The following is a 43,669-nucleotide window of genomic DNA, read 5'->3' as shown; positions in this document are numbered from 1 at the left end:
TTTCACACTGGATATCGTCGGCAGCGTCTGATGTGTATAAGAGACTGATTGATGGGGAAACCCGAGTAGAAAATCTTCCAGATCATAATCCTTTAACAGATAACTTATACGTGGTAGCCAATAGTTCAGGAGATTTACACCGAGTTTCGATTTTAGATTTAGCAGCTCAAATAAAGTTAATCAATGAGTATCCAACAGGAACTGTATTTTGTACACCTGTACCCACAGCAATCGTTGATGTCGTAAATCCAACGACAGGAAAAACATGGATGGATAGAAATTTAGGAGCAAGTCAAGTTGCAACAAGTAGTACAGATGCTAATGCTTATGGAGACCTTTACCAATGGGGACGTTTTGCAGATGGCCATCAATGTAGGTCAAGTAATACTACATCAATCAACGCAACTGTAGACAGTCCTAATCATGGAGACTTTATTTTGGAGGGGAATTTCCCTTTCGATTGGCGTGTACCTCAGAATACTAATTTATGGCAAGGAGTCAATGGAGTTAATAATCCCTGCCCAAAAGGGTATCGAATTCCAACTAATGCAGAGTTGGATACTGAACGTGCGAGTTGGGGAGCTGACAATGCTACAAGTGCTTTTAACTCTCCACTTCGTTTTACAGCAGGAGGATATCGACATGGAGGTTTTAATACTATCTATAATCTTGGTTCGCGAGGTTATTATTGGGCTAGTACAGTAGATGGTGTTTATTCTAGGTTATTGAGTATGAGTACTGGTGCAGGGATGGGGACTGTAGACCGTAAGTCAGGACATAGTATTCGTTGTATAAAAGAATAATAAAAGCCTATAGCTAGTGGTTGCGCTCTTATTTTTTATGTTGGTTTAATGTGTCGCTACTAAATTATAGGTTTTGTTTATAAGCTCTAAGTTATTTTTAATTTAGAGCTTATCTATTTTAGGAGGTATAGTACAAAAACATATTGTTTTTATTTGAAACTTATGCTAGTTACCCTATCTTCATAGCTTGAGTATCCCCTAGAGCAATAGTCTCGCTTGTATTTTGGGATGAGGTTAAAAAGATGAAAAAAATTGAATTTATTGTAAGATTAATTAGTATAGTTATAGCAACGTTTACGCTGTTTATAATACCAGCTCAAAATATCGGAATTAATGCGGCAGGTGCGTTACCTGATCCGTCTGCGGCTTTGGATATTAGTGCAAACGATAAAGGGGTGCTATTTCCTCGTATAGCATTAACAGGAACCAATGATTTGGTAACAATAGCTTCTCCTGCTACTAGTTTATTAATTTATAATACGGCTACAGTATCAGACGTCACTCCTGGCTTTTATTATTTTGATGGATCAATATGGGTCCCAATGGGTGGGAGTACCGCAGGAAATGATTGGTATGAAGTAGGAGGAACTACTCCAGCTGATCAAATAACCGATACGATTTATACTAAAGGAATGGTGGGTATAGGAACGGCAAGCCCTACCGAAACATTAGAGGTTAATGGGTATTTAAAAATAATAAATGGAACAGAAGGTGAAAATAAAGTTTTGGTATCTGATGCTTTAGGAAGGTCAACTTGGAAAGCATTGCCTGGTACTTGGATGGCTTATTTATCAGAGGGAGAGAGTTTTCCTGGACTAGGAGGACAAGTGACTATTAATTTTTCAAATGCCTCAGTTGTAGGGCAGGGAGGAGGAGCTAATGTAACAAATGATAACATAACGGTGCCAAATTCAGGAACGTATAAGGTTTCAATTTCAGCCTGGGCCTCAGGATTTACAAGTCCCTATCTCGTACAATGGGAGCTAAAAGTTAATGGAGTTAATACATGGGAACCACATTATTCAGGTGCGTCTTCCTCATGGGGAACTAGCGCGTCTACTTCTACGCTTCTGTTTTTAAACGCTGGGGATATATTATCATTGGATCGTTTATTGTCTACTCCTGGAGGAAGTAATGATGGGGCTACCAATGAAGTGATACTTTCAGTGGAATTTATTGAGTAAAAAAAACGAGCTTTAGATTTTTAATCTAAAAGCTCGTTTATAACACCAATATACAGGTAGAAATCTTTTTAGGGGGTAGCCTATTTTTATTTAACGGGGTAATTTATATAATTTAATATTTAGTGTTTAAGTTAATTTACTAATAAAAAGAAATATAGGTCAATTTAATTGACGAACATTAAATAAAATCGGATAAAATAAATTATGATGTTTGTTTTGATGTAAAACATATTCGTATTGATCTAAATTGAACCTTTCCCTTTTATTAGTCATATTGTCTAAAGTTGTATTCTGTAGTTGAACGAGCTGTTTGTCTTGTTTAACTAAAAACCAATACAACCAAAGCGCTTTCTACTTATGTTTGAACTAAGTAACAAGTTGTTGTACTACGATTTAATTTTGCCAGAATTATAAAACGAAGTAAAACAAAATAGTTTTGAACTTAAAATAGTAAGCGTATGATGAAGTCTGAGATTTAATAGCTCCTAAGGAGCGGTAGAGTTGGTATTTTTTATGACTACCCGTTGAAAAGAAAAGAACCATGTCTAAGTAACTTTTTCTACTATTTATTAGGAGGATGAATGTAAGTTAAGGAGAACTGGTCGTTTGTATAATGGATTAAATAAATTAATATGGGAAGAGTCGTTGTAATAGTATTATTAATTGTGCGTGGGATGGTATCTTATTCACAAACATTAACAGGGGAATTCTTTTTTCATGCCGAGCAGCAAATAGAGCTATACGGTCACACTGGTTTAAAGGCTCGATTATTGGATAGTTGCAAGGCAGATAGTTTGGGTCGGTTTGAGCTCAATTATTCCGTTCTAAATAAAGGGATGGGATATCTTCAAGCTTCCGATTATTCAACTATTCCGATTGTGCTTGATGGAAATAATATTAAGCTTTCGGGAACACATTTGGTAGAATATGAAAGTTTTCGCTTTGTGAATAGTATTGAAAATAAAAGTTACTACGATTATATCAATGCACATCAGCAACATGAAGCTGTTTTATCTGGATGGAAATATACCTTAAAGCAATATCAAGCAAATAAGGTATACCAAGAGCGTCAGCAAATCATCAGTATTATTCAAACTCAAATTAAGGAGGTAGAAGCAGCGGATGTTTTTATGATTAACAGTTTACCCGATAGCAGCTATGTCAAATATTTGTTACCTATTCAAAATCTTGTTGAATCTATAGCTACAGTTGCTAAGTATTACCCCGAAGAAATTCCATCGAAATTAGCCCAATTTCGATCAATAAATTATGCTGATAAAAGACTGTATTACAGTGGGATGCTAAGTAAGCTGTTAGATGCTCATTATTGGCTCATCGAGAACAGTGGAAAACCATTGGATAGCGTTTTTGTAGAAATGAATCTTTCAACAGATTTACTCTTGGAGAGTTTAGAAAATGATAATAAAGTTTTTAATGAAGTTACTGATTACCTCTTCGACTTATTAGAAAAGCATAGCCTTTTTAAGGCTTCTGAATATTTAGCACTTAAAGTGCTAACTCAAAATAGCTGTACAGTTGATGCAGATTTAGCGAATCAGTTGGAGATATATAGAACAATGAAAGTGGGGAATAAAGCCAAAGATTTGTTATTTAATGGAGTAACGGTAAAGGAAGGAAAAGAGCTGCAGAAAAGGTCTCAGTTTACCCACCTGTCTTCAGCTTACAAGCTTATTATATTTGGTGCTAGTTGGTGTCCGAAGTGTACTCAGGAAATACCAAAAGTCAGTAGTTTATATCATAAATGGCAGGGAAAAGGAATGGATGTAGTACTGGTATCTTTAGACAATAATAAGGAAGATTATATTAGCTTTGTTAAAGATTTTCCATTTCTTTCTACTTGTGATTTTAAACAATGGGATACACAAGCAGCCAAAGATTATCATGTGTTCTCAACCCCTACAATGTTTTTATTAGACCGAGAAAATAACATTGTACTAAGACCGAATTCTATAGAACAGGTTGATGCTTGGATTGAGTTTTATTTATAAATCAAAGAATGACAATAAAAGTGAAGTGAGTATCGAATAATAGTCGTAATGGCTATTATTCGATACTCCATATTAATCGTTTTAACTTAGTTCCTGCTTAACAATTTTAGAAATTAGATTTCCATCAGCTTTTCCTTTTAGTCTTCCCATTGTCGGTCCCATTACTTTCCCCATGTCTGATGGTGAAGACGCTCCAACTGAAGCAATAATTTCCTTGACTACTTTAGTGATTTCAGCTTCACTCATTTGTTCAGGAAGGTAAGCTTTTATTACAGAAGCTTGAAAATTTTCCTCATTTGCTAAATCTTCGCGCCCCTGTTCGATATATATTTTTGAAGCATCTGTTCGTTGCTTATATAGTTTTTGTAAAATACTAAGCTCAGCAGCTTCAGTAATTTCTCCATTATTCCCTTCTTTAGTCGCTTCTAATAATAAAGCAGCCTTAATCGCTCTAAGAGCAGCTAACTTCTCTTTCTCTTTAGCTAACATGGCTTGCTTGATATCTCCGTTTATTTGTGCTGTTAAACTCATAGTTTATATTTTGTATCAATTAAAAATCTTGTGTATGTATTACTTCTAATAAGGTTCTGAATGCTGCAAATTTTCCCTGATATTTACTAGCGTGTTCTTGTTGTAATTGAGCTGCATGATTGTTGAGGTATTGATCTAGCTCTTTTTGTGATTCGCAAAAGTATTGAATAGAGTAGCTAGTGCCTCCCTCTGTTTCAGCATTGATTTTGCACATTAAATTACGTTTAAAACAGCCTGTATTCATTACATCTGGAATATGTTGTTCTTTCATCCATCTTAACCATTCTTCTTCAACTGAATGATCAATATTTACAGTTACGTTATATAAAATCATAATGTGTTAATTTGTTATTGCTCTGTATCGTTTTCTAGCTTCTATTAAAAATAGACTGCCCGGATATTGAAAAAGTAATTTTTTATAATATTCAGCAGCTTTTGATTGATCTTTAAGTAATGTCTCATGAATAATACCTAATTCATATAAAGCATTATCAGCTAAAACGTCTTCATTAAAATTAGTAGCGATTTGTTCTAAATAACCGATAGCAGCATTGATGTTTCCCTTTTTACGTTCAATAGTATGCTTTTTCCACAAAATTTCATCTTCTAATGAATGATAAGGAAACATTTTATTGAGGGTGTCATATTTAGCTAAAGCTTGTTCATATAAATGTTGTTCAATCAATAAATCAGCACTTGAAAACAATTGCATTGGTTTTTCCGTAGTATCGAGTCCTGTATTACTGGTAATTAACAGCGATAATTCCATAGCATCATTGGCGATTAGCTTTGAGGTAGAGGCCTTTAAAACATCCAATTGAGCTTTAGCCCAATCGAAGTCCCCAGTGTAATAGTAAATTTTGGCATTTTTATATTTAGCCTCATGGCCAATAGGATCTTCCTTAAAGTTTTTTTCAACTTGCATGTAATATAAAGAGGCGTCCCAAACTTCATTCTGTACAACTAAAACATCAGCTAACTGAATCTTAACTTTAGCTTTTTCTTTGGAGTTTAATCGAGGGAATTTTAGAGCATCTTCTAATAAATCTCGGGCAGCTTGCGCATCATTAATATAATAAGCATTCAAATTAGCTAATTCTTTAATTAGTTGGATAGAGTAGCTATTTTTTCCCAGATCTTTTAAAGTATTTTCATAATCTTTTTTAAGAGCTAAGACTTCTTCTTGAGTATAGCTTCTTCCTGAAGTTATTTTCTTCTTTAAAGTTTTTAGTCGGTTACTTTTAGCAGCTCGATAATACCTTGAGTCGGACGATAATTCAATAATGTAATCGTAAGCTTCAATAGCAATGTCGTATTCTTCATTATTAAAACAAGTGTTTCCGAGGTTATAGACACGTTCACCTTCACCCTGCTCTCTTTTGTCAAGAGCTTTAAGTTGGATAAGGGCGCTTTTAAAGTCTCCTTTTTGAGTGAAAAACCATGCTAATAGTTCATTGTAAACCGGTTGGTTAGGGTGGGCTTGAACTCTTTTTAATAATTCTTTTTTTAATAATTCGACTTTTTTAGGTTCCTCATTAAAGTCGATGGAATTATTTAAACCACTTTGGGTTTGCAGTAAAAAACCTTCATTAACATCAACAAGGTTGAGTAAGGTTTCAATCATTAATTCTGTTTTCCCTTGTCTATTGTATAATTGAGCGATTTTACGATTATACATATAAGGGTTTCCTTTAGCAAATTGATTGGCTTTTAAATAGGTTTCGACAGCATATTGTAGTTTATTTTCCTTTTCAAATAATAGGGCTAATGTTCCTATTTTATTTGAACGTGTATGCTGATCGATGTTATTAATAGCCTTGTCATAATATGCTTTAGCTTTTTCAGCATCTTCTGCCAAATCATAAACTTTTCCTAAGTAAACATAGGTCCTTAACTCCTTAGGGTTCTTACGTTGATACTTTTTAGTAAGCTTTTCTGCTTCCTTGAGTTCTTTTAGTTCGACATGGCAATTGTAGGTATAGCTGAAGTTATAAAAAGAGGGGTTCGCAGTGTATATTCTTTGGTAATAAGTCAAAGCTTTATCGAACTCTCCCTGGTTATAATAATTTAAAGCCAATCTCTTGTCTTGTTCAGATTGAGAAAAGGAAGTAATAGCCCCTACAGCCAATACCAGAAATAATGCTATTTTAAAAAAATAATTCAATTAAAAACTAAGTGTTTTATTTTTGATATAGCCAGCAATAGAGTCGTGAACAAAAAGAATTCTATCAGCATTTTCTACATACAAATTAACCATGCTATCAAGTTGATAAACATTCTTGTTTTCGTTTATTAAAGCATTTTTTAATTGCTTCCCTTGTATAGCAGTATTCTCTATATCTTCTTTTAAAATAGAGAGTTGACTATGCATCGTTTCAAAGTTGTTTCCAATTATTTCTTTGTTCTTATTCAGTAGTTTAGTGCTTGTTTTTACATTTTTATAAAAATCTAAACTATTCATAAACAGCACATCTACAGTGTCTTTAAAATAATAGGACTTAATTAATTCAATGCTGGTGTCGTATTGTTTTTTTGCATCTTTCAAAGCCTGATGATCGATAGCAGTAAACTGTTTCTCTAATGCATCAACCTTGCTTGCTAACTGTTCAACTTCGTTGAGCGCTTCATGATCTTTTGATGAACAAGAAAAAAGTAAACTTGAGATTAATAAAATTGCAAGATGTTTCATAATAAGATTATATCATTTCAAAGCCAGTGTAAGGAACTAAAGCCTTAGGAATTCTAATCCCTTCTGCTGTTTGATTGTTTTCCAAAAGAGCGGCAACTATTCTAGGTAATGCCAATGCACTACCATTCAAAGTGTGTGCCAATTGTGGTTTTCCTCCATCTTCTCTAAATCTTAGCTTAAGTCTATTCGCTTGGAAAGTCTCAAAATTTGAAACAGAACTTACTTCTAACCATCTTTCTTGCGCTGCTGAGAAGACCTCAAGATCATAGGTGAGGGCAGAGGTAAAACCTAAATCTCCTCCACATAACCTTAAAACTCTATATGGGAGTTCTAATTGATCCAATAATGATTTAACATGATCAACCATATTATCCAATAACTGATAACTTTGACTAGGATGAGCAACTTGAACAATTTCTACTTTATCAAATTGATGTAGACGGTTCAATCCTCTAACATCTTTTCCATAAGAACCAGCTTCTCTTCTGAAACAAGGAGTATAACCTGTTTTCTTAATAGGAAAATCCTTTGCTTCTAAAATAACATCTCTAAAAATGTTAGTAATAGGAACTTCAGCAGTAGGAATCAAAAAAAGATTGTCAGTTGCATCATGATACATTTGCCCCTCCTTATCTGGCAATTGACCAGTACCAAATCCAGAGGCTTCATTAACTAATAGAGGGGGAATGACCTCTTCATATCCAGCTTTTTGTGCTTCATCTATAAAGAAGTTAATCAATGCTCTTTGTAATCTAGCCCCTTTTCCATTGTATACAGGAAAACCAGCTCCCGAAATTTTTACACCTAATTCAAAATCAATAAGGTTATATTTTTTTGCCAGTTCCCAGTGTGGTAAGTTATGTTCTCCTAATTCAGGAACAGTTCCAGCGGTCATTACAACTTCATTATCTTCATCTGTATTTCCCTTAGGCACAATAGGATTAGGTACATTAGGGATCTGATATAGAATTTCATTAATTCTATCTTGAATTTTTGCTTCCTCTTCCTTTAGTTCTTTCGATTGGTCCTTAAGGGTACCAGTTTTAGCTTTTAACTCATTAGCTTCAGCTTGTTTGCCCTCTCTAAAAAGAAGTCCAATTGATTTCGCTAATTGATTACTTTCAGCTAAGGTGCTATCTAATAATCCTTGAGTTTTTCTTCTTGCTTCATCTAATTCAACGACCTCATTTAATAACGATGAAACATCAATGTTTCTAATATTAAATGCTTTTATAATCTCGTCTTTCTGCTCTCTAATTCGTTGAAGTTCTAACATTTTATTCTTTTTCTTTGGTATCTAAAAAATTATATGAACCAAAGGTAATAAAAAGATAAAAAAAGAGCTTATTGATATAAGCTCTTTTTAGTGTTTGTATAAAATGTATTGGAATGTCTCATTTATTGTATCCAAGATTGGTTGCTAATCATCAAAGCTTCTTGAACAGTAATACGATCACCATTATTATATGCCGTGACAAAAGGACCATCAAAATCATAGTTGTTTAACGAATTTCTTTTGTCTCTCGCATCTTTATAGGTGTTGTATCCATTTGTGGTGTATTTAACCCAACCTTCATGGTTTTCAAGGTTTACAGAACCGCTATAACCAAAGGCTTTTTTTATATACCTCTTAGAAACGGTATTGTGAGCAGCAATAATTTGAACTCTATACTTAACTCCATTCGTGTTTGATGTTGAACTAATAGAAGTAGCTGAGGTTGTTGCTCCAGTAGTGTTATCATACGATTGATTGTTACTAGAATTGTTTGAAGTCGTATTATTGGAGTTGTTATCGCTGTTGTCGGCAATGATCCCACCGTCAACATCTATTGTAGATGTTGCAATTCTAATTTTCTTAGGTTTGTCATCTTCGATTAAGAATTCAGCTGAAAATGAACCTCTAATAGAATAAGTTCCAGAAACATTTTCCGTTGGAATTAGACGATATTTAACAGTTAGTTGTTCTACATTTCTTGGGATTTGACTCCATAAAAATTTGGCTGAATTATCAGCAAACTTAAAAATAGACCCAGCAGCTTCAACTTTTTCAGCTTTAAATCCAGCAGGGATTTCTTCCTTTACTCTTGCAAAACCACCATTGATACCTTTGTTTATATTTACAGAAACAATGAAGTTTTCTCCTTGCTTTTGAATCGATCTTGTACATTTTACATCCCCAGGAGGAGTAGAAGAATTAGTGCTTGATTCATTGGATGACGGAGTGTTAGTAGCTACAGCTTCAACAGTCTCGTTTTCTTCTTCACCTTCTAATACAATAGGATCAGGTGTATTATCTGTTTCTGTTTCTGTATTTTCAGGCTCTTCAGAACTAGCTATGGAAGTGTTGTTTTCCTCTTCCTCATTGGTAGTCGTTGAACTTGAAGTATCTTCAGTATTGGTGCTTTCAGGTGGCGTTACAGCTTCTACAGTTTCAGTTTCCTCGCCACTTTCATCAACTACAGGGTCTTCAGTTGTTGTACTAGCTATAGCTCCATCTCCTGAAATCGTAAAGTTAAAGGGCTGAATATCTTTCTTTTTACGCTCATCTTCATCCAAGTATGAAAAGCTTCCTGTTATGGTCTTACTCCCTGAAGCACTGGCATCAGCAATTACTCGATATTTTAAGGTAATTTGATCAGTTGGCTGTATAGAATACCAAATAAATAAAGCACTAGTCTCATTAAATGAAAATGACGCTCCTTCAGTTTCTATATCCTCTATTTCTATGCCTTGCGCATTAGTTAAATCTAATTTTAACCTTGCAGGACCAGCTACACCTTCTTTGGTAATAGCAATCGTTACTTCTATCTCATCTCCAGCTGCTACTTGTGAACTCCCAGATTGGGTAATAGAAACATCTCCGACATATAATAGAGGAACCATAAGCATTCCTACGATATTTAAGGATATAAATAGTGATTTATACATAATTAACTTTTTGGGTGTGTTTTGTTAATATCTTACAAAAATGTTGATAAAGGTAGGTTATTTTTTGTTAATGTCCAATGGACTGGTATTTTTTTAATTTATTGTTCAAAGAAATAATCTACTAACTTATGGAGGTCTTTAACAGTAAAACTATTCGTACCATCGAAGAAACCATCAAATGCATCTTGCATTTCTTGAGTGGAGATTAATCCATCAGTATTGGTATCAACGGTTTTTAAATTCTCAGGCATGTTTTCACCAATTTTTTTACTAGAAATATTACTCTGAGCTAAACGTTGTTGAATATCGGCAAAGATATTGTCTAACGTTTCAGTACTAGCTTCTTTTGAGAAAGTAGTTTTACGTTCAGTAACAATTCTATTTTTTTCTTCTATACGTGCTTGGATTAAAGAGTCTGTAATGGCTTGTCCTATTTCGTCAACATTCATTCCCTCAGGAGTATCTAATTGTTGATCCTTATAATCAGGAACTCCGTCTTTATCCCCATCAAGAGGACAACCCTTTTTATCAACTTTTGCATTCCAAGGAGTTCCTTGACAATCATCTTTAATATCTGGTACACCATCTTTATCTCTATCTGAACGATTAATCTTTTTAAAGTCTACATCTTTATAAAGGTCTTTATTTTTTTCCTCTTTTGTTTTTCCTTTTCTTAAAATATAGTGAAGTGAAAAACCGCCATTAAAAAAACTATCGTTTTTATCATCTTCAGCTACATTGTCAATATAGTCACTCATCAAAAAGTTATAAGTCCCATAGATTCTTCCTTGAAAACGTTCGGTAATTTTCCATTTTAAACCTAAAGTAGCAGGAATAGCAAATGTATAATTGTTATAATTACCACTTAATGGAGTCTCAAAGTCGTAATCTCTTTTGGTAATAGGAGTGTTATATGATGCGTCTGGAGAATTCTGTGCTACAATTCTAATAGAGCCATCATCCCAATAATGATAATTGTTCCCATCTTTATCTACTAAGTCAGCAGCAGATTTAAAGCTAAAAAGTTGAAATCCTGCAGCTATATAGGGAGAAAAAGGAGATTGTTTTTTCATGGTGACATCATTGTCAAAATTGAAAATTAAGTTAATCCCAAACTGTTGAACATCTGCTTCAAAATTTCGATAGGAAATACTGTCTAATGTGTTTTCATTGTACGAGAGTTTCCCTAATAATCCCGCTAATTCAACTCCTAATATTTTTCCAAACCTTCTTTCTAATCCAAAATTATAATACGTTTTGGTATTGGATAAAATAGATTCGTTAGAGTTTCCTATTAAATCTCCGTTATATCCTGCTACACCAACTCCCGCTCCAATTGAGAGCAAGTCTTTTTCTTGCGCAAAAAATGAGGGGATAACAAGTAATAAAAAAAATAAAGTTTTTAATTTCATAATTGATTTATTGTTCAAAGAAGTAGTCGATTAAGTCATGTAGTGAATGTACAGATAGAGAACTTGAACCTTCAAAGAAAGCATCCATCGCATTAGAAACCTCTTGAGGTGAAATTAAACCATCTTTGTTAGTGTCTACCTCTTCTAGGTGAGGTGGTATTTGACCTTGGGTTCCTCTTTTCTTTTTAATTTCGTCAAATATTTTGTCTAATGTTGCAGCAGAAGCATCTTCAGAAAAACTAGATTTACGTTCGGTAATCATAGCTAACATAGCCTCCTTTCTTTCTTGAATAATTTCATCTGTTAATGTTCGTCCCTTTTCATCAACAATTGCTCCTTTAGCTGTATTATCTTCTTCATCAAGATAATCTGGAACACCATCTTTATCTCTATCTAGAGGACAACCAACAGCGTCAACTTCTACCCCTTTTGGAGTGTTTTGACATTTATCAATGTCGTCCGAAACTTTATCTCCATCTGCATCTGAATTGGCAATAGCAACAAAGTCCACATCATCATATAAATGTCTTCGCTCTTTGTTTTTCATTCTTAAAACATAATGTAAACCAAACCCTACATTAATATTTTTATCATTATTGTCATTGGCTTTAATATTGTCAACCCAATCTGTAAATATGATGTTGTAGGTCCCGAAAAAACGACCGTGGAAGCGAGGTGTAATTTTCCATTTTAAACCTAATGTCAATGGTACAGCAAAGCTGTTTCTAGCATAATTTGTCGTAGAGTCTGTTAATTGTGTTTCATATACATAATCCCTGTAAAGAATAGTTGCATTTGGCGCATCTTTGTCATTTTCAACAATATCATTAATTGTTCCGTCACTCCAGTATTGATAGGCAACACCATTCTTGTCTTTTAAGTCAGTATAAGAATCAAATTTTAAATAGTGAAAACCAGCTGAAATATATGGAGCAAAAGGAGTTTTACGCTTTATCAAAAGATCATTGTCAAAATGTAAGACGAGGTTGATTCCAGCTTGAAGTGTTTTGGATTCAAAATTGCGATTTTTTAATACATCTTTTGAATGTTCATTATACGAAAGCTTTCCAAAACTCGCATCAATTTGAGCTCCCAAAATATTACCAAAACGTCTTTCAAAATTGACATAATGAAAAGATCTAATATTGGCTAGAGGGCTTACCTCCCCTTGGATACCAATGTCTCCCATAAAAGTAGAAAAGCCGGTTCCAGCTCCTAATGTTACTAACTCTATTCTTCCATCATTTCTTGTGTGTTGTGCAAGTACTTGCTGAAAGATAAGAACAAATAAAAGGATTAATGTAAAGATTCTCATAATGATTAACTTTTTATAAAAATTGCTACCTATTTCAATAAAATTAAGACAGATAGCAATAGTAAATATATTAAAAATTAATTGGTTGGCAAGTATTTGCCCAAATTCGTCATTACTAGAAGTTAGGCGTTAACATGTGTTTTTTGTAGAATTTATTAATTTCATCAACAGCTTCTTCAGCAGTATCTACAAGTACCATTAAGTCTATGTCTTCAGGACTAATGTTTTTCTCTTGATCTAATAACACTTCTTTTACCCATTTTAAAAGGCCACTCCAGAAATCTTTTCCAACAAGAATAATTGGGAATTTACCAGTTTTGGTCGTTTGAATTAATGTGATGGCTTCAAATAGTTCGTCTAATGTTCCAAAACCTCCAGGTAATACGATGAATCCCTGAGCGTATTTCACAAACATTACTTTTCTGACAAAGAAATAATCAAAGTTAATTAATTTGTCGTGGTCAATATATGGATTTCCTTCTTGTTCAAAAGGTAAGTCAATGTTCAGTCCAACTGAAATTCCTTTTCCTTTTTTAGCACCTTTATTTCCAGCTTCCATGATACCTGGTCCTCCACCAGTAATTACTCCATAGTCATTAAGCGTTAATTGGTAGGCGATTTCTTCAGCTAGTTCATAGTATCTTGTACCTGGTTTAGTTCTTGCAGATCCAAAAATAGAAACACATGGTCCTATCTTTCCTAATCTTTCATATCCCTCTACAAATTCAGACATGATTTTAAAAACCGCCCAACTATCATTGGTTCTAATTTCATTCCATGTCTTTTGCTTAAATGCTTCTTTTACTCTATCTCTTTTTTCGTTATTTTCCATAATTCGGTTAAAATATTATCAAGACGACGTTGTTACGTTATTGTCGTATTTTTGTTTCGTTTTTATTTATAATTCTTCTTTTAAATATTTTGAAGTGTATCCCACTTCCTTTTTTACCAGTTGTTCAGGAGTTCCGACAGCAAGTATCTCACCTCCATTTTTTCCACCTTCCATTCCCACATCAATAATATGGTCTGCAACTTTTATGATGTCTAGGTTGTGTTCAATTACTAGTACAGTATTTCCATTATCTACCAATTTATTTAAAACATTCAATAACAGTTGTATATCTTGGAAATGTAACCCTGTAGAGGGTTCATCCAAAATATAAAATGTTTTTCCTGTGTCTTTCTTTGATAATTCTGTAGCCAGTTTTATACGCTGAGCTTCCCCTCCTGATAAAGTCGTAGAAGGTTGCCCTAATTTAATATAACCTAGACCAACGGCGTCTAAAGTAGTCAATTTTTGATGAATAGCTGGAATGTTTTCAAAAAACTCAACCGCTTCGCTAATGGGAAGTTCTAAAACATCATTAATTGATTTTCCTTTGTATCTTACTTCTAACGTCTCTCGATTGTATCTTTTTCCAAAGCAAGTGTCGCATTCTACAAGAACATCTGGTAGAAAGTTCATTTCAATTGTTTTGACTCCAGAACCTTTACATTCTTCACAGCGACCACCTTTTACATTAAAAGAAAACCTTCCTGGTTTATATCCTCTGATTTTAGATTCTGGTAAATTGGCATAGAGGGCTCTAATATCACCAAATACATTGGTATATGTAGCTGGATTAGAACGTGGGGTTCTTCCTATTGGAGATTGATCTATTTCTATGACTTTATCGATATGTTCTAAACCATTTACTTTTTTATAAGGAAGTGGATTTTTAATAGATTTATAAAAGTGTTGACTTAAAATAGGGTAGAGGGTCCCGTTAACTAATGATGATTTTCCACTACCAGAAACCCCTGTAACGCAAATAAACTTTTCAAGCGGAAATTTAACGGTTACGTTTTTTAAATTATGTCCAGTAGCTCCTTTTATTTCAATACTGTTGCCGTTGCCTTTTCTTCTTTTTTTAGGAACGGCTATACCTTTGGTTCCAGAAACATATTGACTGGTAATTGATTGCTCGTTTTTTAACTCATCAGGTTTCCCCTGTGAGACAATATGACCTCCATTAACACCTGCTGCAGGGCCGATGTCAATTAAATAATCTGACTCTAACATGATTTCTTTATCATGTTCAACAACAATCACAGAGTTCCCACCATCTCTTAAATTTTTAAGGGATTGAATCAGCCTTGTGTTGTCTCTTTGGTGAAGGCCAATTGATGGTTCATCCAGAATGTATAAAACACCTGTTAACTCAGAGCCTATTTGAGTCGCAAGGCGAATACGTTGTGCTTCCCCTCCAGAAAGGGTTTTAGCACTTAGGTTGAGTGATAAGTAGTCTAATCCTACTTCTAAAAGAAAGCCAACTCGATCATTAATTTCTTTAATGATATCTTTAGCAATGATGTTCTGTTGTCTCGTTAACTTTTGGGGGAGTTCTTTGACCCAAATTGCTAATTCAGATAGGTCCATTTGGGTTAATTCATGGATTGCTTTTCCATCAATTTTATATAGTAGGGCACTTTCTTTCAATCGACTTCCATTACAAGTACTGCATTTTGTTTTATTCGTAAAGCTTTCGGCCCATCTCAGTATTTGTTTGGAAGAAGTTTCGTCTTTGTGTCTAGAAACGAAATTGATAATCCCCTCAAAATTAGAAACGATTTCATTGACCCCATTATCTCCTAAGAATTTAATAATTTCATCACTTCCATATAGAAGAGTGTTCAATACTTTTTCTGGAATTTTATGAATTGGAGTATCTAAAGTTGCTCCAGCATTTTTAAGAATAATTTCAACTTGTTTAAAAAGATGATTGGCTCTGTATTTTCCAAGTGGAGCAATTCCACCCTTTTTTACAGAAAGTTTTTCATCTGGAATAATTTTATCCAAAGCAATTTCAGTAACCTCTCCTATACCGTTACATTTTGTACAAGCTCCATGAGGTGAATTAAAAGAGAAAATATTGGGCTCAGCTTCAGGTAATGAAAAACCAGAAGTGGGGCACATCAAAAAGCGACTAAAATGCTGCTCTTTATTGGTGTCGTGATGTACAATGATTAATTCACCTTTTCCCTTTTTTAAAGCTTCTTCTATAGCTTTGTTTAACCTTTTGTTGGCCTTTTTTTCTACCTTAATTCGATCTATGATCACTTCAATATCATGTGTCTTGTATCGATCAAGTTTAAGGCCTGGAGTAATCTCTTGAATTGCTCCATTGGCTCTTACTTTTAAAAAACCTTGTTTATTTAAACGTTCAAATAGTTCTCTATAATGTCCCTTTCTTGCTTTAACCAAAGGAGCTAGTACAACTATTTTTTCGTTTAGGTATTTTTGGTTGATCAACTCCTGAATTTCTTTTTCAGAATATTTGATCATTTCCTCGCCTGTTGTTGGAGAAGTTGCTGTAGATGCTCTAGCATAAAGTAACCTTAAAAAACCATAGATTTCTGTAATGGTCCCCACCGTAGAACGAGGGCTTTTACTAACGGTTTTTTGTTCGATAGAAATTACAGGGCTTAGACCAGTTATTTTATCTACATCCGGTCGGCTAAGATTCCCCATGAATTGTCTAGCATAAGCAGAGAATGTCTCCATATATCTTCTTTGTCCTTCTGCAAAGATCGTATCAAAAGCTAATGAAGATTTTCCGCTTCCACTTAGCCCAGTGATGACAACGAGTTGATTCCTAGGAATAGCTATCGAAATGTTTTTTAAGTTGTGTGCTCTGGCTCCAACGACCTCAATGTTTCCTTCTTCTACAACAAATTTATTATCCATAAACTACGGGTTATTTTAAAACTTTAATAGCATAAGTTTTTCCATTCTTGTTGGGTAGGTTGGTGTCTCTAAGCCAAGGATTCAAAGCTTTTAACTCCATATAGGTCATATCAAACGACTTAGAGAACAAAACAAGGTTAGTTATTGAACTGTCTATCGTTATGGTTTGATAATCAGGTAAAGTATAATAATCTTCTTGATCTAGAGAAAATCCATATTGAATAGGGTTTGAAAGAATTGTTTTTACTGCTAGAATTCGATAAACATATCTTCCTGTTTCTTGGTTTAGAAGTAGGTCATAATAGCTTTTAACTTTTTGTTGGGTTAATCGGTTGCTTAATCCCGCTTTTCCCATGTTGTATGAAGCAGCAGCTAATGTCCAACTTCCAAACTTTTGGTAAGCTTTGTTTAGGTATTCACAAGCTGCAATAGTTGCTTTTTCTACATGATATCGCTCATCTACATAGGCATTTACTTCAAGATTTAACCCTTTAGCAGTTGAGGGCATAAATTGCCAAAAACCTTTTGCTCCAGAAGGAGAGGTTACATTCATTAGCCCACTTTCGATTAAAGCGAGGTATTTAAAGTCATCTGGAATATGATGTTCCTTTAGGATGGGTTCAATAATAGGAAACCATTTTTGAGCACGTTTGATAAATAAAAATGTTTGAGATTGCCAATACATATTGACGAGTAATTCTCGGTCTAGCTTTTCATAAATAAAGGCTTGATTCACAGGTACAGGTTCATTACAAAAATGAATGTCCTTAGGAGTTTTTGGGGCATTTATTCGATATTCATAATGGGGGGGAGCATTATGTTTCTTTTCAGTCTCTAATCTGTTTTCTTGAATTTTTGGTAACTCTTCTTGCGCTTGTTTTTCTTCACAGTTAGTTAGGAGAAATAAGCTAAAGATTGAAAAAGTAAAGATAATTAGTAGTTTATAAATCATTTTCTTTTGTCTTTATTGATTTGGGTAAACCCAAATAGAAAGCCAAAGATAATTAAAAAATAGACTAATAAAATAGCAGAATGATACCACCTCCATGTATCAATGAATTTGAATATACCTATACAAATAATTAAAGAGATAATAGATAAGCCTAAGAATATGAATCCCACTCTACTGTCGGATAGTCCTAAGTAGGATAAGTGGTGGGTAGTGTGGTCTTTTCCCCCAATAAAAGGAGATTGTTTTCTGGATAGCCTGTTGATGATAACAGTTGTGGTATCGACAATAGGAAGAATAAAAGCGATTAAAACAGTGAAAATCTTTTGAAGACTTTCAGAATCCCCATCAAAAGTAGTACTATTCCAGATGTACTTTATCCCCATGGCTGCAATAAACATCCCTAAAAATTGACTGCCTGTGTCGCCCATAAACATTTTAGATGGATTCCAATTGTAAAACAAAAAAGCGATCAATGATGATAATACTCCTAACATTACAATAAAGTCGAAAGAGGCATAGTTCCCATTTATGGCTAAAAAGGAGATACAGATTAAGAGAATAAAAATGGAAACAGTACCGGTTATTCCATCCATATTGTCGAGCATATTAATGGAATTCATAATACCAATAATCCATAAAATGGTTAAGGCGTAATTAAGAAGTTCAATTTCAAAAAAATGAATATAATCACCTGAGAATATTAATAGTATACCACAGATTAGTTGGACAAAAAACTTAAGCCAAGGCTTGGTGTTGTATGCATCATCAGCTAATCCCATTAAAAAGGCCATTGCTGTAGCCCCTATTACTCCTAACGCTTCGATATCGTGAAATAATGATGCACTTGGAAAGAAAATGGAAAAACAAGCTGTAGATAATAAAAAGGAAACATAAAATGATAATCCTCCTATTGCCGGTTTGGATACGCTACTCCACCTAATAATTGGTTGGTCCTTTCCTCTTATTCCTAAATTTGTAATAAATTTCAGTAAGATCATATTCATAATGAAATTGAATAAGACCATACTAATGGAAAAGATAGAGTATATGATAAAAATATATTGACTTTCTTCCACTTTAAAGTTGGTTTAGAAGTTAGATTTAAATGTTTGAAAGGGTTGCCCAACTTTATCTTTGTCAGATAATATTGGTTCTGCAGTATTCCAATTAATGTTTAAATCAGAATCATTCCATAGTATGCAGCCTTCACTTCCTTTATTATAATAGTTAGTGCATTTGTAAAAGAAAACAGTGTCGTCTTCTAATGCAACAAAACCATGGGCAATTCCTTCAGGCAACCAAACCATTTTGTTGGCCAAACTATCAAGGTGAAAAGTAAGGTGTTGACCATAAGTTGGGGAGTCTTTTCGTATATCAACAGCTACGTCTAAAACACTACCTGCTAAAACACGAACTAATTTGCCTTGAGCATAAGGAGGGTTTTGAAAATGTAATCCTCTTAATACTCCTTTTTGGGATTTAGATTGATTATCTTGAACAAATTGAACTTGCCTACCTATTGCCTTTTCAAATTGTTGTTGATTAAATGATTCAAAAAAATAACCTCTATCATCTCCAAATACATTCGGGGTGAGTATGATAACTCCGTCTATTGATGTTTTTTCAATCTTCATTTTTTATTGTTTGGGGTACAAAATTAAAAGTTTGATTTTATTTTTTCTTAAAAAAGCGGTTAAATTTACCTTTAGTTTGATTGTCCTCAGTATAATATCCTCCATAAGTTGTATAACCGTACCCGTACCCTTTTCCGTATGTGTTTTTCTGAGTGTCAACATTGTTGAGGATGACAGATAGTTTCGTGACCTTATGATCTGTAATGATTCTTCCAACATTTTCAATAAAATGTTTTTTAGAGTAATTAGCCTTAAATACATAAAGCGGATAATCAGCTTTTTTTATAATGGTAATTCCATCAGTAACCAATCCAACAGGAGGGTTGTCGACAATAATGGTATCGTACTTTTCTTTGAGTGTTTCTAAAATTTTGTCAATTTCTCCATTAATAATTAATTCAGAAGGATTGGGTGGTATAGGTCCTGCCGTAATAAAGTCTAGCCCATTCAATTCGCTTTTATTAATACAGTTTTCTATTTGGTCTTTACCTATTAAAAGCGTACTCATCCCTGATTTGTTTTCTACACCAAAACCAATATGTATTTTGGGTTTTCTCATATCTAGGTCTAAGACAATTACTCTTTTTCCTGAAAAAGCAATGATCCCGGCTAAATTTAAAGCGATAAAAGTTTTTCCTTCTCCTGATATAGTACTGGTAACGGCAACAATTTTTGCGTCTTTTTTATTGGTGATAAACTCCAAATTTGTTCTTAACGAACGGAAAGCTTCGGTAATTAATGACTTGGGGTTTTTATGTATAATTAATTGAGATACAGGAATTTTACTTTTGTAATGAGGTACTATACCTAATATCCCAACACTTGAAGAGAGTCGATTAGTGATGTCTGTTAGTGTGGTAATTTCATCATGTAATAAGTAACGAATTACAGTGTAGGTAATTGCCAAGACGATTGCGACAAGAATGGCGAGTATATAAATCGACTTTTTTCTGGGAGCAATAGGTGAACTAGGAGTTTTTGCTTGTTCAAGAATTTCATTGTAAGTAACTAAACCAGCTGTAGATAGTTTATATTCGGTCTCTTTTTCTAGTAATAAAGTGTAAAACTTACTATTAATCTGTAAAACACGATCTAAACGTGCTAATTCCAATTCTTTTTCAGGTAAAGAATAAAGTTCTTTATCTAAGTTTTTAAGTTTGCTTTTTAAGGTGTTCAGTTTTTCTATACCATTTTCTTCAGATACTTTTACGGCTTCTAAAACCAAGTTAACTTGAAGTTTAATTTGGTTATTTAAGGTTTCAATGTTCTTATTTTTGGTCGTTACTTTGCTTAAATGTAACTCTCTTTCATCCACTTTTTCTTTTAGCTTTAAGACTAAGTTTTGAAGAGTGGGTTCAAAGTTTTGGCCAATTAATATTGGAATCAAATTATAGATGTCAGGAGAGCCTTTATACTTTTCAATGTTTTCTTTGACTTCTTTTAGTATCGATAAGTTTATTTGAAGTTTTACAATTTCATTTTCTATTTCTTCTAATTGCTTGAGATAAGAATTAGAAATGTTACTCACTCCTTTTACGTCATTGTTTCTTTTGTAATTATAGATAGCTCTTTCACTTTCTTTGAGCTTAGCTTCAACTGATTCTTTCTGTTCCTCAATAAAATTTACAATGTTATCATAACTGCTACTTTTTTTCTCTAAGCTATAAGCATCATACTCTTCTGCAATTTGAGAAACAATATCTTTGGCTAGCGTCTTGTTGTTGTGTTGGAAAGCAATTTGTATTGTTCTAGCATTATTGTTTAAAACGCGGATAGAAAGATGTCTGTATAGTTGATCTATTAGTTGTTCAAAGTCAGAAATAACAAAGTAATATTTGTCGTTATTTTGATTGTTTAGAAATTGAGATTGGTTGTGAATCGTTAGGACTCCTTCTAAATACTTCGTTGTAAATGCTCCGTCTTTTTTTATGCTTTTTTCAGTGATTTTTTCACCGTATTCTGTAAATAAGTGAACCTCATTACCTTCTTTCTTTACATAGATTTTCTTTCCAATAATGTAAGCATCTAACAAGGTGTAGTTTGAAATCGAAAAAGTACTTGTTTTATATTTATTATCAACTAGTAACTCTCCCTCAGTAAAGTATAAGACGTCTAAAGGTAATTTCTTAATAGTTCTTTTAAATAACAATTTGGACTTCATTAATTCCAGTTCTGAAGTGATGTCCTGTTGATCTCCCATTTGAGAATACATATTCAGAACATTGTTGGCCTCATTGTCTTTATGTATTTGAATAATTAAATTAGATTCAAATACTGGGGGAGTATACCTGATGTATAAAAAAGCAAAAGCAAAAGTAATAATGAAAAATGTGAGGAACCAAATTTTAGAACTTTTTACGATGTCCAAAAAAACCTCTAAATCAAATTCATTTTTGTTAGATTCTTCCATAAAAAATTAGTTGGATATAGTTCTTAAAGAGATCCAAATGACTAAGGCGCTTGAAACTAAAGAAACGACCGGAGTAACATCAGATAAGACCTCTTGAGCAATGTTAGGAACTGGTTCAACGTATATAATGTCATTAGCTTGAACAATCATATCAGCATCTTTGATTCCATCTATTGTAGAAAGATCGATTAAATAAATTTCTCTTTTTTCTTTAGTTTCTCTTAGTACTTTAATTCTAGCTGCTTTTCCTTTTTCTGAAATTCCCCCAACGTAACCTAAAACTTCAATGAGTTTGGTGCTGTTGTTCTCAAGTGTTAGTACCTTTGCTCCACTTCCTGTCCCTGGGAAAACAACAACTCTTTTGTTGATGACTTCTAATTGGATAAACGGATCTACATAAAAGTCCGCATACTTCTCCTCAAGCATAGTAATGGCTTCTCTAATAGTGTATCCAGAAATTTTTATATCACCGATAATTGGTAATGAAGTAATACCCTGATAATCCACAGTGTATTTTATCGTTTGAGCGAATGAACTGTTGTTGGATTTAGCTCCAGAAGCTAAATCTATAATGATAAATCCATCATTAGAATAGAGCTTAAACTTTAAAATGTCGTTGGGAGAAATAACGTATTCCTCTTGAGGTTTTTCAGGTGGCGTGTCAAAGACAAAATCTCTAGGAGTTTTTAGTAGTACATGGGAGTTGACAGAACAACTCGTAATAAAAAACACACTTAATGATAGTAAAATAAATAAAGTTCTCATATAACTTGTATGACGATATTTAAACAAGCAAAGTTAATTATTTTATTTAAAGTCTGGTTATTGTATTTTTTTAGAATGCTTTTTACCCAATAGTTCATAATAATGAGCCTCCATATCTTTAACTAATCGTTGGAAATGAAAGGATTCAAAAACGTGTTGTCCATTATGGCTCATCTGTTCTCTTAGTTGAGCATTATGAATAAGGTTAAGTAGGTTTTGCGTAAAAGTCTCTTCATCATCTATGGCTGATAAAAAGGCGGTTTTGTTGAGCTTAACAACATTTTCTATCCCTCCTACATTTGTAGAAACAATAGGTTTAGAAGAAGCTTGAGCCTCGATGAGGCTAACTGGTGTTCCCTCGTTTTTAGAGGTCAATGTAATAATGTCTAAACCAGCATTAACACGATCAATATCTTTAATCCAACTTGTGAATGTAACAAGGGCGGGGGTGTCTTTGCGAGTTGTATATGGTAAGTTAAGGGTGTTACAGTAGTCCATTAAATCTGCTTTTAATTCACCATCTCCTACAATAAAAAAACGAACTTCTTGTTGAGTGAGTTGGCGAATGTTATTGACTACTCTTAAAAAAAAATGGTGGTTTTTTATAGGAACCAATCGACCTATAATACCAATTGCTATTGTTTGCTTAGAAATGTTCCATTCTGTTCTAAAATTATTCCGTTTATTGGTAGTGTCTTCTCTAAACCTGTTTAAATCAAAACCTAGCGGAATTACTTTGACCTTTTCAGCAGTACAAATATGATGCTCTTGAACAAGTTCTCTTTTTTGAATTTCACTGATTGCAATAATAGAGGAAGATTTTTTGGCTAAATAACGCTCTATATTTTTATACATGGTCGTTTTGGCTTTTCCAAAATATGAATGAAAAACATGACCATGGAAAGTATGAAGTATTACAGGAACATTCATTTTACGAGCCGCTAATCTTCCTATTGCCCCAGCTTTAGATGCATGAGTATGTACAATGTCAGGTTGAAAATCAGCGATGATTTGTTTGAGCTTTTGATAAGCTATTTTATCGTCTTTAAAGTTTATTTCTCGTTTCATTTCTGGGATAATGATTGGAGATAAACCTAGTTTTTCAACAATAAACTCAGAGCTGTCTTCTGATTCGTCTTTTTGTCCCCCCACAAGTAAGGTTTCAAAATCTTCGCTTAAATATTTCGATAAATAAGCCGCATTGTAAGTCGGTCCTCCAATATTAAAACGGTTAATGATTCTAAGAACCTTTGGCATAAGCGGTAGTATTACTTTTAGGTGACGTTAAAAGCCCAAAAATAAAGTTTATTGATTGAATAGAGAAGCTAATTCACATTATTTTAACTTTTTAGTGGTATACTTGCATACGCTTTTTTAAAATAAAAATGAATAAAGGCTTTCTATATGAAAAAAAAGTTGTATCATTGCACCCCGAATTGAGAAATAGACATTTATATTATTATACGTCATGGACATAATCAGAGAGATATCAAACGAAATTAACGAAATAAAAAATTGGCCTGAATTTAAAGCAGGAGATACAGTTATCGTTGATTATAAAATTAAAGAGGGAGACAAAGAGAGAATCCAGTCTTTCCAAGGTGTAGTTTTACAAAGAAGAAATAGTGGAGCTTCAGAAACATTTACTGTTCGTAAAGTATCTGGGAATACAGCTGTTGAAAGAATTTTTCCTGTAAACTCACCATTTATTGATGGAATTAAAGTTACTAAGCATGGTGCTGTAAGAAGAGCTAGAATTTTCTATTTAAGAGAGTTAAGAGGTAAATCTGCTCGTATCAAGGAGAAAAAATATTTTGGAAATAAGAAGTAATTCTATTTTTCCTTTTGTTTGATTTAAGAGCCCTTAGCACTTGTTGTTAAGGGCTTTTTGGTTTGAATTAATAAAGCTTAGTTTATGAATTATCTTTCTGTTGAGAATTTGTCGAAAAATTACGGTGAAAAAGCATTGTTTACAGACATCTCTTTTGGTGTGGATCAAGGGCAAAAAGTTGCGCTAGTAGCAAAAAATGGTAGTGGGAAAACAAGTTTGTTGAACTGCCTGACCAATAAAGATGTCCCAGATAGTGGTAGAGTGGTGTATAGAAAAGGGATTAATGTTGGGTATTTACAACAAGAGTCTAGCTATGATGAAAACTTGACTGTTTTTGAAACGGTTTTTGAAACTGAAAATGAGGCTTTGTTAGCGATTAAAGCTTATTCAAAATGTTTAGAAAACCCAGAAGATAGCGATAAACTTCAAGAGGCATTTGATAAAGTAACAGAGTTGGATGCATGGAGTAAAGAAAGTAATATTCAAGAAGTACTTTCTAAATTGCGTTTGCATAATATGAATGAGAAAGTGGCGCTGTTGTCAGGAGGACAAAGAAGAAGACTCTCTTTAGCAAAAGTAATTATTGAAGAACCAGATTTATTGATTCTAGATGAGCCAACCAATCACCTGGATTTGGACATGATTGAGTGGCTGGAAAATTATCTAACAACTACCAATATTTCTCTTTTTATGGTGACACACGACCGTTATTTTTTAGAACGAGTTTGTGATGAAATCTTAGAGATTGATAGAGGAAGTTTGCATAGGTATAAAGGAAGTTATGCTTATTATCTGGAAAAGAGAGCTGAACGATATCAAATAGCTGAAGCAGAAGTAGGAAAGGCTAAAAACTTGTTACGAAAAGAACTGGAATGGATGCGAAGACAGCCCAAAGCAAGGGGAACGAAGTCTAAGGCTAGAATTAGTGATTTTTATGTGACTAAGGCTAAAGCAAAACAAAATTTTGAAGAGAAGAAAGTTGCGATTAATGTAAAAATGGAGCGTTTAGGAACTAAAATTTTGGAATTGCATAAGGTTTCTAAAGCGTATGGAGAGAAAATCATATTAGATAAATTTGATTATACATTTAAACGTGGTGAAAAAGTTGGGTTGGTTGGAGCTAATGGTGCTGGGAAGTCAACTTTGTTGAATATTATTAATGGTTTGGAATCTGTTGATGCTGGGAAAGTAGTGCTGGGAGAAACAGTTGTAATCGGATATTATAATCAAAAAGGGTTACAACTGAAAGAGGAAAAACGGGTAATAGAAGTGATCAGGGATATCGCAGAATATTTGCCTTTAGCTGGAGGAAAAAAGATTACCGCAGTTCAATTACTAGAGCGTTTTTTATTTCCTTCTCAAACACATTTTCAGTATGTACATACTCTAAGTGGAGGGGAGCAAAAAAGACTGTATTTATTGACAATCTTAATGAAAAATCCCAACTTCTTAATTTTAGATGAGCCAACGAATGATTTAGATATCTTTACTTTGCAGGTTCTTGAAGATTACCTTTCGGAGTTCCAAGGTTGTTTAATTGTAGTATCACATGATCGATACTTTATGGATAAAATAGTTGACCATTTATTTGTGTTAAATGGCGACGGAACCATAGATGATGTGATTGGTAGTTATGCTAATTATCGAGTGTTTCAAAAGTTAAAAGCACAAGAAGATAAAAAAATACAACAAGAGAAAATTCAAAAAGAAGCTGAAAAAAATAAAGCTGAAAAAGTTGAAGAACCTAAACGAAATAAAATAAAGCTAAGTTATAAAGAACAGAGAGAGTTTGATCAGTTAGAAAAAGATATAGAAGCTTTAGAAGCAGAAAAAGAAACTTTATCTAGTGAACTAAATAATCCAGATTTAGCATATGAAAAAATGACTCAAGTTTCTGAACGTTTAACTGCTTTAATGGAAGAGTTGGACGAAAAAACACTCCGTTGGATGGAATTAGCAGAATATGCCTAGTTATTATACGTTAGCTCGTTGTTGGAGTTAAAAGCTATTTTATCATTGTCGATCAGCCATCTTAAAACAAATAGAGATTCGTCTTTATTGGCATCTTTTTTTAGAAGCTGAATTAATTTTTTAGGTACTATAGGAGAGTCTTTTAAATAGGAGTATATCAGCCTTTCTATCGTTTTAAATTCCGTGTCTGATAAGTTAACAGGTGTTTTTTTAGAAAGGCAGACATCGCATTTACCACAAGGTTGAGCGGTTTGGTCATTGAAGTAGTTTAAGAGCTGAATGCTTCTGCATACAGAATCTTCAGTAGCGTATTCAATAACACTATCTGCTTTATGTTGTGCCAATTTTTTTCTTTCTTCTAAAATCTCCTTAGGAATTCTCAGTTGTTTAAGATCTACTCGCGGTTGAAGAAATGTAATAATAGGAAACTCTGAAGCAGGAATGTATTCAATGATTTCTAATTGATGTAGGTCATGAAGCAGAGTTTTTATTTTTGATGGAGTAGTACGAAAACGTTTACTAATATCAGTTTCTTTTATTCTAACATGGGTTTCAAATAGTCCGCTATAACTTCTTAATAATAATTTAATCAGGTTGTCATAGTTTGAGTTTCTTACTTGAAACTCATAAAGGTCATTTCCTTGTACTAAGAATTGAATTGTAGAGGAATGAGCAATGTGAGAAGAAAGGGAAAAATACCCTGCTCGTTCTAAAAAAGGAAAAGCGTGAATAACAGTAGCGTATTTAATGTTAAAACTCTCACTCACAGCTTTAAAGTCGAGAGGTGTTTGTAGTTCTTGTCCAGATCCAATAGCTATCCTTAGATGATTACAAATTGCATAATAAACTTTTTTGATGGTTTCTCGATTGGGATATTGTAGCGCAACCTTGTTTTCGATTTGAAGTTTATCATCAGCATTTGTAAGCAATACAGCATACGCTTTCTTTTCGTCTCTTCCAGCTCTTCCAGCCTCTTGAAAATAAGCCTCAAGCGAATCAGGAAGTCCTAAATTGACAACTAGGCGCACGTCAGGTTTGTCAATCCCCATACCAAATGCATTGGTAGAAACCATAATTCTGATTCTGTTTTCCTGCCAGTCTTTTTGCTTTTGGAGACGATCATCAATAGAGAGTCCAGCGTGAAAGAACGTAGCAGAAATATTTTGACTAGTGAGTAATTGCGTTATTTCTAAAGTCGCTCTTCGAGTTCTAACGTAAACAATTCCAGAGCCCTTTATACTTCGGATGACGCGGAGCAAAGCTCCTAGCGTATCTTCCTCTTTTAGTACGACATATTGTAGGTTAGAACGGTAAAAACTTTTTTGAAAAACGGCCTTTGCTTTAAATGCAAGTTTTTCTTGTATATCATCAACCACTTCTTTAGTTGCTGTAGCAGTTAAAGCCAAAAACGGGATGTTAGGATGATGTACTCTAAGTGCTTTTATTTCTAAATATGGAGGCCTAAAATCATATCCCCATTGAGAAATGCAGTGCGCTTCGTCAATAGCAATTAAATTTACAGGCATCTTTTTAAAGCGCTCAATAAATAAAGGTTGTTTGAGTCGTTCAGGAGAGACATATAAGAATTTAACTTTACCATAAATACAATTGTCTAAAAGGTAATCGACTTCTTTTTTAGATTTTTCACTGGTTAAAGCGATAGCTTGGATTCCCCTTTTTTTTAAGTTTTCAACCTGATCTTTCATGAGGGCAATCAAGGGGGAGATTACTATACAAATACCTTCTTGCGCAAGCGCTGGAATTTGAAAGCAAATAGATTTACCTCCGCCAGTAGGGAGTAAAGCTAATGTGTCTTTTCCATCTAAAGCATGTTGGATAATTTCTTCTTGTAAAGGTCTAAAAGTAGAAAAGCCCCAATATTTTTTTAGTATGTTAGTTAACTGATTGCTCATTTCCGAGAAGTAAAAATAGTGAAAATATTAGTGGGAGTATTAGAAGTGTGTGGATTATTCACTAATGGTTAATTAATGACATTTGTTTTAATTTCTAAAAAGATAAAACTGTATTTTTACAAAAGGAAAATTAAAGTCATAAAATTATGTTGTCTGATATAGAAATTGCACAAAAAAATGAGATGGAACATATTGTTCAAGTTGCTCAAAAATTAAACATTAATGAAGAAGATTTAGAAATGTATGGTAAATACAAAGCTAAACTGCCATTGAGTTTAATTGATGCCAATAAAGTTGAAGAAAATCACTTGGTTTTAGTAACTGCTATAACGCCAACTCCAGCTGGAGAGGGGAAAACAACAACCTCTATTGGCTTAGTCGAGGGGTTAAATAAAATTGGAGAACAAGCAATAGCTGTATTAAGAGAGCCATCCTTAGGTCCTGTTTTTGGAATAAAAGGTGGTGCTGCTGGAGGGGGGTATGCCCAAGTGGTACCAATGGAAGATATCAATTTACATTTTACAGGAGATTTTTCTGCAATTGAAAAAGCGAATAACCTATTGGCAGCATTGATTGACAATAATATCCAAAGCAAGACAAGAAATTTAGGAATTGACCCACGAACGATTGTTTGGAAGCGTGTCATGGATATGAATGATAGGGCATTGAGAAATATTACAATTGGATTGGGAGGTCCTACAAATGGAATTCCTCGAGAGGATGGATTTAATATTACACCAGCTTCAGAAGTGATGGCCATTCTTTGTATGGCCAAGGACTTTGATGATTTAAAACAGCGGTTAGGAAATATCTTTGTTGGATTTACATTTGATAAAAAACCAGTTTATGCAAGAGATCTAAATGCAGAGAATGCAATGGCTATTTTGTTAAAAGATGCGATTAAACCCAATTTAGTTCAAACACTAGAAGGGAATCCGGCAATTATTCACGGAGGACCTTTTGCAAATATAGCCCAGGGGACGAATACAATTATCGCAACTAAAATGGGAATGTCTTTGGCTAAATATACGATAACAGAAGCTGGATTTGGAGCTGATTTAGGTGCAGAAAAGTTCTTGGATATCAAATGTGTAGCAGGCGATTTAAAACCTAAAACAATAGTGTTGGTGGCAACTGTTAGAGCATTGAGACATCATGGTGGTGCAACAAAAGAGGAGTATAATATTCCAAGTGTAGAGAAGGTAACAAAAGGGCTAGAAAACCTAGGGAAACATATCGAAAATATGCAAAAGTTTGGCGTAACACCGATTGTGGCAATTAATTCATTCCCCAATGATTCAGCCGAAGAAGTTGCGCTAATTCAAGCCTATTGTAACCAAAAACAGATAAAAGCAGTTGAAGCTAATGGGTTTGCAGAAGGAGGAGAAGGAATGACAGAATTGGCAAAAGTTGTTGTACAAACAATTGAAAATCAAAATGGCCAATTTAAACCTTTGTATGATTGGGAGCTTCCAGTGAAAGAAAAAATAAATACGATAGCGAAAGAAATCTACGGAGCGGATGAGGTAGAGTTTTCTCCTAAGGCCGAAAAGGATATTCGTCAAATTGAAGCCTTGGGGTTAGCTCATTTACCTGTTTGTATGGCAAAAACACAAAAATCGTTTTCAGATAATGCAAAATTATTAGGAAGACCCCAAGGTTTCTCAGTTACAGTTAGAGAGTTTGAATATGCAGTAGGTGCAGGCTTTATTATTCCAATTTTAGGGAATATGATGCGTATGCCAGGTTTGCCATCTGTTCCAGCTTCTGAAGGGATGGTTATCGATAGCTATGGTGTTATAAGTGGATTATCTTAATTAACAATCAATAATATGCATAAAATTGTTTTTCTAATTGTTTTGTTTTATAGCTGGAGTGGAATCGCTCAAGAACGATATTTAAATCTAACCAAACGAATTGATTCTTTAATAATGTCTCGTTATAACAAAGGTTTGTTTAGTGGTAGTGTCTTAGTTCAAAAAGAAGGAAAAGTGGTTTATAAAAGAGCTTTTGGTTGGGCAAATATAGAACAAAGAGATACACTAGAATTACAAGCCCCCATGCGGATAGCTTCAGTGACTAAGACGTTTACTGCTGTTTGTGTTTTAAAGTTAGCCCAAGAAGGAAAGATCGATTTGTATAAAGATATTAATGTTTATTTGCCCGAAATAGAAAAGTCAGGAATTACAATACATCATTTATTGTCTCATACTTCAGGGATAGCATACATCAATGGAAGAGGGCATGATGTTGAGCAGTACGGCGAAAATAGAGGGGATAACAGAACAACAAATGATGATGTGTTGAGGTATTTTAAAGAACAGCGCCCTAAACCTAAGAATAAGGTTGGTGAAAAGCATGTTTATAGTAATATTAGTTATACGATCTTAGCAAGTTTGATAGAGCGTATAGGAGGAATGAAGTACTCTGCGTATTTAGAACAGAATATTTTTATACCATTACAGATGAAAAATTCTTTTTTATACTTGCCTAATGATCAAAATACAAATCCAGAAAAGGTATTAAGTTATGCGGTTAATAAAAAAGGGTTTCAGTACATAAGACCTTATTACTCTTATGATGAAAAAGGAATCCTTAAATGGTCAAGTGATAAATATGGGGATAAGTACATCTGCTCTACAGTAGAAGACCTCAATAAGTTCAATAGTGCTTTAATCAATGGTGAAATTCTTAATCAAGAGATGTTGAATAAAATGTTAACTCCTGCAAAATTAAACAATGATGAATTATGTGACAGTAAATATGGGTATGGAATCTATCAATATGAACAAGCTTTAGGTGTTCTTTATCAGCATGGAGGTGCTTTAGCAGCATTTAGAGCTAGGAATATGTTTGATTTAAAAGGAAATCAATTTATCTTATTAATGAATACGAACAGTAATGAATATTGGAGGTTGCATCATGCAATTTTAAGGTTGATTGGTAAAGAAAATGAAAGGTCTGAACCATCAAAAGGACAGCTTACTAAAAAGGAGGTAAAATTTGAACCTGTTTTTAATCAAAAATATAAAATCAATTATGCTCCCTTATATGATTAAATTCCAATTGTTATCTCAAGTCAGATGCTTATGAAAAAAATAATTCTCCCTATTATATTGTTGCTAATGGTACTTGTTTGTAGTGCTCAAGGACATTCTTTAGCTATTGCAAAACGTATAGATTCATTGATTTTAGCAAGATATAATAAATCAATGTTTAATGGTAGTATATTGGTTCAAAAAGATGGAGAGCTAATCTATAAGCGATCTCTGGGGTGGGCTAATATAGAAACAAGAGATACTTTAAAACTTTCTTACCCTGTAAGAATAGCTTCTGTCACCAAAACATTGACAGCAGTTTGTATCTTAATGTTGGTGGATGAGGGAAAGGTAAGTTTAGAGCATGATGTTCATGATTATTTACCTGAGATAACCAAAACAGGAATAACAATTCATCATTTATTGTCACATACTTCTGGTATAGCTGCTATAAATGGAGGCGGACATTTTGATAAGATAGGTAGTTATTTAGAGGAAAGAGAAGAGTATCGTTTTACCAACGCCGATGTGTTAAGGTATTTTAAAGAGTATCAACCAGAACCACTAGCTGAACCAGGAGCAAAATATTCATATAGCAATGTCTCTTATACGATATTGGCAAGTATAGTTGAAAGGATATCTGGTATGAAGTATGCTGATTATCTAGAAAAAAACATTTTTATTCCTTGTAAAATGGAAAGCTCTTTTTTGTACTTGCCTAATACAAAAAATAATAACCCAGAAAAGGTGTTTAGTTACTTAAGAACTGAAGAAGAAGGGTATAAAAGAGAGGAAGTCTACTATAAGTATGATGATCAAGGTGAATTATTGTATTCAAACGATATATATGGAGATAAATATATATGCTCCACGGTCGAAGATATGAATCTTTTTAATAAAGCATTACTAGATGGGCAGTTACTTCAATTAAGTACAGTAGAAAAAATGTTAACACCAGTTTTGTTAAATAATGGGAAACCTACTGCTGATAAACAAGGTTATGGGATTTATCAAAACACACGGACAGATCGTTTTTTTTATGAGCATTCTGGAGCAATAGGAGCTTATGAAGTATTAAATATGTTTGATTTAAAAGGGACTCAAATAATTCTGATGCTTAACATCGAAAATGGGGAGTTTTTTAGAATCGCCTCTGCTGTTGAGGATATTTTAGAAAACAAAAAAGAACAAAAAACGTATAAAGGGAGAAAAGAAAAGTTACCAAAAGCAAAGAGCGCTTTTTTACCAGTTTTCAATCAAAAATATAAAATAAATTATACGCCATTATATGATTAAGTTCCAGTTGTTGTTAATATCGTTTTTACTATTTAGTGTTTGCTCTATGGGGCAAAATAATCTATTTCAAAATGATTTAGATCAGGAGCTTAAGGCTATAGAAGGTTTAGTTTATCATAAAATAGATAGTCTAAGAGCTAAGAAAAAACTTAAGGGATTGAAAGTGAATCCTCAATTAAAAGAAGCAGCAAAATTGCATGTAATTTGGATGAAAGAGAAAGGCAAATTGTCTCATATTCAAAACAAATCTAAGACTAAAACACCTCAGAAACGAGTGGCCTTAGTAGGAGGAGATGCTAGTTTTGTTGGTGAGAATGTAGCCTATACATTGTATAGTATAGAGTTAACTGATAAAAAGGGAAGGTTGTATGTCAACAATAGTGATGAAGCTATAGCGAATGATTTAGTGAAGATGTGGCGAAATTCAAAAGGACACTATAAGAATATCATCACTAAGGGGTATTATACTACAGGGGTAGCAATCGCTGTTGAAAAGGAAGAAAACAAGGTGTATGCAGTTCAGGTTTTTGGAGGAAAGCAATAGTTTTTATGTTGGATGTGGTAATGTAATGAAGAAATAAAATGAGTGAAGTAAAAGATTTATTAGTCATAGGAGGAGGTGCAGGAGGTTTCTTTGCAGCGATAAACTATGCTGAACGATATACCAATAAAAAAGTTGTAATCCTTGAAAAAGGGAAGCAAGTGTTGGGTAAAGTAAAAGTTTCTGGAGGAGGAAGGTGCAATGTGACACATGCTTGTTTTGTTCCAAGAGAATTGGTGAAGTTTTATCCAAGAGGACATAAAGAGTTAATGGGGCCATTTAGTCAGTTTATGACAGGAGATACCATGGAATGGTTTGAAAGTAGGGGAGTATCATTAAAAATAGAGGACGATAATCGAGTTTTTCCAATTACAGATGATTCGCAGACGATTATTGATTGTTTTCTTTCGGAAGTAAATCGCTTAGGGATTGAGGTCAAGAAACAACAAACAGTAGTAGACTTTTATCAAGAAAATGAGTTTTGGAAAGTTAAAACAATTGAGCAGGAGTTTACAGCTAGAAAGATTGTAGTAGCTACAGGAGGTAACAGTCAGCCAGTCTTAAAAAAGTTAAATGCGTTAGGGTTAGAAACAATAGAAAATATCCCATCATTATTTACATTTAATACCAAAGACGTACGTTTTAGAAATCTTGCAGGAGTTGTAGCGCCATTTGCAGGAGTTAAAATAGCTCAAACAAAGTTTAAAGAATCTGGGCCGTTATTAATTACGCATTGGGGCGTTAGTGGACCATCAATTTTAAAGTTATCTGCAATATCAGCCAGAGAATTACATCAATTAAATTATAAGTTTACCATTCAGATTGATTGGTGTTTAAACTATGATGTAGAGGATATCAAAAGCACTTTTTCTGAAATGAGGGTGTTGCATCCTAAGAAATCAGTTATTAATACTAATTTATTTGAGTTACCTAAAAGACTTTGGGTGTCATTAGTAGAATATTCCAAAATACCCAAAGAGCGCAATTGGGCTGAAGTGGGTAAAAAAGATTTAAACCGTTTACAAGAAGTGATTAAAAACGCTCAAATTCAAATTAACGGAAAAAGCACCAACAAAGAAGAGTTTGTGTCTTGTGGAGGAGTAGATTTAAAGGAAATCAATTTTTCCAATTTTTCATCAAAGCAATATCCCACCATGCACATTGTTGGTGAAGTCCTAAACATTGATGCGTTAACAGGAGGGTTTAATTTTCAAGCAGCTTGGACAGGAGGGTATTTAGTGGGAAGTGAGGAATAAGGAGTAAAAAAAGTCCCACCGAAGCAGGACTAAAGATTTTCATCTACGGCATATAGCCTTATTGTGATAAGATTAAAGATTAGAATAATTTTTTCACATTTCAAATGTAAGGTGTTTGTTTCTATAAAGAATAGCCTTTTTCACTTTTCCTCATCAAAATTAATGCCTTAACGAAGAAAATTAATTAACTTGCTATAAGCTTGGTGTATTGTGTTTTATAAAATAATAGAACATGTCTTTTAAATTAAAAGAATACTTTTCAAGCACAAGTTCCGAGCGTAAAGGTTTGTTTGTGTTAACCGTACTTTTGGCGCTATCATTTTTCTACTTTTTTATTGAAGATTATTTTTTAAAAACAGCGTCTCCAGTTGAGATCAGTGTAAAGGAAGTTGGAAGAATTGAACGCTTGTCTAATCAAGAAAAAGATTATAAAGCACAATTAAAAAAAGAAAAAGTAACACTGTTTCAATTTAATCCTAATGAAGCTACACAGGAAGAATGGGAGCAATTAGGCTTTTCTACAAAACAAGCAGCATCAATTGTTAAGTATAGATCAAAAGGCTTTCGGTTTAAAAAGAAAACAGATCTTAAAAAACTGTATGTCATAGATGAAGAAAAGTATCAACAACTAGAGCCCTATATCGTTTTACCTGCTCAAAAACCAAAGAAAAAACAAGAAAATTACAGGATAGTATACCTGATTAGCCCTCAGCCAGTTTATCAAAAGTTGACGCCTTTAGGTCAAGTGTATTATAAGAAAGAGCAAGATGAGTACAAGTATTATTCAGAAGCTTATCCTAATTGGGAAATGGCTTATATAGCATTAGAAAATGTAACGTCAAAAGGCTTTGAAAGTGCTTTTATAACAAAATTACCCGTCGATTTTAGGTGTTATCCAATAGTTCATCAGAAAGAAAAATCGAAAAAAATAGAAGTGATAATAGAAGTCAACTCTGCAGATACCACTGCTTTTAAAAGGATGAAAGGAATAGGAAGTTATTATGCAAAAAAGCTAGTGAATTATCGAGAAAAATTGGGAGGTTTTTATTCCGTAGAACAACTAAAAGAAGTGTATGGAATACAACCAGAGGTGATCGAACAAAATAAAGACCGATTAACCCTAGACACAACATTAATCGATAAAATAAATATCAATACCGTAACAAAGGAAGAGCTGAAAAGACACCCTTATATTAAATGGAATATCGCAAATTCATTGGTGATGTATCGAATAAATCATGGGAAGTATCAAAGTGTTCAAAACATTCAAAACTCAGATTTGGTAAATGATGAATTATACCGTAAAATTGTAAGGTACTTAACAGTAAAATAAAATGGATTTGAAACAACGAATAGATCAGGCAATCAGAAATGTACCTGATTTTCCAAAAGAGGGGATAATGTTTAAAGATATTACTCCTGTATTAGAAAATGCTGAATTGTCGGCAGAAATCATTAAAGAGTTTGCAGCAAAAATAGAAGGAAAAGTAGATGCAATAGCCGGAATTGAAAGTAGAGGGTTTTTATTTGGATTCCCAGTAGCAGTTCAATTGGGAATACCTTTTATTTTAATTCGTAAAAAAGGAAAGTTACCTTATAAAACGATAAGTCATAAATATGATTTAGAATATGGAAGTGCTGAAATAGAAATGCATGTTGATACCATTACTCCAGGAATGAACGTCTTAGTTCATGATGATTTGTTAGCTACAGGAGGAACAGCTGTTGCGGCTTCTGAATTGATTACTAAACAAGGTGGAAATGTCGCTGGTTTTTCGTTTTTAGTTGAACTTGCTTTTTTAGAGGGAGCTGAAAAATTAAAGTCATATTCTGATAAAATAACAAGTTTAGTCAGCTACTAGTCAGCATAAAATTATTATTTTTACACAAACTAAAGATACACACAACAATTATGAATTTTGATATTTCAGAAAATGAAAGCATGATTCAGCAAATGGTAAAAGATTTTGCTGAAAAAGAAATCCGCCCTAATGTGATGACATGGGATGAATCTCAAGAGTTTCCAGTAGAGTTGTTTAAAAAAGCTGGAGAACTTGGTTTAATGGGAGTTTTAGTACCAACAGAATATGGAGGAGCTGGAATGGGGTATAACGAATACATCATGGTTATTAGAGAAATAGCTAAAGTATGTGGTTCAATAGGATTGTCAATTGCCGCACATAACTCATTATGTACCAACCATATTTTGAAATTTGGGAACGATGAGCAAAAGAAAAAATGGTTGCCAAAGTTAGCCACTGGAGAGTGGATAGGTGCTTGGGGATTAACAGAAGCTAATACAGGTTCTGATGCTGGAAGAATGCAATGTACAGCAAAACAAGATGGAGACTATTGGGTGATCAATGGTTCTAAAAACTTTATTACACACGGTAAATCAGGAGACTGTATTGTAGTGATTGTAAGAACTGGTGAATTGCTAGATTCGCATGGTATGACAGCTTTTGTTGTAGAAAGAGGTACAGAAGGATTCTTAGCAGGGAAGAAAGAAGATAAATTAGGAATGAGAGCTTCTGAAACTGCAGAAGTGATTTTTGATAATTGTAGAGTTCATAAAGACAATATCTTAGGTGAAGTTGGAGATGGATTTATTCAAGCAATGAAAATCTTAGATGGAGGAAGAATATCTATTGGTTCTTTAGGTTTAGGAATTGGAGAAGGAGCGTTAGAAGCTTCAATTAATTATGCAAAAGAACGTGAGCAATTTGGTAAACCAATCGCTAGTTTTCAAGGAATTTCTTTCAAGTTAGCAGATATGGCTACAGAGATAGAAGGTGCTAAGTTGCTATTGTATCAAGCAGCAGATAAATTAATGAAAGGAGAAAAAGTAAATAAACTTTCTGCAATGGCAAAATACAAAGCTTCAGAAGTGGGAGTTACTGTTTCTACTGAGGCTGTACAAATCTTTGGAGGATATGGTTACATTAAGGAATTTCCAGTAGAAAAGTTCTTTAGAGACTCTAAATTATGTACGATCGGAGAGGGAACGTCTGAAATTCAAAAATTAGTCATCTCAAGAGAATTACTAAAATAAAAGATAAGAATATTATATTAGTTAACAAAGGTCTACATTTAATGTAGGCCTTTTTTTATGAATTTATTTTAACTCTATTCATGGAGACAAAATAAACGAACTATAAATTATCCCCAACTCATGTTAATCGTATTAAGAATCTAATTAACTTTGTTCGCCTAATCAAATCTTGAGTCTTAACTCTGGAGTCATAAAACAAAATTATAATGGAAAATATAGCTTGGGAAACAGTAAAAGAATATAAAGATATCACCTATAAAAAATGTGGAGGAGTAGCTCGAATAGCATTCAATCGACCAGATGTAAGGAATGCATTTAGGCCACATACAACGAGTGAATTATATGATGCGTTTTATGATGTGCAAGAAGATACCAGTATAGGAGTTGTTTTACTTTCAGCAGAAGGACCATCTTCAAAAGATGGGGTGTATGCGTTTTGTAGTGGGGGAGATCAAAAAGCAAGAGGAGAAAAAGGTTATGTAGGCCAAGATGGACGTCACCGTTTAAATATCTTAGAAGTACAACGTTTGATTCGTTTTATGCCTAAAGTGGTTATTGCTGTTGTTCCTGGTTGGGCTGTAGGAGGTGGCCACAGTTTACATGTTGTTTGCGATATGACATTAGCAAGTAAAGAACACGCAATCTTCAAACAAACTGATGCAGATGTCACAAGTTTTGATGGAGGGTATGGTTCTGCCTACTTAGCAAAAATGGTCGGACAAAAGAAAGCTAGAGAAATTTTCTTTTTAGGAAGAAACTACTCAGCTCAGGAAGCGTATGAAATGGGAATGGTGAATGCAGTTGTGCCACATGCAGAATTGGAAAGCACAGCATATCAATGGGCGCAAGAAATTTTAGAAAAGTCACCAACATCAATTAAAATGTTGAAGTTTGCGATGAATCTTACCGATGATGGGATGGTCGGGCAACAAGTTTTCGCCGGAGAAGCAACAAGACTAGCTTATATGACAGAAGAAGCAAAAGAGGGACGTAATGCGTTTTTAGAGAAACGTAAACCTAACTTTGATAAAAACGGTTGGATTTCTTAAAATTAAGGAAGCTATTTATGCAAGGGAAAACCTTAATAGCTTTTGTATGCTATTTGGTCGTTAATGTTTTGGTGGCTCAGTCAGCTAATTCCTACGATGACCTTTGGTCAAAATGGGAAAATAAAAAACTGGAGGACTCAATTAGGTGCAAAGCGTTAGATGATTTAATATGGGAGTACTATTTAGCAGAAAGAACAGATAGTGCTTTAATCGTTATTGACCAATTGTATACGTATGCTGTTTTAAAAGATAATATTGATTATCAAGTTAAAGCATTAAATGCCAAAGGAGGTTATTATTTTTACTTGCCAGATTTAGATAAGGCATTGGATTGTTTTGAACAATCGTTGACATTGTCTAAGTTAAATGGTGATGAAAAAGGAGAAGCAGCTGCATATTCTAACATCAGCAACGTTTATTTAACTACTGGTTTGTATGATAAGGCGATAGAACACCTGTCTAAAGCGCTAGCGTTAAAAATAAAAGCTAAGGACGAGAAAGGGGAAGCAGGTGTTTATGAAAGCTTATCTCGACTGTATACACGTAAGGGAGATTATAAAAAAGCGATAGAACACCTCTTCAATAGTTTAAGAGTTTTTGAACAATTAGATGAACAAGCTCGGGTAGCAAAGCTATACAATAACCTTGCATTGATATATACGGACCTAGAAGATTATAAAAATGCTGAGGAAAACTTCAATAAAAGTATCGTTATATGCAAGGCGTTAGGGAACGAAAGGGATCGCTATTATAGTTTGTCAAATTTAGGAGGGGTCTATATGAGGCAGAAGAACTATAAAAAGTCATTAAATGTATTCAAAGAAGTAGAAAAAGGAGTGCAGCAATTTGATGATGTCTCATTTCAAGTCGGGGTGCCTTTATCCATAGGGAGTACTTATTACTGTATGCAAAATCTAGATTCAGCGTTGTTTTATGTTTCAAAAGGGCTTGAGTTCTCTGAGTTTTATAATGACTTTGAAAGTAAAGTTATTGCTCTGAATACTTTAGGGTTGATTTACTTCGAAAAGGGAAATTACGATTTAAGCGAAAAATATAGTAAGGCTTCCTATCAATTAGCAAAAGAATCTGGAAATGTTGAAAAAATGAAAGATGCAGCATTAAATCTTTCAGAAACCTATGAACAAAAAGGATGGTTTGCTCAAGCTTTTGAAATGCATAAGATCTATACTGAAATGAAAGATAGTATCGGTAATGAGGGAAACCAACGGATGTTGATGAGAGCTAATATTGAGTATGACTATGAGATGAAGAAGTTTCAAGATAGTATAAATCAAGAGCAATTGATTAGCTTAAAAAATATGGAGATTGCAACGCAAAAAGCCCAAAACACTTCAAATATAATTGTGACAATTTCTATTATGGGGTTGTTACTATTAGTAGGAACCTTTTATTATTTTCAATACAAAAGTAGAAATGAAAAGGAAGTTTACACATTAAAAAATCAAGCGCTTAGATTACAAATAAATCCTCATTTCTTTTTTAATGCAATGAATTCGATTAATCGGTATATTGGTAATAATGAGCCGATAATGGCAAAAAGTTATTTAACAAAGTTTGCCAAAGTAATGCGTTTATCATTAGATAGTGTACAAGATGATGTTGTGCCTTTACAACAAGAAATAGATTTCTTAACCAATTATATTGAGATAGAAAAACTCCAACATAAAAACTTTGAATATCAGATTAATGTAGAGCACACTATTGATACAGAGGAAGTTGTTGTTCCGCCTCTTATCGTACAACCCTATATTGAAAATGCAATATTACATGGTTTCGTTAATAAAAGTGTAGACGAAAAAGGTGAGATCCAAATTGCTTTTTCAGCAGATGGAGAGTTTCTATTGGTAGAAATTTCAGATAATGGAGTGGGGATTGAATCAGCAAAGCAAGTCGATTTTAAAGAGACTGGTCATAAGTCATTGGCAATGAAGATTACTCAAAAAAGAATCAACGCTTTCTCTAAAAAGAACATAGAAGTCAACTTTTCTTCACCAAAGAATGGCACCGGGACGATCGTTAAATTTAAGATGCCAATCGTTAAATTAACAGGATGAGCTCAAAAATGACGTTAATGATAATTTTCCCAAAAAATAATTTTAAGTTTGATTTCTAAAATTGATAGATGGTAATAAAGGCTATAATAATTGATGATCAAATAGATGCAATAGAATCGTTGAAACAAGATTTGATGTATTTGTTTCCTAATGATGTTCAAATAGTAGGAGAGTCAACAGAAATAGATGAGGGAGTGTTGTTGTTTAAAGAGGTGAAACCTAATTTAATTTTTTTAGATATAGATTTAAAAAAAGGAACAGGGTTTGACTATTTAAAAAGAATAGCAGCGTATGATTACACAGATTATGAAGTGATATTTACAACTGCATTTAATCAATTTGCAATTAAAGCAATAAAATTTTCAGCATTCGACTACTTATTAAAACCAATAGACCCTATGGATTTAAAGGAGTCTATTCATCGTTTTAAAGAGAATCAAGAAAAACAGCAACATTACACACAGTCCAATGTGGATCTATTAATTGACAACGCGAATAGTGTTGAATTGATGAGTAAAAAGTTGGCAATTCCTACACAGGATAGAATACATTTTGTTTTTTTGAAAGAGATTGTTTATTGTGAATCAAGCCAAAATTATACACAATTCTTTTTTAATGATGGAACCAAACTTATGGTAGCCAAGACAATTAAAGACTATGAAATATTACTTGAAACATATAGCTTTATAAGATGTCATCAAAGGTACCTAGTTAATGCTAAACACGTAACCTCATTTTTAAAAGAAGATGGGGGAGTGCTTTTAATGAACAATCACAAAAAAATACCAGTATCTCGTAGAAAGAAAGAAATTGTATTACAAAAACTTTCGGAATTTTAGTTGATGTAAGTTAGTTTAAAGCGCTTAAACTCAAAAAAGTTAATCGATATTATACAGCCTCGTTATAAATAATTATTGAGAATAATAAGAGTGAATAAGAGTATAAACCCTAGTTCAGTGACTATCTTTTGTTTAAAGTAAATTAGAAAATAGCAAAGAGCGATACTAACAGGAATTAGTGTAAATAAAGTCGCTTCGAGGTTGTTGTTGTTGAGGTAAATAAAACTAAATAAAGCAGCGCTTAAGATAAGAAAAGCTAAAATAGTGCTTGTCATCTTTTTGTAGCGTATAGAGCTGTATTTTCTTTTTTTGTGAATTTGATAGATACCTAATAAAGAAAAGATAATAACCAAAAAAGATAGAACATAAGTTGTGGGTAAGTAGCTGTAAGAGCTGTATACAGAAGAATCAATAATGTTTTGTAATTGATAATATTCTGTTTTTTCTGTGAATAGAAAACTAGCATAAAAATAAATAGAGAATAGTCCTAGGGCTAAAAAAGGAATTGCCCACTCTTTCCAACTAAAAGGCCTGAAAATCATTAAGGCGATCCAGATAATAGGGATAAAAAGAATACTAGGAGGGTAAAATAATCCAGAAATTAAGATAAACAGACTAGCGTCAAAGATTTCAGATTTACAGCTGACTTGACTATGGATGTTAATTAGCCGTCTAAAAGTAAGGGCTATAAATAAATTGCTGATTAAGATGGGGTGTAGGGTGTTGAGTTCAGGTAAAGCACTCATCAATAAGGTGTAGATTAGAGAGGGGATGTATAAGTTTTGTTGGAAAAACTCATTTTTATTGATGGTTGCATTGATAACAATAGCGGTAGCCACTATAAGACATAGTGCCATTATTTTATTAAAAATAATGCTTTTAGTGATAAAAAAAGAGTAAACAGGAGTAGTGTTTTCAATTTGAATACTTTCATTATTGAAAGACGGTCCCCAAAGAAACAGTGCTATTAGTGGTAAAAGCAGTAAAATTAAGGGTTGATTGGTTTTGTAAATTTTAAGTAACACAAATAAAAGTATTAGATTGTTACAAAAATATAAGTTTCACAGAATTATCAATTCAAATATATTGGTAATATTGCAAACGAATTTTTAAAGTGTAGATCATGATAAATGTAGAATCTTCTAAATTAGGACAATTAGCCATTCATAGAGTAGGGAATAAACATAATGAGGAATCAATTTTTGTATCAGATGAGCCTGTAGAATTAACAGATGAATTAAAAGAGATATTGGAAAACTATTTCTTAAAGCCTTTTGTTAAGTTAACAGAGAAAAATGAGTTTGTACATGAAGTAGAGTTGTCCTATAATGTACTAAAAGGAATAGCAGAAAATACATTTGCAAGTGAAGAGTTGTTTTTTGAAGATTCAGCAAAAATAGTCAAACACTTATACGATCAGTCCAATCATCCTCATATCAAATCAGGTGATTTATTTGTTGCCTATTTTGATGAGATGTATCTTGAGGGAGAGTTGTTAAACGCTATTGGGATTTTTAAGTCCGAAAGAAAAGATTCTTTTTTTCAAATTTCTGAGAATGAAACACAATTAAAATTAATAACAGAAGAGGGGATTAGTGTGAAGAAGTTAGATAAAGGAGCTTTAATTCTCAATTCAAGTGAAAAAGGGTTGATTGTGTTGACTGTAGACAATAACAATTACGATGCAAGTTATTGGAAAAAGGATTTTTTGAGCATAGATGTTGTAAAAGATGAAAATTATGAAACAAAAGCTTACATGGATTTATGTAAGTCTTTTGCAAAAGATGTCATCGGAAATAATGAAACCAAAAAAGAAGAAATAGATTTTATTTCTCAATCTGTAAAATATTTCGAAGAAAATGATCATGTTGAGACAGAAGAGTTTAATGACTTTTTGTTTGATGGAGTAGAAGAGATGAAAGAAGATTTTGTTGATTATAAAAAAGCCTACGAACAAGAGTACGAAATTGAAATAGCAGATTCTTTCGATATTTCTCAACCTGTTTTACAACGAGAAAAAAAGGCGATTAGCAATACAATTAAACTTGATACTAATATTCAGTTAAAAATGAATTTTAATGATCCTGATGCAATTCATCGTTTTGTAGAGCAAGGGTATGATGAACAAAAAGATATGCATTATTATAAAGTGTATTACAACCGAGAGATTAAGTGATTAGCGAATTAGAAAGTAGGTTAGAAAATAGAATAGAGAACAAAGAATAAAGAAAAAGATTCAATCCATTATAGCATTGCATCATTAAATCATTCCATCATTAATATAGTCAGTTCGAGTTCCGACAAAGGCGGAGTATCGAGAATTGTACGGCCTATTAAGCTGATTAGCGAATTAGAAAGTTAGGATAGAATAGAGAGCAAAGAATAAAGAAAAAGATTCAATCCATTATAGCATTGCATCATTAAATCATTAATATAGTCAGTTCGAGTT

The 43,669-nt window shown here is 33.4% G+C and carries 35 protein-coding genes; 17 read left to right on the top strand and 18 right to left on the bottom strand.

Annotation, left to right across the window (positions count from 1 at the left end; all coding sequences use genetic code 11):
• The 3 genes from N4A35_01120 to N4A35_01110 all read left to right on the top strand — a co-directional run.
• On the top strand, positions 1–803 hold an 803-nt coding region (locus N4A35_01120), incomplete at its 5' end, for a fibrobacter succinogenes major paralogous domain-containing protein (protein ID MCT4579990.1).
• Positions 804–1,045: 242 nt separating this feature from the next.
• Positions 1,046–1,987 (top strand): hypothetical protein, encoded by a 942-nt coding sequence (locus N4A35_01115; protein MCT4579989.1) that lies wholly within the window; start codon positions 1,046–1,048, stop codon positions 1,985–1,987.
• Positions 1,988–2,619: 632 nt separating this feature from the next.
• Complete coding sequence (locus N4A35_01110) at positions 2,620–3,996, top strand: thioredoxin-like domain-containing protein (protein ID MCT4579988.1); 1,377 nt, start codon at positions 2,620–2,622, stop codon at positions 3,994–3,996.
• An 81-nt stretch (positions 3,997–4,077) separates the two neighbouring features.
• Here N4A35_01110 and N4A35_01105 read toward each other — a convergent pair whose 3' ends face one another.
• The 16 genes from N4A35_01105 to N4A35_01030 form a co-directional block, all read right to left on the bottom strand.
• Complete coding sequence (locus tag N4A35_01105) at positions 4,078–4,527, bottom strand: GatB/YqeY domain-containing protein (protein ID MCT4579987.1); 450 nt, start codon at positions 4,525–4,527, stop codon at positions 4,078–4,080.
• Between the two features lie 19 nt (positions 4,528–4,546).
• A complete protein-coding gene (locus N4A35_01100) occupies positions 4,547–4,861 on the bottom strand; it encodes a DUF4286 family protein (protein ID MCT4579986.1) in 315 nt (104 codons plus the stop codon).
• 6 nt (positions 4,862–4,867) lie between these two features.
• A complete protein-coding gene (locus tag N4A35_01095; protein ID MCT4579985.1) occupies positions 4,868–6,691 on the bottom strand; it encodes a tetratricopeptide repeat protein in 1,824 nt (607 codons plus the stop codon).
• Positions 6,692–7,216, bottom strand: a complete 525-nt coding sequence (locus tag N4A35_01090) for a hypothetical protein (GenBank protein ID MCT4579984.1) — start codon at positions 7,214–7,216, stop codon at positions 6,692–6,694.
• Positions 7,217–7,223: 7 nt separating this feature from the next.
• Complete coding sequence (gene serS, locus N4A35_01085) at positions 7,224–8,492, bottom strand: serine--tRNA ligase (protein MCT4579983.1); 1,269 nt, start codon at positions 8,490–8,492, stop codon at positions 7,224–7,226.
• 122 nt (positions 8,493–8,614) lie between these two features.
• Positions 8,615–10,144 (bottom strand): hypothetical protein, encoded by a 1,530-nt coding sequence (locus N4A35_01080; GenBank protein MCT4579982.1) that lies wholly within the window; start codon positions 10,142–10,144, stop codon positions 8,615–8,617.
• Positions 10,145–10,242: 98 nt separating this feature from the next.
• A complete protein-coding gene (locus N4A35_01075) occupies positions 10,243–11,556 on the bottom strand; it encodes a hypothetical protein (GenBank protein ID MCT4579981.1) in 1,314 nt (437 codons plus the stop codon).
• 7 nt (positions 11,557–11,563) lie between these two features.
• Complete coding sequence (locus tag N4A35_01070) at positions 11,564–12,871, bottom strand: hypothetical protein (protein MCT4579980.1); 1,308 nt, start codon at positions 12,869–12,871, stop codon at positions 11,564–11,566.
• Positions 12,872–12,986: 115 nt separating this feature from the next.
• Positions 12,987–13,703: a TIGR00730 family Rossman fold protein gene (locus N4A35_01065; protein ID MCT4579979.1), complete on the bottom strand. Its 717-nt coding sequence runs from the start codon at positions 13,701–13,703 to the stop codon at positions 12,987–12,989.
• A 66-nt stretch (positions 13,704–13,769) separates the two neighbouring features.
• Entirely contained in the window at positions 13,770–16,598 is a 2,829-nt protein-coding gene (gene uvrA / locus N4A35_01060) for an excinuclease ABC subunit UvrA (protein MCT4579978.1), read from the bottom strand.
• A 10-nt stretch (positions 16,599–16,608) separates the two neighbouring features.
• Positions 16,609–17,550, bottom strand: a complete 942-nt coding sequence (locus N4A35_01055) for a lytic transglycosylase domain-containing protein (GenBank protein MCT4579977.1) — start codon at positions 17,548–17,550, stop codon at positions 16,609–16,611.
• A complete protein-coding gene (locus tag N4A35_01050; GenBank protein MCT4579976.1) occupies positions 17,547–18,554 on the bottom strand; it encodes an undecaprenyl/decaprenyl-phosphate alpha-N-acetylglucosaminyl 1-phosphate transferase in 1,008 nt (335 codons plus the stop codon). Before N4A35_01050 ends, N4A35_01055 begins: the two co-directional genes overlap by 4 nt.
• 84 nt (positions 18,555–18,638) lie before the next feature.
• The gene (gene rfbC, locus N4A35_01045; protein ID MCT4579975.1) at positions 18,639–19,184 is read right to left on the bottom strand and encodes a dTDP-4-dehydrorhamnose 3,5-epimerase; all 546 of its coding nucleotides are present in this window, start codon (positions 19,182–19,184) and stop codon (positions 18,639–18,641) included.
• Positions 19,185–19,221: 37 nt separating this feature from the next.
• A complete protein-coding gene (locus N4A35_01040) occupies positions 19,222–21,594 on the bottom strand; it encodes a polysaccharide biosynthesis tyrosine autokinase (GenBank protein MCT4579974.1) in 2,373 nt (790 codons plus the stop codon).
• Between the two features lie 6 nt (positions 21,595–21,600).
• The gene (locus N4A35_01035) at positions 21,601–22,359 is read right to left on the bottom strand and encodes a polysaccharide biosynthesis/export family protein (protein MCT4579973.1); all 759 of its coding nucleotides are present in this window, start codon (positions 22,357–22,359) and stop codon (positions 21,601–21,603) included.
• Between the two features lie 57 nt (positions 22,360–22,416).
• Positions 22,417–23,616, bottom strand: coding sequence for a glycosyltransferase (locus N4A35_01030; GenBank protein ID MCT4579972.1), 1,200 nt, complete (start codon positions 23,614–23,616; stop codon positions 22,417–22,419).
• Positions 23,617–23,827: 211 nt separating this feature from the next.
• Here N4A35_01030 and rplS point away from each other — a divergent pair, with 211 nt between their 5' ends.
• Positions 23,828–24,190, top strand: coding sequence for a 50S ribosomal protein L19 (rplS, locus tag N4A35_01025; protein ID MCT4579971.1), 363 nt, complete (start codon positions 23,828–23,830; stop codon positions 24,188–24,190).
• Positions 24,191–24,274: 84 nt separating this feature from the next.
• Positions 24,275–26,161, top strand: a complete 1,887-nt coding sequence (locus N4A35_01020) for an ABC-F family ATP-binding cassette domain-containing protein (GenBank protein ID MCT4579970.1) — start codon at positions 24,275–24,277, stop codon at positions 26,159–26,161.
• On the opposite strand, the gene N4A35_01015 is transcribed toward N4A35_01020, so the two are convergent.
• The gene (locus N4A35_01015) at positions 26,158–28,074 is read right to left on the bottom strand and encodes a RecQ family ATP-dependent DNA helicase (GenBank protein MCT4579969.1); all 1,917 of its coding nucleotides are present in this window, start codon (positions 28,072–28,074) and stop codon (positions 26,158–26,160) included. The two genes, N4A35_01020 and N4A35_01015, sit on opposite strands and share 4 nt — an antisense overlap.
• Positions 28,075–28,220: 146 nt before the next feature.
• Here N4A35_01015 and N4A35_01010 point away from each other — a divergent pair, with 146 nt between their 5' ends.
• The 11 genes from N4A35_01010 (at position 28,221) to N4A35_00960 (ending at position 41,220) form a co-directional block, all read left to right on the top strand.
• A complete protein-coding gene (locus N4A35_01010; GenBank protein MCT4579968.1) occupies positions 28,221–29,891 on the top strand; it encodes a formate--tetrahydrofolate ligase in 1,671 nt (556 codons plus the stop codon).
• A 15-nt stretch (positions 29,892–29,906) separates the two neighbouring features.
• A complete protein-coding gene (locus tag N4A35_01005) occupies positions 29,907–31,133 on the top strand; it encodes a beta-lactamase family protein (GenBank protein ID MCT4579967.1) in 1,227 nt (408 codons plus the stop codon).
• A 30-nt stretch (positions 31,134–31,163) separates the two neighbouring features.
• A complete protein-coding gene (locus N4A35_01000) occupies positions 31,164–32,408 on the top strand; it encodes a beta-lactamase family protein (GenBank protein MCT4579966.1) in 1,245 nt (414 codons plus the stop codon).
• Positions 32,409–32,454: 46 nt separating this feature from the next.
• On the top strand, positions 32,455–32,952 hold the full coding sequence (locus N4A35_00995) for a CAP domain-containing protein (GenBank protein ID MCT4579965.1): 498 nt from the start codon (positions 32,455–32,457) through the stop codon (positions 32,950–32,952).
• A gap of 38 nt (positions 32,953–32,990) precedes the next feature.
• Positions 32,991–34,205: an aminoacetone oxidase family FAD-binding enzyme gene (locus tag N4A35_00990; GenBank protein ID MCT4579964.1), complete on the top strand. Its 1,215-nt coding sequence runs from the start codon at positions 32,991–32,993 to the stop codon at positions 34,203–34,205.
• A 232-nt stretch (positions 34,206–34,437) separates the two neighbouring features.
• The gene (locus N4A35_00985; GenBank protein MCT4579963.1) at positions 34,438–35,538 is read left to right on the top strand and encodes a helix-hairpin-helix domain-containing protein; all 1,101 of its coding nucleotides are present in this window, start codon (positions 34,438–34,440) and stop codon (positions 35,536–35,538) included.
• A 1-nt stretch (position 35,539) separates the two neighbouring features.
• Complete coding sequence (locus N4A35_00980; protein ID MCT4579962.1) at positions 35,540–36,067, top strand: adenine phosphoribosyltransferase; 528 nt, start codon at positions 35,540–35,542, stop codon at positions 36,065–36,067.
• A 50-nt stretch (positions 36,068–36,117) separates the two neighbouring features.
• Positions 36,118–37,257, top strand: a complete 1,140-nt coding sequence (locus tag N4A35_00975; protein MCT4579961.1) for an acyl-CoA dehydrogenase family protein — start codon at positions 36,118–36,120, stop codon at positions 37,255–37,257.
• Positions 37,258–37,463: 206 nt separating this feature from the next.
• The gene (locus N4A35_00970) at positions 37,464–38,306 is read left to right on the top strand and encodes a 1,4-dihydroxy-2-naphthoyl-CoA synthase (GenBank protein ID MCT4579960.1); all 843 of its coding nucleotides are present in this window, start codon (positions 37,464–37,466) and stop codon (positions 38,304–38,306) included.
• 17 nt (positions 38,307–38,323) lie between these two features.
• A complete protein-coding gene (locus N4A35_00965; GenBank protein MCT4579959.1) occupies positions 38,324–40,381 on the top strand; it encodes a tetratricopeptide repeat protein in 2,058 nt (685 codons plus the stop codon).
• 68 nt (positions 40,382–40,449) lie between these two features.
• Positions 40,450–41,220, top strand: a complete 771-nt coding sequence (locus N4A35_00960; protein MCT4579958.1) for a LytTR family DNA-binding domain-containing protein — start codon at positions 40,450–40,452, stop codon at positions 41,218–41,220.
• A gap of 62 nt (positions 41,221–41,282) precedes the next feature.
• Here the strand turns inward: N4A35_00960 and N4A35_00955 are convergent, their stop codons facing one another.
• Complete coding sequence (locus N4A35_00955) at positions 41,283–42,245, bottom strand: hypothetical protein (GenBank protein MCT4579957.1); 963 nt, start codon at positions 42,243–42,245, stop codon at positions 41,283–41,285.
• Positions 42,246–42,343: 98 nt separating this feature from the next.
• On the opposite strand from N4A35_00955, the gene N4A35_00950 reads away from it, so the two are divergent.
• Positions 42,344–43,396 carry a nucleoid-associated protein gene (locus tag N4A35_00950; GenBank protein MCT4579956.1) on the top strand — a complete coding sequence of 351 codons (1,053 nt, stop codon included), beginning with the start codon at positions 42,344–42,346 and terminating at the stop codon, positions 43,394–43,396.
• Positions 43,397–43,669: the final 273 nt, after the last annotated feature.

Source organism: Flavobacteriales bacterium, assembly GCA_025210295.1.
GTDB lineage: Bacteria > Bacteroidota > Bacteroidia > Flavobacteriales_D > Parvicellaceae > S010-51.
This window is presented reverse-complemented; position numbering and strand designations above follow the sequence as displayed.

Bases quoted from the DNA above. Each gene is read 5' to 3' on its own strand.
- N4A35_01115 (MCT4579989.1), top strand. From the start codon at position 1,046: ATGAAAAAAATTGAATTTATTGTAAGATTAATTAGTATAGTTATAGCA.
- N4A35_01110 (MCT4579988.1), top strand. From the start codon at position 2,620: ATGGGAAGAGTCGTTGTAATAGTATTATTAATTGTGCGTGGGATGGTA.
- N4A35_01105 (MCT4579987.1), bottom strand. From the start codon at position 4,527: ATGAGTTTAACAGCACAAATAAACGGAGATATCAAGCAAGCCATGTTA.
- N4A35_01100 (MCT4579986.1), bottom strand. From the start codon at position 4,861: ATGATTTTATATAACGTAACTGTAAATATTGATCATTCAGTTGAAGAA.
- N4A35_01090 (MCT4579984.1), bottom strand. From the start codon at position 7,216: ATGAAACATCTTGCAATTTTATTAATCTCAAGTTTACTTTTTTCTTGT.
- serS (MCT4579983.1), bottom strand. From the start codon at position 8,492: ATGTTAGAACTTCAACGAATTAGAGAGCAGAAAGACGAGATTATAAAA.
- N4A35_01080 (MCT4579982.1), bottom strand. From the start codon at position 10,144: ATGTATAAATCACTATTTATATCCTTAAATATCGTAGGAATGCTTATG.
- N4A35_01075 (MCT4579981.1), bottom strand. From the start codon at position 11,556: ATGAAATTAAAAACTTTATTTTTTTTATTACTTGTTATCCCCTCATTT.
- N4A35_01070 (MCT4579980.1), bottom strand. From the start codon at position 12,871: ATGAGAATCTTTACATTAATCCTTTTATTTGTTCTTATCTTTCAGCAA.
- N4A35_01065 (MCT4579979.1), bottom strand. From the start codon at position 13,703: ATGGAAAATAACGAAAAAAGAGATAGAGTAAAAGAAGCATTTAAGCAA.
- uvrA (MCT4579978.1), bottom strand. From the start codon at position 16,598: ATGGATAATAAATTTGTTGTAGAAGAAGGAAACATTGAGGTCGTTGGA.
- N4A35_01055 (MCT4579977.1), bottom strand. From the start codon at position 17,550: ATGATTTATAAACTACTAATTATCTTTACTTTTTCAATCTTTAGCTTA.
- N4A35_01050 (MCT4579976.1), bottom strand. From the start codon at position 18,554: ATGAATATGATCTTACTGAAATTTATTACAAATTTAGGAATAAGAGGA.
- rfbC (MCT4579975.1), bottom strand. From the start codon at position 19,184: ATGAAGATTGAAAAAACATCAATAGACGGAGTTATCATACTCACCCCG.
- N4A35_01040 (MCT4579974.1), bottom strand. From the start codon at position 21,594: ATGGAAGAATCTAACAAAAATGAATTTGATTTAGAGGTTTTTTTGGAC.
- N4A35_01035 (MCT4579973.1), bottom strand. From the start codon at position 22,359: ATGAGAACTTTATTTATTTTACTATCATTAAGTGTGTTTTTTATTACG.
- N4A35_01030 (MCT4579972.1), bottom strand. From the start codon at position 23,616: ATGCCAAAGGTTCTTAGAATCATTAACCGTTTTAATATTGGAGGACCG.
- rplS (MCT4579971.1), top strand. From the start codon at position 23,828: ATGGACATAATCAGAGAGATATCAAACGAAATTAACGAAATAAAAAAT.
- N4A35_01020 (MCT4579970.1), top strand. From the start codon at position 24,275: ATGAATTATCTTTCTGTTGAGAATTTGTCGAAAAATTACGGTGAAAAA.
- N4A35_01015 (MCT4579969.1), bottom strand. From the start codon at position 28,074: ATGAGCAATCAGTTAACTAACATACTAAAAAAATATTGGGGCTTTTCT.
- N4A35_01010 (MCT4579968.1), top strand. From the start codon at position 28,221: ATGTTGTCTGATATAGAAATTGCACAAAAAAATGAGATGGAACATATT.
- N4A35_01005 (MCT4579967.1), top strand. From the start codon at position 29,907: ATGCATAAAATTGTTTTTCTAATTGTTTTGTTTTATAGCTGGAGTGGA.
- N4A35_01000 (MCT4579966.1), top strand. From the start codon at position 31,164: ATGAAAAAAATAATTCTCCCTATTATATTGTTGCTAATGGTACTTGTT.
- N4A35_00995 (MCT4579965.1), top strand. From the start codon at position 32,455: ATGGGGCAAAATAATCTATTTCAAAATGATTTAGATCAGGAGCTTAAG.
- N4A35_00990 (MCT4579964.1), top strand. From the start codon at position 32,991: ATGAGTGAAGTAAAAGATTTATTAGTCATAGGAGGAGGTGCAGGAGGT.
- N4A35_00985 (MCT4579963.1), top strand. From the start codon at position 34,438: ATGTCTTTTAAATTAAAAGAATACTTTTCAAGCACAAGTTCCGAGCGT.
- N4A35_00980 (MCT4579962.1), top strand. From the start codon at position 35,540: ATGGATTTGAAACAACGAATAGATCAGGCAATCAGAAATGTACCTGAT.
- N4A35_00975 (MCT4579961.1), top strand. From the start codon at position 36,118: ATGAATTTTGATATTTCAGAAAATGAAAGCATGATTCAGCAAATGGTA.
- N4A35_00970 (MCT4579960.1), top strand. From the start codon at position 37,464: ATGGAAAATATAGCTTGGGAAACAGTAAAAGAATATAAAGATATCACC.
- N4A35_00965 (MCT4579959.1), top strand. From the start codon at position 38,324: ATGCAAGGGAAAACCTTAATAGCTTTTGTATGCTATTTGGTCGTTAAT.
- N4A35_00960 (MCT4579958.1), top strand. From the start codon at position 40,450: ATGGTAATAAAGGCTATAATAATTGATGATCAAATAGATGCAATAGAA.
- N4A35_00950 (MCT4579956.1), top strand. From the start codon at position 42,344: ATGATAAATGTAGAATCTTCTAAATTAGGACAATTAGCCATTCATAGA.